Raw genomic sequence first — 57,671 nt, 5'->3', positions numbered from 1 at the left:
ACGGCGCTCCCGCCGGACGGCCGGGGAGGGCACACCCGTCGCCCCCTCGGCGGAAGAGGGGTCGCGGTGACGGCGTCCGCTCCCGCCGCGCTCCCCCACGGCGACCGGTGGTTCGACGACGGGCTCTACACCTCGGTGACCGATGTGGCCCACCACTCCCCCGGCTGGCTGGACACCGCGGTCTCCGTCTGGTCGACGTACGGCCTCCTGCTCTTCGGCGCCCTGCTGCTGGCCGCGTGGTGGCGGGCCCGTCCGAGCGGTTCGGCCCGGGCGACGCTGGCGCTGGCCGCGCCCCTGGTCGTCCTGACGGGCTTCGTCGTCAGTACGGGGCTCAAGGCGCTGCTGCGGGAACAGCGGCCCTGCCAGACCCTGCACACGGTCACGGTCGAGGCATGTCCCGCCCTGGGCGACTGGTCGCTGCCCAGCAACCACGCCGTGCTCGCGGCGGCGGTCGCCGCCACCCTGCTCTTCACGGACCGCGGGCTCGCCGCGCTCGCCGTCCCGGCCGCGGTGGCGATGGCGGCCTCGCGGGTCTGGGTCGGGGCGCACTATCCGCATGACGTGGTAGTCGGGCTGGCCGTGGGGGCGGGCGTGGCCTGGGCCCTGATGGCGGGGGCGCGCCGGACCACCGCGCCGGTGGCCGAGCGGCTGGGCACGACCCGGTTGGCGCCGCTGGTGGCCAAACGGTGAGCGCGCCGGGGATCCGCCCCCGGCCGGCCCGGCTGCCGCCGCCGGCGGCCGTCGCCGCCGCGCTCTGCGCCCTGGCCTTCGCCGCGCTGGCCGTGGCCGTGGCCGTCCGCCACGGCGCCCCGTTCCCGGTGGACCGGAGCGCGCTCGACTGGTCGGTGCGCCACCGCCCGCCGGTCGCCACCGCCCTGGCCAGGGCGGTGACCGCCACCGGCACCGGGGTCCTCCCCTATCTGGGTGCCGTGGTGGCCGGGGTGCTCGCCGGGAGCGGCGTCCGGCGTCGGCTGTACGGGGCGGTCGCGGCGCTGCTGTTCCTGCTCACGGGACAGGCGGTGCGGTACGGCCTCGTACTGACGATCGCCCGGCCGCGGCCCCCGGTGGACGACTGGGCCACGCACGCGTCCGGGTACGCCTTCCCCTCCGGGCACACCACGACCTCGGCCCTGGTGGCGGGGGCGCTGATCTGGGGCGTGGCCCGGGCGAGCCGGCGCCGGGCCCGCGGTCACTCCCGGTCCGCCGGGTGGCCGTTCGCGGCGTATCCGCTCATGGTGGTCCTGGGCTGCTGGGCCGTGGCCGTGGGGCTGAGCAGGATCTTTCTCGGGGTGCACTGGGCCACCGATGTGCTCGGGGGATGGCTGTTCGCCGGCTTCTGGCTCGGTCTGGGGGCGTCCCTGGTCACGAGAGGGCGTCTCGGGGCGGTGCCGGGCGGCCGATGAGTCCGGGGGCCGGACACGTCTACCCCTACAGACCCCCACACCCCCCACGACCAACACCTACGACGCGAACGAAGCACGCGAGGGAAGGACGGAGCCATGTTCGGCAGGAGCGAGGCGTTCAGCGGGTTCGCCGTCGACGACATCGGCAAGGCCCGGCGGTTCTACGGCGAGACGCTCGGCCTGGAGGTCACCGAGGAGTACGGCCTGCTCCGCCTGCGGCTGGCCGGCGGCACGACGGTGCTCGTCTACCCCAAGCCGGACCACACCCCGGCGACGTTCACGATCCTCAACTTCCCGGTGGCCGACATCGACGCGGCGGTCGAGGAGCTCACCGCCCGGGGCGTGCGCCTGCAGCGCTACCCGGGGATGGACGCGGACGAGAAGGGCGTCTTCCGGGGCGGCGGCCCGTACATCGCGTGGTTCACGGACCCGGCGGGGAACATCCTCTCCGTGCTGCAGGAGCGCTGACCTCCCGGCGCCCCGGCCTCCGCAAGCGCTCCCCGCACCGCCGGACCGGGGCCCGCGCCGGATCAGAGCTTGAGGTGCATGATGTGCAGGCCGACATAGCCCTCCGTGGGATGCCGGAATCCCTCGGGGAGCGTGCCGAGGATCTCGAAACCGAGCGAGCGGTACAGCTTCACGGCGTACGTGTTGGTCTCGACGACGGCGTTGAACTGCATCGCGCGGAAGCCGGCGGCGCGGGCCCAGTCGACGGAGTACGCGCAGAGCGCCCGGCCCACGCCGCGCCCGGCGTGCGCCGGGTCGACCATGTAGCTGGCACCGGCGATGTGCGAGCCGTTGCCCATGTGGTTGACGTTCATCTTCGCCGTGCCCAGGACCGTACCGGCGTCGTCCACGGCCACGACGGATCGGTTCGGGGCCGTCATCAGCCACCAGTCACGGCCGTCGGTCTCGCTGAGCCCGGTCGGATAGGTGAAGGTCTCGCCGGCCGCGACGATCTTGTGGAAGAAAGGCCAGATGGCGGGCCAGTCCTCGGGGGTGGCTTCCCTGATCAGCATGGGGACATGATGCCGGTCGGCTCCCACGCGACGACAGCGGTTTTCGCGCGGCCACCGGCTTTCGGCACGGGCCTCGGCGGTTCGCGCCGGCGATCCGGCGCCGCCCTGGAAATCTGGGGTACACGTGAGCGGAGCGGCCGACGCCGCACCCGCGCGGTGGCCGGCGGACGAGAAAGCGGGACGGACATGTTCGAAGCGGATGACATCCGGGAGTGGCGGGGCCACGACGTGGTCGACGCCGAGAAGCGGAAGATCGGCTCGCTGGAAGCCGTCTATGTCGACACGGCGACGGACGCCCCGTCGTTCGCCGCGGTCACGGTCGGGCTGCCGACCAAGCGGCGGCTGGTCTTCGTACCGCTGGCCGAGGCCACGGTCGGCCCCGGGTACCTGAGGGTCCCGTGGGACAGGAGGCTGGCCAAGGAAGCCCCCTCGATCGACACGGACGGCGAACTGCTGGCGGAGATGGAGCCCGGGATCTTCGCCCACTACGGGCTTCCGTACAGCACCGGCGCGGGCGGCGAGCGCAGGCTCGGCCGGCGCTGAGGAGCCATCCGGGGGGCCGTCGGCGCAGCGCTGCGCGGGAGCACCCGGTACCGGGGTAGGGACGGGACATGACCCGGCAACGTATCGGTGGGCGGCGGGAGAGACACCGGTTCACCGCCCTGCCCCGCGAGACGGCGTCGCTCGCCGTGCTCGCCTGGAACCGCGGGCGCGAGATGGAGCTGATGCACCGGGCCATGAGCTTCGCCGCGCTGGGTTTTCTGACCCTGGTGCCGCTGCTGATCCTGGTCGCCGCGGCGGACCCCGCGAGCGGGCAGGGTTTCGCCCGCTGGCTGGGGCAGGGGCTCGGGGTCTCCGCTTCGTCGCAGCAGGAGATCCAGCAGTTGTTCGGCCGGCCGGGGCAGGCGCTGCAGCGGACGACGGCCTTCGGGCTCGCCGCGCTCGCCGCGTTCGGGCTGACCTTCGGCGGCGCCGTGCAGACGGGGTACGAGCGGGTCTGGGAGCTGTCGACCGCCCGCTGGCACACGATGTGGCGCCATGTGGTGTGGCTGGCTGCGCTCGTCGCCTTCCTGGTGGTGTTCGTCAATACGCCGGTGACGTCCAGTTCGGTCGTCGTGCTGACGCTCGGCACGGCCGGTGATCTGGTTCTGACGTTTCTCTTCTTCTGGTGGTCCCAGCGGGTGCTGCTCGCCGGCCGGGTGCGCTGGCGGGCGCTGATACCGGGCGCCGTCGCGACCGCCCTGGGCCTGCTCGGGCTCCGGATCTTCTCCCGGGTCGTCTTCTCGCCGCTGATCGCCTCGAACGCCGTCACGTACGGCCCGTTCGGTACGGTGCTGGTGCTCCAGTCCTGGCTCGTCGGCGTCGGGTTCGTCGTCTACGGCGGCTCGCTGGTGGGCCGTCTCTGCCACGAGAACCGCACCCACCAGCGGCTGCGCCGGGCGCTCGCCGCGGCGGGACCGGCCCCCGGCGCGGACCCGGCGCGGGACACGAACGACGGGTGACGGCCGGCGGCCGGTCACCGGCCGCCGACTGGTGACCGCTGACCGCTGACGCGAAGGGGCGTGCCGGGCATCGCGCGGCACGCCCCGGCTCACCGGCGTTCGGGGAGAACGGCCGTCAGAGGTCGAACTCGCTCGGCGCGATACCCACGGCGAAGCACGCCTCGCGGACGACGGCGCGCTCGCTGTCGTCGAAGTCACCGTCGGCGCCGCCGATGACGATGCCGATCTGGATGACCGCGCGGGCCTCGGTGGGTTTCTTGGCGACCTTGCCGATGGTCTGGAGCACGCCGACCTTGCCGAAGTCGAAGTCGGCGGTGAGCTTCTGGCAGTAGTCGTTGAACCGTGTCTGGAGGTCTTCCGCGGGGAAGTTCTGGAGCACGTCGTTCGTCATGATCAGCGCGGCGACCCGCTGGCGCTCCGAGGGGTCGATGGAGCCGTCCGCGGCGGCGACCAGGGCGCACATGGCCATGCTGGCGTCCCGGAAGGCGCCGCTCTTGAGGTCGTTCTTCTTCGCGTTGAGCTGCGTCTGCATCGATGACGCGGAATCCTTGATGCGGTCCCACAGGGCCACGTGACTACTCCTGGTCGGTCGGGTAGGTCGGTCGGATGGATGGATCGGACAGGTGGTGCCGGCGGTCCGGCCGGTCGGCCGGCCGGACCGGCCGGGGTCAGAGGTGCGGCGCGACGGCGGGCATCAGGTCCTGGAAGGTGCGCCCCTCGGCGGGGCTGCCGATGGCGGACATCTCCCAGCCGCCGCCGGAACGGAACACCTTGGCCATGATCTGCGCGGTGTGGCCGCCGCCGCCGGTGAGGGTGTAGCGGGCCAGTTCCTGGCCGTTGGTCTCGTCGACGAGCCGGCAGAAGGCGTTCTCGACCTCTTCGAAGGTCTGGCCGGTGAAGGAGTTCACCGTGAAGACGATCTGGTCGACGTGGACGGGGACCCGCTGGAGGTCCACGACGATCGACTCGTCGTCGCCGCCCTGGCCGGCGCCGCCGACCCGGTTGTCACCGGTGTGCCGCACGGAGCCGTCGTCACTGGTCAGGTGCTGGAAGAAGACGACGTCGACGGCTTCCTTGCCGGCGAAGAGCAGCGCCGAGGCGTCGAGGTCGATCTCGCTGGCGGTCAGCCGGGCGAAGAAGCCCTTCTTGGCGGCCTGCCAGCCGAGGCCCATGCGGACGGTCGTGAGTTCACCGCCACCGGACTTGGTCAGGCTGATCTGCTGGCCCTTGGAGAGGTTGACGCTCATCGTTCACTCCTGGTGGTTGGTGCCGGCGCGGCCCCGGCGCGGGGTCCTGACGCGGTCGTCGGGGACCGGGGCCGGGTGCGGGGTGCGGGGTCGGGCCCGGACGCGCGGGTCAGACGTTGACGCCGTAGTCGGCGGCGATCCCGGCGAGACCGGAGGCGTACCCCTGGCCGATGGCGCGGAACTTCCACTCCGCGCCGTTGCGGTACAGCTCGCCGAAGACCATCGCGGTCTCGGTGGAGGCGTCCTCGCTCAGGTCGTAGCGGGCCAGCTCGGCGCCGCCCGCCTGGTTGACCACCCGGATGTACGCGTTGCGCACCTGACCGAAGCTCTGGCCGCGGGACTCGGCGTCGTGGATCGACACCGGGAAGGCGATCTTCGACACACCGGCGGGCACGGCGGAGAGGTCGACCTTGACGGTCTCGTCGTCGCCGTCGCCCTCACCGGTCAGGTTGTCACCGGTGTGCTCGACGGAGCCGTCCGGGCTCTTGAGGTTGTTGTAGAAGACGAAGTGCTGGTCGGAGACGACCTTGCCGGAACCGTCACACAGCAGGGCGCTGGCGTCCAGATCGTGGTCGGCCCCGGTGGTGGTCCGTACGTCCCAGCCGAGAGCGACCAGAACGGCGGTCAGACCGGGAGCCTCCTTGCTCAGTGAGACGTTGCCGCCCTTGGCGAGGCTCACACCCATGTTGCTTCCTTTCGTCCGTGCGGAACCGGCAGATGTCCGGAACCGGGCACACAGGACGTACGGGACGCACCGGCGGCCACGGCGCCGTATGACACCATCGTAAATCTACAGCACTGTAGAAATGAGCTGGTGGTTAGGATGCCCCGGCGCCAGGGCGGCTGGGGCGGCAGCGTGGGAGGAGGCCACTTCCGTGGTCGGAAACGCCGGGAACACCAGAAACACCGGGCCCGTCGGGCAGACCGGGCACGCCGGGTACCCCGGGGAGCGCGACGGCCTCGGCGAGCGCCGGGACCTCGACGACCGGGGCTCCCGTACCCGCAGGCGCGGCCAGGGGCAGCTGGAGGCGCAGGTGCTGGCCGTCCTGGGCTCGGCGACCACCCCGGTGGCGGCGACCTGGGTGCAGGAGCGGCTCGACGGCGAGCTGGCCTACACCACGGTGATCACGATCCTCACGCGCCTCCTCGGCAAGCAGGCGGTGACCCGTACCCGCTCCGGCCGCTCGTTCCTGTGGACGCCGGTGGCGGACGAGGCGGGGCTCACGGCGCTGCGCATGCGCCGGCTGCTCGACGAGCGGGACGACCGCGACGCGGTGCTCTCCAGCTTCGTGTCGGCCCTCTCGCCGCACGACGAGCGGGTGCTCCGCTCGCTGCTCAGCGCGGCCGACGCCGCCGGCGACACCCTCGCCGGCGGGACGGACCGGTCGGCCGCGGGCGAAGCGGAGAATTGACCGATGGGTGTCTTCGTCTTCCTCCCCCTGGTCCTGCCGCTGACCGCGCTGCCGATCGCCCGCCTGGCCGAGCAGCATCTGCACCCGCGCAGCGCCGCGTGGCTGCTGACCTCCGTCGCCGTGGTGCTCGCCGCGTGCAGCACGTTCTGTCTCGGGCTGCTCGTGGTCGTCGGGACCGCCCAGCTGCCCGGGAACCCGCTGCCGGACAGCTGGTCGGATCCGGAGGTGCGCGCGGCCGTGCCGTACGACGAGGTGGCCGGCAAGACCGCGATCGTGGCGCTGCTCCTGGTCATCGTGGCGTGCGCGCAGACCGTACGGCGCCATCTGCGGTTCCGCTCGCGGGCCCACCGCGCGCTGGCCGGGCTGCGGGAGCTGCCGGGGTACGCGTCGGCGTACGCCGCGGCGCCCGGGCTCGCCATCCTGGACGACGAGCTGCCGTACGCGTACGCCCTGCCCGGCTCCCCCGGCCGGATCGTCGTCTCCACGGGCCTGCTGTCCTGCCTCGACCAGGGGGAACGGGCCGCTTTACTCGCCCATGAGCACGCTCATCTCGCCGGGCGCCACCACCGGCTGCTGCTGGCCGTACGGCTGGCGGGGTGCGCCAACCCGTTCCTGCGGCCGCTGGCGGAGGCGGTGACGTACAGCACCGAGCGCTGGGCGGACGAGGAGGCGGCGTACGCGACGGGCGACCGGCGTACGACGGCGCGCGCGGTGGGGAAGGCCGCGCTCGTCTCCCGCCGGATGTCGCCCCCGGGGCTCGCGACGTTCGCCTCGGCGGGTCCGGTGCCGCGCCGGGTGGCGGCGCTGCTCGGCCCCGTGCCGCCGCGCAGGAGCTGGCCGCCCGCGCTCACCCGGGCGGGGATGGCCGCGTATGTCGCCGCCGCGGGAACGGCGGCGTCGACCGTCTCCGCGCTGAACGCGGCGTCGGCGCTCTTCCTGGTCCTCGAAGCCGCGACACCCCTGTGACGACCTGGCGTCTTCTACACCCCTGTAGAAGCAGTAGAGTGCACGCGTCGCACTGGGCGGCGAACCGGCCCGTCCGAAGCTGGACGGAGCGGGGTACGGGGCACGGAGGACCAGCGTGGGCAGTCAATCCAGGGGGCGGCGCGGCCGCCAGGCGGGCAGCGGGCGGCGGGCCGCCCGGGGATCGGACCGCAAGGCGGGCCGCTCCCGACTGACCCGGCGGGGGCGAATAGCCGTCTGGACCGGCGGCGTGCTCGCCGTGGCGCTGATCGGCGTGGCCGGCGCCGGGACCTGGGTCTACCAGAACCTCGACGGGAACATCCACTCCGCGGACATCGACGGGAAGATCGGCGGCGACCGCCCGGTCAACTCCAGCCCGGGCTCGAAGAACATCCTGGTCGTGGGCTCCGACTCGCGCGACGGGGACAACGGCAAGTACGGCAAGGGCCTGACCACCATGCAGTCGGACACCCTGATGGTGATGCACCTCGCCGCCAACCGGGAGTGGGCCACGGTGGTGTCCCTCCCGCGCGACTCCTGGGTGAACATCCCGTCCTGCGACAAGGGCGACGGGACCACGTCGAAGCCCCACCACTTCAAGATCAACGAATCCTTCGCCATCGGAGGGTCCAGCGGCGAGGTCGCCGACGCCGCCGCCTGCACCATCAAGACCGTGGAGCAGAACACCGGGCTGCGCATCGACCACTTCATGTCGGTGGACTTCCAGGGCTTCAAGGGCATGGTCAACGCGCTGGACGGCATCGAGGTCTGCCCGGAGACGGCGATCACCGACGAGAAGGCCCACCTGGAGATGGAGGCGGGCTGCCAGACGGTCAGGGACGAGAAGGCCCTGGGGTACGTCCGCACCCGCTACAGCGTCGGCGACGGCTCCGACCTCGGGCGGATCGGGCGGCAGCAGGAGTTCATGGAGGCCGTGGCGGCCAAGGCGCAGGAGAAGCTGACCAGCCCGAACGCGCTCTACGGGTTCCTCGACTCGGCGACCAAGTCCCTCACCACGGACGAGACGCTGGCGGGCATCAAGCCGCTCACCGCCCTCGCCAACGAGATCAAGGCCGTCCCGAGCGACCGGCTGACGTTCCTGACCGTGCCGAACTATCCCCGCGAGGCCGACGTCCCGACGGACAAGGCCAATGTCGTCTGGCAGTATCCGCACGCCGGGAACCTGTTCACCGCCATGGCGCAGGACAAGGAGACCGACAAGGAGGAGCTGGAGGCGGCGACCGAGAACCCGGTCTACGCGAACACCGTGCGGGTGCAGGTACTCAACGGCACCGGCACCCAGGGGCGGGCCGCCGAGGTCGCCGACACGCTCCGTACGGCCGGCTTCACGGTCTCGTCGGTGGGGAACGCGCCGGAGTCCGCGAAGAAGACCACGGTCGGCTACCCGCAGGACCAGAAGGCGGGGGCCGAGATACTGGCCTCCCGGCTGCCGGGCAGCGCCGTACGGCAGGAGGCGGACGCCACGCCGGGCGTGGTGACCCTGACCGTGGGCCAGGATTTCAAGGCCCTCAGATGACCGGGCCGGCCCGGCGGACGAGCCTCCGGCCATGACGGACGCCGTGATCGGCGACCTCGCGGGCGACGTAACACGTGGCGTACGCCACATTGCATCGCTTTGCTATTCCTTTACCATTGGGCGACGGGGCATCTCCCCGTCGTCTCACCGCAAGAACATACGAGTCGAATCAACTGATCCAAGAAGGAGCTACGGTCCCGCAATGGGTGAGCCTCCCAGTACGAACCGTGCCATTCCCGTCCCGCCGAGCCAGGGGACGGAGGTGGCACGGTGACCGAAGTGCTCCTGCTGCTGCTCGCCCTCGCGCTCACCCTCGCCTGTGCGGTGTTCGTGGCGGCCGAGTTCTCCCTGACCACGATCGAGCGGAGCGAGCTGGAGCGCGCCGCCGCCGCCGGTGAGCGCGGTGCCGCGAGCGCCCTGGAGGCTGCCAAGCGGCTCACCTTCCAGCTCTCCGGGGCCCAGCTCGGCATCACGGTGACCTCTCTGGTCATCGGCATGCTCGCCGAGCCGTCCTTCGCCACGCTGCTGCGCGGTCCGCTGGAGGCCATCGGCCTGCCCGGCGGCGCGGTGCCCACGGTCGCCACCCTGCTCGGTGTCTCGCTCTCCACCGTCGTGCTGATGGTCGTCGGTGAGCTCGTCCCGAAGAACTGGGCGATCTCCAGCCCGCTCACGGTCGCCAAGGTCGTGGCGAGTCCGCAGCGCGGCTTCACCGCCGCGTTCGCCCCGCTGATCCGGCACTTGAACAACACGGCGAACAAGCTGGTACGGCGCTTCGGCCTGGAGCCCGCCGAGGAGCTGGCGTCCGCCCGTACCCCCGAGGAACTGGTCGCGCTGGCCCGGCACTCCGCGCGGGAGGGCGCCATCGAGGCGGACTCCGCGGAGCTGTTCGTACGGACCCTGCACCTCGCCGACCTGACCGCCGAGAACGTGATGACCCCGCGGGTGGACGTCCGGGCCCTGGAGGCACACGCCACCGCCACGGACGCGGCCCACCTCACCCTGGCCACCGGCCTGTCGCGCTTCCCCGTCTACCGGGACAGCCTCGACGAGGTCATCGGCACGATCCACATCCGCGATGTGCTGGCCCTGGACGAGGACCGGCGGGACCACACTCCCGTCACCGAACTGGCGACCAGCCCGATGCTGGTGCCCGACTCCCTCCCGGTGGACCGGCTGCTGCGGCGGCTGCGCGAGTCGCGGACCATGGCCGTCGTCATAGACGAGTACGGCGGGACCGCCGGCGTCGCCACGGTGGAGGACATCGTGGAGGAGGTCGTCGGCGAGGTACGCGACGAACACGACCCGGACGAGACCCCGGACCTGCTCCCCGGCAAGCCGGACGCCGAGGGCCGCCAGGTGTGGAAGGCCGACGGCTCCGTCCGGCTCGACCAGCTCGAAACGATCGGCTTCACCGCGCCGGAGGGCCCGTACGAGACGCTCGCCGGGCTGCTCGCGACCCGTCTGGAGCGGCTGCCCGTGCCCGACGACACCCTGGAGATCGACGGCTGGCGGTTCGCCGTGCTGCGCGTCGAGCACCACCGCGCGGACCGGGTCGGCATCACCGCCCCCGCCCGCGCCGCACAGATCACGGAGGACGCCCGATGACCGGCCTGCAGCTCGCCATCGGCGTGCTCACCCTGTTCACCAACGCGTTCTTCGTCGGGGCCGAGTTCGCGCTCATCTCCGTACGGCGCAGCCAGATCGAGCCGCTGGCCGTCAAGGGCAGCAAGCGCGCCAAGAACACCCTGTGGGGTCTGGAGCACCTCTCGGCGGCCATGGCCACCGCGCAGCTCGGGATCACCATCTCCTCGCTGGTGCTGGGCGCCGTCGCGGAGCCGGCCATAGCACACCTGCTGGAGCCGCCGTTCGAGGCGATCGGGGTGCCCGAGGCGCTGATCCACCCGATCGCGTTCGTGATCGCGCTGACCCTGGCGACGTATCTGCACATGCTCGTCGGCGAGATGGTGCCGAAGAACATCGCGCTGGCCGCCCCGGCGCCCACCGCGCTCGCGCTCGGGCCCGCGCTGGTCTGGCTGACCCGCGCGCTGCGCCCGGTGATCTTCGGGATCAACGCGTTCGCCAACTCCATCCTGCGGCTGCTGAAGGTCGAGCCGAAGGACGAGGTCGCCTCCGTCTTCACCGACGACGAACTCGCCCGGCTGGTCACCGACTCCAGCGAGGCGGGGCTGCTCGACCCGGCGGACGGGGAGCGGCTGCGTGACGCGCTGGAGCTGGGCACCCGGCCGGTGGGCGAGGTGATGGTCCCGCTGAGCCGTACGGTCACCGTCGACCACCGGATCACCCCGCGGGAACTGGAGCGCGCCGCCGCGTCCTCCGGCTTCTCCCGGCTGCCGGTGACCGGGCCCGACGCCACGATCCTCGGCTATCTGCACATCAAGGACGCCCTCGGCGTCGACGAGCGCACCGAGCCGTTCCCGCGGAGCGCGCTGCACGCGGTGGTCCGAGTCGAAATCGACACCCCGCTCGACGACACGATGACGGCCATGCGCACCGCCGGTACGCATCTCGCGGCGGTCACCGGGGACAAGGGGACCGTCATCGGCTTCGTCACCATGGAGGACGTTCTGGAGGAACTGGTCGGCCCGGCCACCGGCCCGCCGACCGCCGCGTAACCGCCGCGCGGACCGAACGAGCCGCGCTGCCACCCGCCCGCGCCGTCCCGTTCCGAACGGCAGGACGGCGCGACAAGCGGCCGGTGCCCCGCCCCGGGCACCGGCCGCTCCCTCCTATCCTTGTCGCCTGATCTTCCGACCTGGCCTTCTGACCCTGACCTTTCGACCTCACCTTTCGGCCCGACCTTTTCACCTGCCCTCCCGCCTCACCTTTCACCTGCCCTTTTTGCCTGCGCACGCGCAAGAAAACGAGTGTCCTCTGATGTACGACGGGACGAGTCGATTAGAGCCAGTGACTCTCGCCGCGCGCAGCCGGCGCCTCGTGGAGTCCACCGCCTTCAGCAGCGCGGTGTTCTGCCTGATCGTCGGTAACGCGTGCCTGCTCGGCATCGAGACGTACAGCGGCGCCGTACACCAGTGGCGCGCCGAACTGAAGCTCGCCGAGCACCTTTTCCTCGCCGCTTTCACCGCGGAGATCCTGCTGCGCGCCGCCTCCTACGCGGACCGCCCCAAGGAGTTCTTCCGCGATCCGTGGAACGTCTTCGACCTGGCGGTCGTCTCGCTGGCCCTCACCCCGTTCGCCCGCGAGAACACAACGCTCCTGCGGCTGCTCCGGCTCGCCCGGGTGCTGCGCGCGGCACGCTTCCTGCCGCAGCTGCGCATCGTGATCGTCGCCGTGGGCAAGAGCCTGCCGGGGACCGCGAGCTTCGTGCTGGTGGGCGCGCTGCTGCTGTACGTGTACGCCATGCTCGGCTGGGTCTTCTTCGCGCGCTCCGACCCCGAGCACTACGGGTCGCTCGGCCGCGCGGCGCTCACGCTCTTCCTGCTCATCACCCTCGACGGGCTGGGCGACGCGGTGCGCGGCGGTCTGGAGGTCTCCCGCTGGACCATCGTCTACTTCGCGTCGTTCGTTCTGCTGGGGTCGTTCCTCCTGGTCAACCTGTTGATCGGCGTGGTCATCAACTCCCTGGAGGAGGCGCGCGAACTGGAGGAGGAGCAGGAGCAAGCGCACGAGACGGCCGTCCCGGCGGGCGGTCCCGAGCAGGCGCAGGCCGTGCTGCTCGCCCGGATCGCCGCCGCGCGCCGCGCGCTCGACGAGGTCGAGGCCCAGCTCGCGACCGCCGGCACGCCCGACCGCCCTCTCCTCCGGCCGTCCCCGCCTGGCGCGTCCGTCCCGCGTGGCCCTTCATAGGGGAAGGGGAAAGCGTCCGATCGGGCGTTCGGGCGGAGGGTCGTATGGCGGTTCGCGGACACCGGCGCCTCGGATATCCGGTGGCGGCGGGGGTGTTCGCCGTCGGGATGGCGGGCACCACGCTGCCCACGCCGCTGTACGGGCTCTACCGGGAGCAACTCGGTTTCTCCGAGCTGATGGTGACCGTGGTGTTCGCCGTCTATGCCGTCGGGGTGATCGCCGTACTGCTGCTGGCCGGGGACCTCTCCGACCAGGTGGGACGGCGGCCCGTACTCCTCCTGGCGCTGGGGCTCTCGGCGGCCAGCGCCCTGTGCTTCCTCTTCGAGGGCGGGCTGCCGCTGCTCTTCACGGGACGGCTGCTCTCCGGCTTCGCCGCCGGCCTGCTGAGCGGTACGGCCACCGCCTGTGTGCTGGAGCTGGCGCCGCCCGGGCGGGAGGCGCGGGCGGGGCTGGCCGCGACGGCGGCGAACATGGGCGGGCTCGGCTGCGGTCCGCTGCTGTCCGGGATCCTCGCCCAGTACGCGCCGTGGCCGCTGGCCCTGCCGTTCGTGACCCATCTGGCGCTGGTGGCGGTCGCGTCCGTACTGACCTGGTTCCTCCCGGAGACGGTCGCCTCCCCGCGCCGGCCGCGGCTCCGCCCGCGCGGGCTCTCGCTCCCGCCGGGGATCCGCGGGGTGTTCGTGCCCTCGGCGCTCGCCGCGTTCGCCGGGTTCGCGCTGCTGGGGCTGTTCACGGCAGTCGCGCCGAGCTTCGTGGCCCAGACCCTGTCGGTGCACAACCTGGCGGTGACGGGCGCGGTCGTCTTCTCCGTGTTCCTCGCCTCGACGGCCGGACAGGCGCTGATGGGGCGGCTGGGGGTGCGCGCGGCGCTGCCCGGGGGCTGTCTGGTCCTGGTGGCCGGGCTGCTGCTGGTGGCCGGGTCGCTGGCGGCGCGGTCGCTGCCGCTGCTGGTCGCGGGCGCGCTCTGCGGCGGGCTCGGCCAGGGGCTGGCGTTCCGCGCCGGGATGAGCGCGGTCAGCGCCGTGGCGCCGCCCGAACACCGGGGCGCCACGCTCTCCGCCTTCTTCGTCGTCGCCTACACGGGGATCTCCCTGCCCGTCGTCGGGGTGGGCGCGCTGACCCTGTGGCTCGGGCTCACGGTCGCGGGGCTGACGTTCTCGGCGTGCGTGATGGTGCTCGCGGCCTGCGTCGGCCTGTACGTGCTGCGCCATCCGCCCGGGGTTCCCGGCGCCTCGGGCGTCCCCGGCGCCCCGGGCGTCCCCGGCTCCCCCGGCGGCGAGGGCACGGGGGACGCCGGGGGGTGAGGCCGGGGCCGGGCGCGCGTCAGGGGCGTCCCGCCGGCGGGATCTCCTCGCCCGGCGCCACCGGGCCCGGCGGGGTGCCGTCGCCGAACGGCCGGCCGCCCAGCTCCGCGCGGTGGTGCGGTGTGAGCCAGCCGGAGAGGTCGGGGCCGAGGGGCACGATCCGGGTCGGGTTGATACCGGTGTGCACCTGGTAGTAGTGGCGCTTGATGTGGTCGAAGTCGACGGTGTCACCGAACCCGGGGGTCTGGTAGAGGTCCCTGGCGTACGCCCACAGCACCGGGTCCTCGGCCAGCTTCGCGCGGTTGCACTTGAAGTGCCCGTGGTAGACGGCGTCGAAGCGCACGAGCGTGGTGAAGAGCCGGATGTCCGCCTCGGTGAGGGTGTCCCCCACCAGGTAGCGGCGGTCGGCGAGCCGCTCGGAAAGCAGCCCGAGCCGGTGGAACACGGCACGGTAGGCGTCCTCGTACTCGCTCTGTCCGGACGCGAACCCGGCCCGGTACACCCCGTTGTTGACGTCGCGGTAGACGCCTTCCATGACCTCGTCGATCTCGTCGCGCAGCGGCTCGGGGTAGAGGTCGGGCGCGCCGCTCCGGTGCAGCGCCGTCCACTCGGTGGCCAGGTCCAGGGTGATCCGCTGGAAGTCGTTGGTGACGAGCCGGCCGCTGGGCACGTCCACGACCGCGGGGACGCTGACCCCGCCCGGATAGCCGTGCTCGCGGGCGTCGTACGCCTCGGCGAGATAACGGATGCCCAGTACGGGGTCGCGGCCGTCCGGGTCGAGGGTGAAGCGCCAGCTCCGGTCGTCCTGGATGGGGTCGGCGACGGCGAGCGAGAGGGCGTCCTCCAGGCCGAGGAGGCGGCGCGAGACGAGGGCGCGGCTCGCCCAGGGGCAGGCGCGGCTGACGACGAGGCGGTAGCGGCCGGCCTCGACGGGCCAGCCGTCGGCGCCGTCGGCGGTGATCCGGTCCGCGAAGTGGCTCCTGGACCGCTTGAAGGGCTTCTTCCCGTACGCGGCGTTGCCCTCGGGCTCGGTGGGTGCGGTCATCGCTGGTCCTACCTTCTTGATGGCGGATTCTTCTGCCTGGTGGCGGATTTCGTACGCGGTGGCGGCCTCGGCGGCTCGTCGCCGGCCCGTGGTGTGCCGGACCGTCAGCGCGCCGGGGCGTCGCGCCGTCTCTCCGTACGCCGGGCCACGGCGATGTCGGCGAGGGCGACCAGCAGCGCCGCCACCACGAACCCGACCGAGACGACCAGTCCGTGGTCGAACGCCGTGGCCCAGCCGTCGGGCGTCACCTCGGCGAAGAAGACGGAGCCCACGGCGGCGATCCCGACCGCCGATCCCACCCGCTGGGCCGTCTGCAGAGTCCCCCCGGCGCTGCCCGCCATGGGCACCGGCACCTCGGCGAGGGTGAGGGTCTGGTTGGGCGTGATGACCAGTCCGCTGCCCACCCCGGCCAGGAGCAGGGGCGCCGCCATCGCCCACCCGACGCCCCGCCCCGGTACCAGGTGTACGGCGAGGGCGGTGGCCGCGAGGCCGACGGTCACCATGATCAGCCCGACGGCGACGAGCGGCCGGCCGAACCGGCCGACCAGCCGCCCGCCGAGGCCGGCCGCCGCCCCCGAGCCCAGCGCGAAGGGGGTGATGGCCAGGCCCGCCTGGAGGGCGGTGTAGTGCAGTCCGCTCTGGAGGTAGAGCGTGCTGATGAAGAAGACGGTGGTGAACCCGGCGAAGTACAGCAGGATCAGCAGGCAGCCCAGCCGGAAGGAGCGGACGCGGAAGAGGGAGAGGTCCAGGACCGGCTGGGTGGCGCGCGTACCGCACCGGGACTCCCACCCCACGAAGCCGGCCAGCAGCGCGGCGGCCACCGGCAGCAGGAGCCACTTCGCGGCCCCGTGCCACTGCTGAGACTGGACGAGCGGCAGCAGCAGCGCCAGGATCCCGCCGCCGAGGAGCAGCACGCCGACGGGGTCGAGCTGACGCGGGGTGACCCGGCCGGCCGACGGGGTGTCGGGCAGCAGCCGGTGGGCCAGCACCAGGCAGACGGCGCCGAGCGGCAGATTGACGTAGAAGACCCACCTCCAGCCCTCCTCCGCGCCGGCCGCCTGGATGATGAGGCCGCCCAGCAGCGGGCCGACGGCGGTCGAGATACCCACGACCGTGCCGAACATGCCGAAGGCCCGGCCCCGTTCCCGGCCGGCGAAGAGCTGCTGGATCAGGGCGGAGATCTGCGGGGAGACCAGGCCGCCCGCGAGTCCCTGCACCAGCCGGGCGAGCACCAGCCAGAGGCTGGACTGGGCGGCTCCGCAGGCGGCGGAGGCGAGGACGAAGAGGGTCAGCCCCCACATGAAGACCGGCCGCCGCCCCCGGGCGTCCCCGAGCCGGCCCGCGGGGATCAGGAAGAGGCCGAAGGCGAGGGCGTATCCGGAGATCACCCATTGGAGGTCGGACACCGGGGTGCTGAGCCCCTCGCGGATGGAGGGCAGGGCGACGTTGACGATGGAGACGTCGAGCAGCGTCATGAACCCCGCCACCAGGCAGACCGCCAGCGCCTTCCACCGCCGCGGGTCCGGCGCGGCGGGGCGGGGCGGCCCCGGGGGGTGCGCGGGAGGACCCGTGTCCTGCCCTTTATGTCCGGCCATGGACCGCACCCTACGGCGAAGGGGCACGGTCCGCGCGCAAGGAACGCGCGGACCGTGCCCCCGTGGTGGCGCGCCGGGTGGCGCCGGAGCGCCGAGGGGGCGGACCGTCAGGCGACGTTGATGGCGGTCCAGGCGGCGCCGACCGCCTTGTACTCGGCGCTGGTCGTGCCGTAGAGGGCGCCCGCCGCGCTCAGGGTCGCGGTGCGCGCCCGCGCGTAGTTGGTGGTGGACGTCATGTACGTGGTGAGCGCCTTGTACCAGATCTGGATGGCCTTGTCGCGGCCGATGCCGGTGACGGCGGCGCCGTTGTAGGTGGGGCTGTTGTAGCTCACGCCGTTGATGGTCTTCGCGCCGCTGCCCTCGGACAGCAGGTAGAAGAAGTGGTTGGCCGGGCCCGACGAGTAGTGGACGTCGACGTTGCCGAGCGTGGACGACCAGTAGTCCCTGGACGCGCCGTCCTTGCTCGGCTTGTCCATGTAGCGCAGCGGGGTGCCGTCTCCGTTGATGTTGATCTTCTCGCCGATGAGGTAGTCGCCCGGGTCGGTCGACGTGTTGGAGTAGAACTCGACCGCGGTGGCGAAGATGTCGGAGGTGGCCTCGTTGAGACCGCCGGACTCGCCGCTGTAGGTGAGGTTGGCCGTCGCCGCGGTGACGCCGTGGGTCATCTCGTGGGCGGCCACGTCGATGGAGGTGAGCGCGTTGGCGTTGCCCGAGCCGTCCCCGTACGTCATGCAGAAGCAGGAGTCCTGCCAGAAGGCGTTGACGTAGCTGTTGCCGTAGTGGGTGCGCGAGTAGGAGCCGACACCGTTGTTCTTGATGCCGTTGCGGCCCACGACGTTCTTGTAGAAGTCCCAGGTCTCCGCGGCGCCGTAGTGCGCGTCGACGCCCGCGGTCTGCCGGCCGCCGCCCCAGACGTCGTCGGCGTCGGTGAAGAGGGTGCCGGTGCCCGAGGTGCCCTGGTTCAGGTCGTACGTCTTGTGGTTGCCGCGCCCACCGTCGGTGAGGTTGTAGGTGGTGCCGCTCTTGGTGGTGCCGAGCGTGACGGAGCCGTTGTACTTGCCGGTTCCGGTGCCGGTCTTGACGGCCTCGTCCTTGAACAGCTCGGCGCCGGTGGCCGCGTCGGTGACGACGTGCAGCTCGCTCGGCGTGCCGTCGGGCTGGACGCCCTTGACGACGGTCTCCCAGGCCAGCACGGGTGTGCCGGAGGCCGCCCAGACCACCTTGCGGGGCGCGTTCTCGGCCGCCGCGTCCGCGGTCTTCTCCGCCGACGCGGCCTTCAGGGCCTTCGACTTCGCGGTGGAGGCGGCCACCGCGGCGTCGGTGGAGGCCACGGCTATGCGGGCCGTGGTCGCCTTGGTGACGCTCCGCCCGTCGGCCGGGCTCTCGTGGACGACGAGGTCACCGCCGAGCACGGGCAGGCCCTGGTAGGTCCGCTCGTAGCGGGTGTGGACCGTGCCGTCGGCGTCCTTGACGACGTCCCTGACCACCAGCTTCTCGGCGGCGCCGAGGCCCAGGGTCCTCGCCTCGCTCGCGGTGTCCGCCTGCGCGGACCTGATGGCCTCGACGCGCTGCGCGGGGGTCAGCTCCAGGGCGGTGGCGCCGCTCTCCCTGGTGGGGTCGGGCTGGGCGCTGGCCGTGCCCGACTGGACCGCGACCACGACCATGGCGGCGGAGGCGACGAGCGCCGTCAGACGCACGGCCTTGCGGGGGGTGGAAGCTTCGAGTCTCACTCAGTCTCCAAGAGTGTCGGACCGCCGGTGGGCGGTCCCCTGTGGGGAAGCGACGGCCTGGGGTGAGTCCGTCGCCCGAAGGTGCTGAGAGGTGTGCGAGTGCTGCGGAGCCGGCTCGCCGCGATGATCTACGCGCGGCGAGCCGTCCAGAGAGTGCCATCCACGGGACACGTTGCGACAGATCAGAAACCAGGATTTGACCTCGCGTTGTCAATTCTGTACGCCATAAATACATCAAACGGTCGTAAAGGAACGGTGTCTGAAGGGAGTTGAGGGCCGCCCCGGTGAACACGCCACCGCGCATGGCGCGGAGAGCCCCGGCGGGCGACAGCCGGGACCCTCCGCCGTCATGCGGTGGCGCTGTTCCTCACACCCCCCGTGGCGCTATTCGAAGAGGTCGGAGTACGAGCCGAGGGCGAGCGCGATGTCCGCCTGTGCCCAGAAGCGGTGGTAGGTGAAGGTGGGCGCGGCGCCGCCCTTGAGGTACGCCTCGACCTTCGACCAGGCCGGGTCGCTCTCGTAGAAGGACCGGATCGACAGGAAGGTGGAGTTCGCGTCGATCCGGTCGCCGTTCGGCATGGTGCCGGTCCAGCCGCTCGGGATGTAGACCGGGTCGTCGAACCGGCTGTAGTCCGCGCGGGTCTCGGGGACCGCGATGCCCAGCGCGTCCCGGTGGTGGTCCCACATGCCGTCCAGCAGCGCCTTGGCGGTGGTCTTCGCCGCCGCGTGGCCGGACTTCGCCGCGTAGTACGAGAGGGTCTTGGCGTACGCGGCGGCCACGCCCACGTCGTTGGTGTAGTCCGCGACGGTGACATGCAGCCCGGTGTTGGCGCCGGGGCTGGTGGCGTTCCAGGTGTCGGGCTTGCCGGACCACTGGAGGGTCGACGGGATCAGATACGTACCGTCCGGGTTGACGGTGGTCTTGGACAGGGCCCAGGTGACCCACTTGTCCAGCACCGCCTTGGCGGCGGCATCACCCGTACGGTTGTAGTACTCGGCCACGCGCTCCATGGACCACGCCTGGAAGCCGAACCACTGGTTGGACGGCGGGTCGTGGTAGACCGGGGCCTCGTCGTAGTACATGCCGTAGAACGTCGGGGTCCCGGCCGGGGGCGTCGCGTACCGGCCCTGCCAGCTGTTGGTGGCGCCGCCCGCGATCCCGCCCTCGGAGGACTGGAGCCAGCGGTAGAACTCCACCTGGCGCTTGAGGCTGGTGGACCAGTCCTGCTGGCCGGTGGCCGACTTCGGCTTGAGATCGGCGTACGAGCTGAGCGCCCACGCCGCCATCGGGTTCTGGTAGCCGCTGTGGCTGAAACTGGAGCCGATGCGCCAGGCCCAGCCGGCCGAGGCGTCGGTGGCCCCGCCCCAGGCGTAGTACCAGGAGAGCAGGTAGTGCGAGCTGTTCTTGCCGCTGCCCGCGGGGCAGGCGCTCTCGCCCACGCAGTCGCCGACCTTCTTGAAGTACTTGTCGTACATGGCGTAGCGGAGGTAGTCGCCCATCTTCGCGGCCTTGGCGACATTGGCCGAGACGGCGCTTCCCCTGCCCTGCTCCTTGGCCCATTCCGAGGCCCAGTAGGCGGCCTGGACGACGCGGGCGTCGGCGTCGGGGGCGTTGGTGAACTTCCACTGCTTGGCGTACGAGGCGTCCTTGGTGAAGAGGTCCAGATAGCCGTTGGTGCCGCCGTACTTGAACGCGTCGCAGGTGGGCTGGGTGACGGTCTCCCAGACCGACTCCTGCGGCCCGCGCTGGAAGGTGTTGATGTAGGAGGGGCCCTGATCGGTGGGGCCTGCCTCGCACGTGCCGGGGGCGTTGCCGTATCCGTAGACGTTGTCGACGTCCTGGATCCAGTGCATGCCGTAGATGTCGTCGGTGCCGTACGCGCTCTTCAGCTCGGCCGCGATGGGGTCGTTGCCCACCGGGATGTTGCTGTTGAGCTGTGAGGGGTACTGCGAGGGCAGATCCTGCTCGGGCGCGTAGGTGGCGGGCTTCGAGGCGTTGTAGAAGCTGTTGGTCGGCTGGTCGGCGTGGGTGGGGATCATGTACTTCTCCATGATGTCCCACGCGCCGTTGAACCTGGTCCAGTCGCCGGTGACCTTGCCGTACATCGCCTGGAGCCAGATCAGGTAGCTGTACGCCTCCGAGGTCGTCTCATGGCCCTGGTCGGGTGCCTCGACGATCAGCGTCTCGACGGAGTGGTACGGGATCCCCTCGGGCGAGAAGTAGCCGGCGGCCGGGTCGGTGATCTTGCCGTACAGCTCCAGGAACCGGGCGTCGTACGTGGTCGACGCGGCGAGCTGGGTGACGGTCACCTCCGCCTTGGCCTGTCCGGTGGCGCTCGCGGTGAAGGTGGCCGCGCCGGTGCCGGTGGCCGCGGCGGTGACGGTCACCTGCTGGGTGGTGCTCCAGTTGGCGGGCGTGAAGGTGAGGGCGGAGCCCGCGGTGACCGTCAGGCCGGTGTTGCCCGCGGTGCGGGCCACGGTGACGTTGACGTTCGCGCTCGGCTGGGTGGAGAGCTTGACGGCGAAGGTGCCCGTCTTCCCCTGCTGCACGCCGAGCTGGCCGGGCGTCGCGACGATCGCGGGGCCCGCGGTGACCCGTACCCCGACAGGGGTGGACTCGGCGGCGGCGCCCTGGCCGTCGTACGCCTTGGCGTAGAGCGAGAGGTCGCCCGCCGGGACATTGGTGTAGTCGAAGGTGTACGGCGAGGTGGTGTCGGTGCCGAGCAGCGTGGTGTCGCTGTAGAACTCGACCTTGGTGATGCCCGCGCCGTCGGCCGCCGCGGCGGTGGCGGCCATCGGGATGGTGCCGCCCGCGGTGAACAGCGCGCCGGGGGCCGGGCCGGTCAGTACGGCGATGGGCGGCTGGTGCGCGCCCGTGCAGGTCACGCCGTTGACGGCGAAGACGGTGGGCGCGGCGTTGGTGCCGCTGTAGGTGAAGTTGGCGCCGGCGGAGGCCGAGGCACCGGGCGCGATGGTGCCGTTGTGCGCGGCGTTCCTGACGGTGACGTTCTTGCCGGACTGCGACCAGGTGCCGTTCCAGCCGCTGGTGAGCGTCTGGTTGCCGGCGTACCCGTAGGTGAGGGTCCAGCCGGAGACGGCCTCCGTGCCCCGGTTGGTGATCGTCAGATCGGCGGTGAAACCGGAACCCCAGTCATTCGTCTTGTAGTCGACTCCGCACTGGACCGCGGCGGCCTGTGCGGGTGTGCCGGTGACCGCGGTCAGACCGAGAGGCAGGGAGAGGGCGGCGGCGAGGGCAATGAGCACCCGACGGGGTCCGCGCGGCCCGCGGACCCTTCTGGGCGGGGTTGACGCGCCTGGTGGCGAGCCTCGTGAGCCGAGCATGCCGAGCATGGAGGGGTCCTCCTCGCGGTCCGGTGCGGGTGGGGGGAAGGGGACTCGAACCAGTGGGAGCGCTCCCAAGCGTCGAGCGGGACCGTGCACCTGTCAAGTCTTTGAACAAGACGCACGTCCGGGCGAGTTGACAGGTAAAAGAATTCAACGGGGCTGTTGACTCACGCCACTTCGGCGCTAACGTCGAAGCCAACCAGTGGGAGCGCTTCCATCAGTCGTACGCCGTGTCAGGCGGCGTGCGGGCCATCGAGGAGTCGCTCCATGCGAGCACCACCACGCCTCTGCGCACTGCTGGCCGCGACGGCCCTGGCCGTCTCGGGAACAGTCGCCACGCAGGCGGCCGCGTCGGGAACCGCGGCCGGCTGCACCGTCGAGTACCGCACCACCGGTCAGTGGGACGCCGGCTTCCAGGGCGACGTCACACTGACCAACCACGGGTCCCCGGTCGAGAGCTGGTCCCTCACCTTCGACTTCCCGGGTACGCAGAAGGTGACCCAGGGCTGGAACGGGAAGTGGTCGCAGTCGGGCAGGACCGTGACCGCGGTCAACGAGAGCTGGAACGGCCGGATCCCCACCGGCGGCTCGGTGAGCGCGGGGTTCACCGCGTCCTGGTCGGGGTCCAATCCCGCGCCCACCGCCTTCAAGGTCAACGGCGTGGCGTGCGGGGGCGACACGGGTCCCGGCGACCCGACCGATCCGACAGAACCCCCCACCGAGCCACCGACCGACCCGCCCGCCCCGGGCGGCGCACCGCCCCAGCTCCGTGTCTCGGGGAACAAGCTGGTCGACCAGAACGGCGCCACCCGCCGCATGCTCGGCGTCAACCGCTCCGGCGGTGAGTTCATGTGCGTCCAGGGCTACGGCTTCTTCGACGGACCGGTGGACGACGCGTCGGTCCGGGCCATCGCGGACTGGAAGGTGAACACCGTACGGGTCCCCCTCAACGAGGAGTGCTGGCTCGGGCTCCCGAACGTGAACGCGGCCTACTCCGGCGCGAACTACATCGCGGCGGTCAAGGCGTACGTGGCCAGGCTGGAGGCGCACGGCATCACACCGGTGGTCGAACTCCACTGGTCCCACGGGAAGTACACCGGCGGTGACAGTCACTGTCCGGACACCGAGTACGCGACCTGCCAGAAGCCGATGCCGAACGCGCAGTACACACCGGCGTTCTGGTCCTCGGTCGCCCAGACCTTCAAGGACGACCGGGCGGTGGTCTTCGACCTCTTCAACGAGCCCTTCCCGGACCGCGCCACCAGCAGCACGGACGCCGCGTGGACCTGCTGGCGCGACGGCGGGAGCTGCCCCGGCATCGACTTCCGGGTCGCCGGGATGCAGTCCCTGCTCGACGCGGTGCGGGCGACCGGAGCCCGGAACCTGGTGCTGATCCCCGGCATCGCCTACTCGAACGACATGCGTCAGTGGCTGAAGTACCGGCCGTCCGATCCGGCGGGCAACACGGCCGCCGCCTGGCACACGTACAACTTCAACACCTGCTCGAACGAGAGCTGCTGGAACGAACAGCTCGCTCCGGTGCTCGCCCAAGTGCCCCTCGTGGCAGGCGAGATCGGCGAGAACACCTGCTCGCACGGGTACATCGACCGGGTCATGACCTGGCTGGACGGCCGGGGCGCGTCCTACCTCGGCTGGACCTGGAACACCTGGGACTGTTCCTCGGGCCCCGCTCTGATCAGCGACTACAACGGCACGCCGACCTCCTTCGGCGCCGGACTCCGTGACCATCTGAAGGGACTCTCATGAGCCGCACCATCACCCCTCCGCGCCGAGCACGGACGGCGGTGCTCGCCGCGCTGGCGCTGGTCGCCGCCGCGACCGGCACGGCGACCGTGCTGCAAGGGCCGGCCGCTGCCGCGGCGGCCGGCTGCACGGTCGACTACAAGGTCCAGAGCTCCTGGAACGGCGGCTTCTCCGCCGCCGTCGCCGTCACCAACACCGGTGACGCGGTCAGCTCCTGGAAGCTGGAGTGGAGCTTCGCGGGCAACCAGAAGGTGACCCAGGGCTGGAGCTCCACCATCACCCAGAGCGGGACGGCGGTCTCCGCCACCAACACCTCCTGGAACGGCACACTGTCCACCGGCGCCTCGGCCTCCTTCGGCTTCAACGCCGATGTCACCGGCACGAACGCGGTCCCCACCACGTTCAAGCTCAACGGCGTCACCTGCAACGTGCCCGGCGGTGGCACCCCCTCCGACCCGCCGACGACCCCGCCGACCACCCCGCCGACCGGGCCGAGCGCCAGGGTCGACAACCCGTACGCGGGCGCCGGGGTGTACGTGAACCCGGAGTGGTCGCGCAAGGCGGCCGCCGAGCCGGGCGGCACCAAGGTCTCCAACCAGCCGACCGGGGTCTGGCTGGACCGGATCGCGGCCATCAACGGCGTGAACGGCGGGATGGGGCTGCGCGCCCACCTCGACGAGGCGCTGCGGCAGGCGGCGGGCAACCCGTTCGTCATCCAGCTCGTGATCTACAACCTGCCGGGCCGTGACTGCGCCGCGCTCGCCTCCAACGGCGAGCTGGGCCCGACGGAGATCACCCGCTACCAGCGGGAGTACATCGACCCGATCGCCGCGATCCTCGCCGACACCAAGTACGCGAACCTGCGGATCGTGACCACGGTCGAGATCGACTCCCTGCCCAACCTCGTCACCAACGTCTCGCCGCGGCCCACCGTCACCCCCCAGTGCGACGTGATGAAGGCGAACGGCAACTACATCAAGGGCGTCGGTTACGCCCTGAACAAGCTGGGCGCCGTCGCCAACGTCTACAACTACGTGGACGCCGGACACCACGGCTGGATCGGCTGGGACGACAACTTCAACGCCTCGGCGCAGATCTTCAAGCAGGCCGCGACCGCCGAGGGCAGCACGGTCGACAAGGTCGCCGGGTTCATCGTCAACACCGCCAACTACGGTGCGACGAAGGAGAACAACTTCACCATCAACGACAGCGTGGCCGGCAAGTCGGTCCGTGAGTCGAAGTGGGTGGACTGGAACCGCTACGTCGACGAGCAGTCGTTCGCCCAGGCCTTCCGCCAGGAGTTGGTGGGCGTCGGTTTCCAGTCCGGCATCGGCATGCTGATCGACACCTCGCGCAACGGCTGGGGCGGCTCCGCCCGGCCCGCCGGACCCGGCGCGCAGAGCACCGTGGACACGTATGTGGACGGCGGGCGCTACGACCGCAGGATCCACCTGGGCAACTGGTGCAACCAGTCCGGAGCCGGGCTCGGCGAACGGCCGAAGGCCGCTCCCGCCGCCGGGATCGACGCGTACGTCTGGATGAAGCCCCCGGGCGAGTCCGACGGTGCGAGCAAGGTCATCCCGAACGACCAGGGCAAGGGTTTCGACCGGATGTGCGACCCGACGTACGAGGGCAACCCGCGCAACAACAACCACATGTCGGGGGCCCTGCCCAACGCGCCGCTCTCGGGTGACTGGTTCTCCGCGCAGTTCCAGGAGCTGCTGAAGAACGCCTACCCGGCGCTGTAACACCCCCGCGCGACACCCACTCGATTCCCCCCACGCGGAAGAGGACCGGCGGGCCCCTGTCAGGGGTCCGCCGGTTCCGTCGTCCATATGGGGCTCTTATTCCGTTTGCCCGGGAAAGGAGGAAAATAGCAGGAGGGAGAGTGAGTGGAGGCGACGATGACACGGAACCGCTACACCCCGGACCGCGGTCTGACCACGCGCATGGTGACCACCATGTTCCTGATCGGCCTGCTGTACGTGGTCCTGGTCGGTGTGCTGCTGGCGGTGCTGAACCACGCCTGGCCGATCATCCTGATCTTCGTCGGCGGTCTGTTCGTCGCGCAGTTCTGGTTCAGCGACAGGATCGCGGCGTTCAGCATGGGCGCCCGCGAGGTGACGCCCGAGGAGGCGCCCGCCCTGCACGGCGCCGTCGACCGGATCTGCGCGCTGGCCGACATGCCCAAGCCCCGCGTCGCCATCGCGCAGAGTGACATGCCCAACGCCTTCGCCACCGGGCGCAACGAACGCAGCGCGCTGATCTGCGCCACGACCGGGCTGCTGCGCCGACTGGAGCCGGAGGAACTGGAAGGCGTCCTCGCCCATGAGATGTCGCACGTGGCGCACCGCGATGTCGCCGTGATGACCATCGCCTCGTTCCTCGGTGTGCTCGCGGGCCTGATCACCCGGATCTCCCTGTGGGGCGGACTGGCCAGGAACGCCCGCAACGCGGGCCCCGCCGGGATCGCGATCATGCTGATTCCGCTGGTCAGCGCGGTGGTGTACGCGGTCGGCTTTCTGCTGACCCGGCTGCTCTCCCGTTACCGTGAGCTGTCGGCGGACCGGACCGCCGCGCTGCTCACCGGCCGGCCCTCCGCGCTGGCGTCCGCGCTGACCAAGGTCAGCGGCCAGATGGCGCGGATCCCTACCGAGGACCTGCGGAAGGCGGAGCCGTACAACGCGTTCTACTTCGTCCCGGCCTTCTCCTCCGAGGAAAGCCTCGGCCGGCTGCTCTCCTCGCACCCGACACTCGAACAGCGGCTGGAGCAGCTCGCCCGCATCTCCGCCGAACTCGCCCGCCCGTGACCGCCCCCGCCTCCGCCCCCTCTGCCGACTCCGCCTCCGCCTCCGCCTCCGCCTCCGCCTCCGCCTCCGGTCATGTTCTCCCGCCCGGTCCGGGCGCCCCGCCCACCCCGTGAAGGAGCTGGTCCCGTGGGCCTTCTCGACACCATTCTCGGCCGCAGCAAGCCCGTCCGCCCCCAGCTCGACCAGCTCTTCTCCCTCCCGTCCGCCGCGCTCACCCTGGAGGCGGGCGCGGGGTACGTGCCCACCGGGCTCGGCTCGGTGTGCTTCGCGGGCGTCGAGGGCGGCGGATTCGCGCGGATCCGGCAGGACGTACGGGAGCTGCTGGACGCGGACACCGCGCGGGAGCGGGCCGGGGCGCCGGTCACCTTCAGCCAGGACCCGTACGGCTACACCTGGCTGCTCTCACAACGGCCCCCCGATGACACGGCCTCCCTGGTCAACGATCTGCACGCGGTGAACACACTGCTCCAGGACGGCGGTTTCGGCCCGCAGCTGCTCTGCTCCCTGATCGGCTTCCGGGACACGGAACGGCGGCCCCTGGCGCTGGTCTATCTCTACAAGCGCGGCACGTTCTATCCGTTCGCCCCGCTGCCCGGCGGCGCCGAGAAGCGGGACAACCAACGGGAACTGCAGGTCAGAGCGGTGCTCGGGGACGATCTGCGGATCGAGCCCGACCTCGCGCGCTGGTTCCCCGTCTGGGGCGCGCCGGGGCTGTGAGCCGCGTTCTCCGGGCTTCTCGCGGCTTCTCCCGGCCGTTATCCGGCGTACGGCAGCGGCGCGCGCCCGGCGATCCCCGGTTCGACGACGAACACGGCGCCCGCCGCCGGGTCCTCGTCGTCCGGCACGTTCTCGCGCGAGGTGGTGATGAACAGCCGCCGGTAGTCGTCGCCGCCGAAGGCGCAGGCGCTGACCTGGCGGGCGTTCACCTCCACCACGGTGTCGAGCGCGCCCTGGGGGGTGTAGCGGCGGACCGCGGAGCCGCCCCAGAGCGCGACCCACACGCCACCCTCGGCGTCCACCGTGATCCCGTCGGGCGCACCGTCGGCCGGGTCGACGCGCACCCAGGGCTCGGGGGTGGCGAACAGGCCGGTCACGGGGTCGACCGTCACCCGGGCGACGCTCTGGGTGGGAGTGTCGACGTAGTAGGCGAAGTCGCCCGCCGGGGACCAGGCCAGACCGTTGGAGATGGTCACGCCGGTGTGGACGACGGAGGTCTCGCCGCCGGGCGTGAGCCGGAAGATCCGGCCGGCGCCGGGGCGGACGTCGTACGCCATCGACCCGCAGTAGAAGTTGCCGGCCGGGTCGCAGCCGCCCTCGTTCATCCGGATGGTGGGATCGCTCCAGAGCTCCTCGCCGCGGGTCACCGTGCCGTCCGCCGCGATCAGCGCGAAGCCGCGCTCGACGGCCGCGACGACACCACCGGAGCTGCGGGGCCGCCAGGCCGCGGCGACCTCGCCGAGGTGGTGGCGTTCGGGGGCCTCGCCGCCGTCGGCGCCGAAGGTCAGCAGGTCACCGGCGAGCATGTCGACCACCCTCAGCCGGCCGGTCCCGGGGTCCCATCCGGGCCCTTCCCCGTGGTAGGTGACGACTCCGGTCCACTGCTCCGCGCGCATGCCCGCCCCTCTCGCCAGGTCACCGTGGTGATCACCGCATGCTAACGGGTCGTGGCGCGGGCCCTCCGGGGATCCGGCCGGTCAGCGCGCGGCCAGTTTCCGCAGGGCGCGTTCCTCGCGCGTGCCGGGGGCCGCGGTGTAGACGAGCAGGCTCAGCTCCGTGTCCTGCGGGAAGTGGGTGATCTCGTACGAGAGGGTCAGCGGGCCGGCCTCCGGGTGGTCGATGCGCTTGAGCCCGAACGCCTTGGTCCGTACGGTGTGCCGCGCCCAGTGGTGCCGGAACTCCGGGCTCCTGGCCTTGAGTTCGTCGACGAGTTCCCACAGTTCGGGGTCGTCGGGGAAGGCTCCGGCCGCGATCCGGAGATGGCCGACGGCCTCGCGGGCGATCATGTCGCGGTCGGGATAGCGGCCGCCGATCTCCGTGTCCAGGAGATGCAGCCGGCACAGATTGCGCTCGCGCGGCGGCAGTTGGCCGAAGTCGGTGATGAGGCCGCATACCGGGCGGTTCCAGGCGAGGACGTCCATCCGGCGGCCGAGGACCAGCGCGGGTGCGCTGATCCAGTCGAGCAGCCGCCGCATCTCGGGGCGCACCCCGCCGTCCCCGGACGGTTCCCCGGTGGCCGCCTTCCGGGGGCGGGCGAGCCGGAAGAGGTGGTCGCGCTCGTCCCGGTCCATCCGCAGGGCGTCGGCGACGGCCCCCAGGACCGCGTCGGAGACACTGCGATTGCGGCCCTGTTCCAGCCGTACGTAGTAGTCGACGCTCACGCCCGCCAGATGCGCCAGCTCCTCCCTGCGCAGCCCGGGCACCCGGCGGAGTCCGGACCCGGAGGCGAATCCGACATCCTCCGGCCGGATCCGGGCCCGGCGCGAGCGCAGGAACTCTCCCAACTCTCCTTGTTTCCCCATGGTGTTCATTGTCCTTCCTGGTTCCACCGGTACCTGGGTACGCCCTTACCCAGGTACGGCAGGGCATCGGGAGCGGCCGCCTCGCCGGGCGAGCATGAGGGGGAAGGGAACCGGTCCACGGACGGAGGCCAGCGGTGCGCGCACGGGACGGCAGGGACAGTGGGGGCGGCAGCGGGGGCGGCCAGGGCGGTGCCGGCAAGAGCGGCACGGGCCGGGGTGGCGGGGCCCGGTACCGCGGGGGCGTACGGCGGCGCGTGTGCGTGGCCGGGGCGCTCGCGACGCTGCTGGCCGGGGCAGTGGCACCCACCGCCGGGGCCGCGGCACCCGTCACCGGGGCCGCCGCGGGCAGTGTCCCGCCGCCCGACCCGGCGCCGGGCGGCCCGCAGCGCCCGTACGAGCCCGATGTCCCTGGCCCCGAGAACCTCGACTCCCTGACCGCGCGGGTCACTTCGGACGGTGCGACCCCGCGCGGCGTACGGGTCGCCTTCGACCGGGTCAGCCGTACGGAGTCCGGGGGGCCGCCCGCGGCCGCGCGCCGTTTTGTCTTCCTCTTCGACGCGTCGCTCGGCTTCCGCCCCGACGCGTTCCCGCGGTGCGCGCGCCCGGTGATCGAGGAGCGCGGCGCGGCGGCCTGCCCCGAGGGTTCGCTGGTGGGGCGGGGCACCTCGCACGCCTACCCGGCGGGCACCGCGGAGGTCCTCGCCTTCAACACCCGGCACCCCGGCGGGGCGCGCGGCGCCCTGGTCGTGATCCCCGCGACCGGCGCGATCCTGGAACTCACCTGGGAGCGGGTCACCGGCCCCTACCGGCAGCAGGGCTACGGGTGGGCCCTCGACGAGATCCTGCCGCCGACCGCGGTCCCGCCCGGCGAGCGGGTCGGGACCAGCCGCTTCGAGCTGGAGTGGGGCGCCGTCCGGCGGACCGGCGGGCGCCCGGTCAGCTTCGCCGAAACCTCGGCGCGCCCCGGCGGGACGCTGCGGATCGGGCTGTGGAGCTCGTTCGTCACCGGGCAGGTGGCGTTGCCGTGGACCACCGCGCGGTGGCAGGCCGCATCGGGGGAGCGGCCTGCCGCCTGACACGGGGCGGGCGGCACGGGTGAGCGGCGGAACCGCTCCACCCCCGTGCCGCCCGCCCTCGTACCGCCCGAGCCGCCCGCCCTCGTACCGCCCGTGCCGCCCGCCCTCGTACCGCCCGAGCCGTCGCCCCCGTGCCGCCCGAGCCGTCGCCGCCGGCTCAGGCCCCGGGCCGGGGCGGCGGCGCGGTGGACCGGCGGATCACCATCCGGGTGGGGACGAGGGTGGTGCCGCGCTCCTCCTCGCGTGTGTTGATCTGGCGCAGCACGCCCTCCACACAGAGCCGTCCCGCCTCGGTGAAGTCCTGGTGGACGGTGGTGAGCGGCGGAATGTACGAACCGGCGTCCGGGATGTCGTCGAAGCCGACCACGCTCACCTCGCCGGGCACCGCGCGGCCCGACTCGTGCAGCGCGCGCAGCAGGCCGAGCGCCATCTGGTCGTTGGCCGCGAAGACCGCCGTGCACTCCGGCTCGGCGGCCAGCCGCAGCCCCGCCCGGTACCCCGACTCCGCCGACCAGTCGCCGCGCAGCGGCGGGGGCACCGGACACCCCGCCTCGCGCAGGGTGGCACGCCAGGCGTCGGCCCGCCGCTGCGCGGCGAAGGACTCCTCGGGTCCGGCGAGATGCCAGACCGTCGGGTGCCCCAGACCGAGCAGATGGCGCACCGCCTGGCGGGCGCCGCCCGCCTGATCGACGTCCACCACGCTGTAGCGGTCCCCGGCGTTCGAGTCCGCGACCACCACACCGACGTTGGGGGGCAGCGTGACCGTCGCGGCGTCCAGCAGATGCACCTCCATGATCACGATGATGGCGTCCACGGCCAGCTCGCCCAGCCGTGTGAAGGCGCCCCGCACCTGGTCCTGGGTGGGCACGGCGACCGGGAGCAGCGTCGTGGCGTACCCCTGCTGCGCCGCCGCGGTGGCGATGGCGTCGAGGGTGCGGACATTGCCGGTGGTGGAGAGCGTGAACAGGATGATGCCGATGGTGCGGAACTCGCCGCTCTTCAGGGCGCGGGCCGCGCTGTTGGGGCGGTAGCCCAGCTCCTTCATCGCGGCGAGCACCTCCTGCCGCGTCGCGTCGACCACGCCCGGATGGCCGTTGGAGACCCGGGAGACGGTCTGCGAGGAGACGCCGGCCCGCCGGGCCACGTCCGCCATGGACACCCGGCGCCGCCGGCCTCGCGGCCCCGGGCCCGCCTCGTCCTGCGGCGGCCGTTCGTCCGCGCCCACCGCCCGCCGGGCCCTGTCCACCGTCTCCTCCACTCCCACTCCCGTGTTTCCGTCGCCGTTGCGGCCCGTCGCGCGATCGCGAGCGGGCTCCCGGGGCCCCGTGACTCCGCTCGCCGGTCAACTCGCCGCGGCGCACCGGGCCGTTACCGTCCCGACCTGCTTGATTCAACTGAGACCAGCCGAAATCTTGACGCCTCGCAGGGGCCGATGCAAGCATCCCACCTATCGATGTTTACGTAAACATCAGCGCCGGCGCCCGCTTCGGGCCACGGCTTGATACGGACGTTTCCACCCGGCGGGCCGGGTGCCGAGGACGACCAGCGAGGAACAGCCATGACGACGATGTCACCGCCTTCCACAGCGGGACGCCCCGCCCTGCCACGGGGCCCACGACGCAGGCGGGCCCTGATCGGCTGGGGCTTCATCGGCCCGTTCATGGCGGTCTTCGCGCTGGTCTTCCTCGCACCGATCTGTTATTCGATCTATCTGAGCGTCTTCCGCACCCAGCTCGTCGGCGGCACCTCCTTCGTCGGTTTCGACAACTACCAACGCGCCCTGGAGGACCCGAACTTCTGGTCCGCGCTGGGCAGGGTGACCCTCTTCCTCGCCGTCCAGGTGCCGATCATGCTCGGGATCGCGCTGCTGGTCGCACTGGCCATCGACAGCGGCAGGCTCTACGGGAAGAACTTCTTCCGGATCGCGATCTTCCTGCCGTACGCCGTGCCCGCCGTGGTGGCCGCGCTGATGTGGGGCTTCATGTACGGCACCCGCTTCGGCCTGGTCGGCAACATCAACGACGCCTTCGGCGTCTCGCTGCCCGACCCGCTCTCCTCCGGCCTGGTGCTCGCCTCCATCGGCAACATCGTGACCTGGGAATTCGTCGGCTACAACATGCTGATCTTCTACTCGGCGCTGCGAGTGATCCCGCACTCGCTCTACGAGGCGGCGGAGATCGACGGCGCGGGACAGCTCCGGATCATCGGGGCGATCAAGCTGCCCGCCATCCGGGGCGCGCTGGTCATCGCCACCATCTTCTCGATCATCGGAAGCTTCCAGCTCTTCAACGAGCCGAGCGTCCTCCAGAAGCTGGCGCGCAACACGATCACCACGGACTTCACGCCGAACTTCTACACCTACTCGCTGGCCTTCTCGGGCCAGCAGCACAACTACGCGGCCACGGTGGCGATCATCATGGGGATCTTCACCATGATCATCGCGTATGCCGTACAGCTCCGCGGCATGCGAAAGGAAGCGTGACGATGGGAGCCACCGCCCCTGCCCCCGCTGCCCCGGGCGAGAAGCGCGCGCCCCGTCCCGTCACCGGGCTGCGCACCCCCCGCCCCGGACAACACAGCGTCAACCGCCCGCGCCGCAGTGTGCTGCTCACCGTACTGACCGGGCTGGTCCTGGTCTACGCGCTGGTGCCGCTCGTCTGGCTGGTCATCAACTCGACGAAGACCCAGGCCGGTCTGCTCGGCTCCGCCGGACTCTGGTTCGACAGCGACTTCGCGTTCTTCGGGAACATCGCCGACACCCTCACCTACAACGACGGTGTGTTCGTCCGCTGGCTGCTGAACACACTGCTCTACGTCGTGGTGGGAGCCGGTGGCGCGACCTTCCTCGCGGTGCTCGGCGGCTACGCCCTCGCCAAGTTCGAGTTCCCCGGCAAACGCGCTGTGTTCGCGGTGGTGATCGGCGCCGTCGCCGTTCCCGGTACGGCGCTGGCGGTGCCGACCTTCCTGATGTTCAGCAAGATGGGGCTGACCAACACCCCGTGGGCGGTGATCATCCCTTCGCTGATCTCACCGTTCGGCCTCTACCTGATGTGGGTGTTCGCCGCCGAGGCGATCCCCACCGAGTTGCTGGAGGCCGCCCGGATCGACGGCGCGAGCGAGATCCGTACGTTCTTCACGGTCAGTCTGCCGCTGCTCGCCCCCGGCATCGTGACGGTGCTCCTGTTCACCATGGTGGCGACCTGGAACAACTACTTCCTGCCGCTGATCATGCTGAAGGATCCTGACTGGTACCCGCTCACCCTGGGACTCAACTCCTGGAACGAGCAAGCACAGACCAACGGTGGTGAGGCCATCTTCAACCTGGTGATCACCGGCTCCCTGCTCACCATCGTGCCCCTGATCGCCGCGTTCCTGCTGCTCCAGCGGTACTGGCAGTCGGGGCTCGCCGCCGGAAGCGTCAAGGAGTGACGTCCGCCCCTTCGTTCTCCCGCGATTCCCGCTTTTCCCGCGTTCTCCCAGCTTTCGGCAGTTCTCTGACAACGAAGTGAGATGACTCTGATGTTCAACACAGCGCGCCGGTCCGTGCGCGGCGCAGGTCTGGCCTCCGTACTGGCCCTCGCCCTCACCCTGACGGCCTGCGGCGGTTCCTCCGACGACAACAGCTCCGACTCGGGGAACCCCGACGATGTGAAGGCGGCCCTCGAAAAGGGCGGCGACCTCACGGTCTGGACCTGGGACAGCACCATCCCCAAGGTGGCGAAGGACTTCGAGGCCGCGCACCCCAAGGTGAAGGTGAAGGTCGTCAACGCGGGCACCTCGAAGGACGAGTACACCGCCCTCCAGAACGCGATATCGGCGGGCAAGGGTGTCCCCGATGTGGCGCAGATCGAGTACTTCGCACTGAGCCAGTTCTCCCTCGCCAAGTCCGTCGCCGACCTCGCCCCGTACGGTGCGGACAAGCTCGGCAGCACCTACTCCCCCGGCCCGTGGAACGCCGTCACGTCCGGCGACAGCGTCTTCGGACTGCCGGTGGACTCCGGCCCGATGGCGCTCTACTACAACAAGAAGGTCTTCGACAAGCACAAGATCGCGGTCCCGGCCACCTGGGACGAGTACGTGACGGCGGCCGAGAAGCTGCAGAAGGCCGACCCGAAGGTCTTCATCACCGCCGACACCGGCGAGTCGGGCTTCGCCACCAGCATGATCTGGCAGGCCGGCGGCCACCCGTACAAGGTGGACGGCACCGATGTCAGCATCGACTTCACCGACGCGGGCAGCACCACGTACGCGAAGACCTGGCAGAAGCTCATCGACGGCAAGCTGCTGGCACCCATCACCTCCTGGACCGACGAGTGGTTCAAGGCGCTCGGCGACGGCACCATCGCCACGCTGGCCACCGGTGCCTGGATGCCCACCAACCTCAAGACGGGCGCGCCCGCGGCGTCGGGTGACTGGCGAGTGGCCCCGCTGCCGCAGTGGAAGGCGGGCGCGAAGGCCAGCGCGGAGAGCGGCGGCAGCTCCCTGGCCATCCCCGCCGTGGGCAAGAACAAGGCACTCGCCTACGCGTTCACCGAGTACGCCGCCGCCGGCGCGGGGGTGAAGTCCCGTATCAAGGACGGCGCGTTCCCCGCCACCACCGCCGATCTGACGTCCAAGGAGTTCCTGGACACGAAGTTCGACTACTTCGGCGGCCAGGAGATCAACAAGGTCTTCTCGCAGTCGGCTACCGAGGTCGTGCCCGGCTGGACGTACCTGCCCTTCCAGGTCTACTCGAACTCGATCTTCAACGACACCGTCGGCAAGGCGTACGTCTCCGGCACACCGCTGTCCGACGGCCTCGCCGCCTGGCAGAAGCAGTCCAGTGCCTACGGCACGGAGCAGGGCTTCACCATCAAGTAACGCCGGACGTCCGGGTGGTGGCGGGCGGCGAAGTCGCCGCCCGCCACCACCCGGTGCCCGCGGTCCGCCCGGACCGCGCGGACCCGGCACGATCTTCCCGAGGAGCAAGATGACCCGCGCCCCGTCGCCCCGCTGGCTGCGCCGGCCGCACGACGCCACCGCACCGGGGTTCGCCTACGGCGCCGACTACAACCCGGAGCAGTGGCCGCGCGAGGTGTGGCCCGAAGACATCCGGCTGATGCGCGAGGCCGGTGTGAACATCGTGTCCCTCGCCATCTTCTCCTGGGCCCGCATCCAACCCGGCCCCGATGTCTGGGACTTCGGCTGGCTCGACGAGATCATGGATCTCCTGCACGCCGGCGGGATCTCCGTCGACCTGGCCACGGCGACCGCGTCCCCGCCCCCGTGGCTCACCACGCTGCACCCCGAGATCCTCCCGGTGGGCCCGAAGGGTGAGACGGTGTGGCCGGGCGCCCGCCAGCACTGGCGGCCCACCTCGCCGGTGTTCCGTACATACGCGCTGAAGCTCGTCACCGCCATGGCCGAGCGGTACGGCGACCACCCGGCGCTCGTCGCCTGGCACGTCTCCAACGAGCTGGGCTGTCACAACGTCTACGACTTCTCCGACGACGCGGCCCGCGCGTTCCGGACTTGGCTGGCCGCCCGCTACGGCACGGTCGAGGCGCTCAACCACGCCTGGGGCACGGCCTTCTGGTCCCAGCGCTACACGGAGTGGGAGCAGATCCTGCCGCCCCGGCTGGCCGCCTCGCACCCCAACCCGAGTCAGCAGCTCGACTTCAAGCGTTTCTCCTCGGACGCCCTGAAGGAGCATCTGCGCGCCGAGCGCGAGGTGCTGTACCGGCTCACCCCCGAGGTGCCGGTCACCACCAACTTCATGGTGATGGGCGAGACGAAGGGCATGCACTACGCCGACTGGGCGCACGAGGTGGACTTCGTCTCCAACGACCACTACGTCCACCCGGGCCCGCAGGCCCTCGATGAGCTGTCGTTCTCCGCGAATCTCACGGGCTCGCTCGCGGGCGGGCATCCGTGGTTCCTGATGGAGCACTCCACCAGCGCGGTCAACTGGCAGCGGGTCAACCTGGCCAAGCGCCCGGGCGAGCTGGCCCGCGACTCGCTGCTCCACGTGGCGCACGGCGCCGACGCCGTCTGCTACTTCCAGTGGCGGCAGTCCGCGGCGGGCGCCGAGAAGTACCACTCGGCGATGGTGCCGCACGCCGGTGCCGACAGCGAGGTGTTCCGCTCGGTGACCCGGCTCGGCGCGCTGCTGGGCGAGCTGTCCGAGGTCGCCGGGTCCACCCGGCACCCCGCGCGGGCGGCGATCCTCTTCGACTGGGAGTCGTGGTGGGCCAGCGAACAGGACTCCCACCCGACCTCCCTGCTGCGCTACCGGCAGGAGGCGCTCGACTGGTACTCGGCGTTCCTGGCCCTCGGGGTACGGGCCGACGTCGTGCACCGCGGGGGCGCACTCGACGGCTATGACCTGGTCGTGGCGCCGATCCTGCATGTGGTGCCGCGCGCCCTCGCCAAGGAGCTGAACAGCTTCGTGGAGAACGGCGGCCACCTCGTCACCACCTACTTCTCCGGTGTGGTGGACGAGAACGACCACGCGTGGCTCGGCGGTTACCCGGGCGCGCTGCGCGATCTGCTGGGCATCAGGATCGAGGAGTTCGCACCGCTGCCCGAGGGCCGGAGCGTCACCCTGGACGACGGTTCCACCGGCACGCTGTGGACGGACCCGATCACCCTCACCGACGACGCGGTGGAGGTGCTCGCCTCGTACACCTCCGGCGACCAGGCGGGCCGCCCCGCGATCACCCGGCGCCCGGTGGGCCGGGGGTCCGCCGCGTACGTCTCCACCCGGCTCGGTGCCGACGGGGTACGGGGGGTGCTCGCCCGGCTGCTCGACGGCGCCGGGGTGAGCGGCGAGCTGCCCGCGGCGGCCCGCGGCCGGGTCGAGCTGGTGGTGCGCGGCCACGGCGACACCGCCTACTGGTTCCTCGTCAACCGCACCGACGAGTCCGTCGAACTCCCCGGTGTGGACGGGGCCCTGCTCGCACTCACCGCCGGGGCGGACGAGCGCCCCGCCGGGCAGCCCCTCGTTCTCGGCCCGCGCGGCGTCGCGGTGGTACGCCGCTGAGAGCCTCCACCGCAGATCCGCAGATACCCAGATCCGTAGATCCGCGGATCCGCGGAGAAGGGACGTACGCCCCCGCCCACCCCTCCGACAGGCACGTGCGCAGTTCTCCCCCGATGACGCGACGAGGACAAGGGAAGACCCCACGATGAAGCGACCACGTACCATCCGGTATCTGCCGGCGGCCCTGGCCGTCGTTCTGGCCACCGGCGGTGTACTGGCCGGCGGACCGCTGCCGGTCGCCGCCGCGGCCGAGCCGGGCTCCGCCGTCACCGTACGGCCGGACCCCTCGTACCAGGGACAGGAGTTCGAGGGCTGGGGCACCAGCCTGGTCTGGTTCGCCAACGCCACCGGCGGCTATCCCCCGGCGATCCGCGAGAAGCTCGCCAAGCTGGTCTTCGGCGACGACGGGCTCGCGCTGAACATCGCCCGTTACAACATCGGCGGCGGAAACGCCCCGGACGTACGGGACTACCTGCGCGCGGGTGGTGCGGTGCAGGGCTGGTGGAAGGCGCCGGAGGGCACCACGCGCGAGGACACCACCTGGTGGTCGGCGGACGACCCGGCCGACTGGAATCCGAACGCCGACGCCACGCAGCGCTGGTGGGTGAACCGGATCGCCAAGGACATCACCCACTGGGAGGCGTTCTCCAACTCGCCGCCGTGGTTCATGACCGAGAGCGGCTACGTCTCCGGCAACTTCCAGGCCGGACAGGACCAGCTCAAGCCCGGCTCGGTGGACGACTTCGCGGCGTATCTGACCGGCGCCGTGGAGCGGCTGGAGAAGTCGAGCCGGATCAAGGTCGACACCATCGACCCGTTCAACGAGCCCAACACCTCCTACTGGGGCACCACCCTGGGTCCGGACGGTGAGCCGATCGGCGGCCGGCAGGAGGGCGCCCACATCGGCCCCGAGCGTCAGCAGCAGGTCATCAGGGCGCTCGCGGCGAAGCTGGGCACGTCGAAGACCGACGCGGTGATCTCGGCGATGGACGAGACCAACCCCACCACGTTCGCCCGCAACTGGGAGTCCTACCCGCAGGACGTACGGGACCTGGTCTCACAGCTCAACGTCCACACGTACGGCACCGGGGGCCGGACCACCGCGCGGGACATCGCCAAGGCGGCCGACAAGCCGCTGTGGATGAGCGAGGTCGACGGCGACTGGGGCGACGGCCAGGACTTCACCAGCATGCGTCCGGGGCTCGGGCTCGCCAAGCACATGGTGGACGACCTGCGCGAACTGGAGCCCACCGCCTGGCTGTTCTGGCAGCCGGTGGAGGACTACGACAACATGAAGCCGGGCGGCGAGTCCGCGAAGGGCGGCAACTGGGGCTCCATCCAGGTGCCGTTCAGCTGCGCCGCGCAGGACACCCTGGAGACCTGCCCGGTCCGGACCAACACCAAGTTCAACACGGCCCGGAACTTCACCCACTTCATCAAGCCGGGCGACCGGCTGGTGAAGACCGACGACACCGCGAGCGCGGCGGCCGTCTCCGCCTCCGGGCGGAGCGCCACCGTCGTCCACGTCAACGACACCACCGCGGCGCGCGCCGTGACCGTGGACCTCTCCGGATTCGGCCGGATCGCCCGGGACGCGACGGTCACCCCCGTGGTCACCGACGCGGGCGGCGCCCTCGTCAAGGGTGCTCCGGTGGCCGTGAGGAACGGCGGCGCGACCGTCACCGTACCCGCCCAGTCGGTGACCAGTCTGCTGGTCAAGGGGGTCTCGGGGGTCGCGAAGGACGCCGCGGAGCTCCAGCGTGGGCACAGCTACACCCTGACCGGCGTGGGCAGCGGCAAGTCGCTCGACGTCTCGGACGACGCCACCGGCACCGTCATCCGCACCCCCGACACGGCCGACACCGGCCAGCGGTGGCGGATCGAGAAGGTGTCGAACGGCACCGGCAACCGGGACCGCTACGTCGTACGCGACGCGGAGCGGAAGCTGCGGCTGGCGGTGCGGGACGGGGCCGCCGTGCTGGAGCCGGACCGGGGCAGGGCCGGCGGGGCCGCCCAGTGGATCCTGTCCACCACAGGTGACTCCACCTACACCCTGGTCGGCGCGGAGAGCGGCAAGCTGCTCGAAGTCCCGGGCCAGGCGACGGCGGACGGCTCACGGGTCTCCGTGTGGACGCCCAACTCCGGTACCAACCAGCGCTGGAGGATCACCGACGTGACGTCGTAGCCGGCTTCATGTGCATCGTGTGACGCAGCCGAGGACCGGCCCGGGAGGGCCGGTCCTCGGTCGTTGTGCGGGTATGCCGGGCTGTACCGGCCGCCGGTGCACCCGGCCGCCCGGCCGGTGGGTCAGCCCCGGACCGGGGCCAGCTCGATCCTGTCGATGTTCGGCGCCCAGGCGGACGCGTTCCCGATCGTGAGGGTGTTGGCACCCGGCTTCAGGGTGACCGGGACACCGAGGGTCCAGAAGTCGTCCCAGCTCCAGGTGTTCTTGAAGGTCACCCGCCGGGTGTCGCCGCCGACGGTGATGTCGGCGGTGCGGGACATGATGTCGGTGTTGTAGGCATGGCCGTTGTCACGGCGGTCGTTGTGGCTGTACGAGAGCACCAGGACGTACTGTCCCGCACGGGGCGCGTCGACCGTGAAGGTGGCGGTGCTCGCCGCGCTGTTGCCCAGCCAACCGATGTACGTACCGGCCGAGGCACCGGCGCTCGCCACGAGCCGGGCGCCGCCCGCCAGCGTGGCCCGCTCGCCCTCGTGGGCGACGGATCCGGCCGAGGTGCCCGCGCCCGCCACGTCGAGGGAGCGCAGCGCCGCCCGGCCCGAGGCGGTGATCCGGTTGTTGCCCGCCACGAGGTACAGCTTGAGTGCCCGGTCCGGGGCGGCGGTGACGGTCTCGCCGTGCAGCGAGAGCCGTACGGCGGCGGAGGCGCGTGAGGTCACCGTGTAGTACCCGTCGCGCGGGGCGTACACGTCGAGCACCGCCGTGCCGCCGGAACCCAGGACGAGCGCGCCCGTACCGGTGCCGGTCGCGTCCCGGTAGTCGTAGGACACACTGCCGGAGATGTCGGCGAACGTGGCCTCGTACGCGGTCGCCGGTGTGGTGCGGGCCGTCAGGTCGATCCGGTCGAGGGTGACCTCGCCGGTGCCCTTGGCCAGGGTGAGGGTGTGGCGGCCCGCGGTGAGCTCGACCGTCACGTCCTGCTTCGCCCGGTAGAGCCAGTTCTGGGTGGACGGGTAGCCGACCGTGCGCGCCGCGCCGCCGTCGACCGAGAGCCGCTGGGTGGCCGGGGCGCCGGACTGGTTGCCGTACAGGACCGACAGGTCGTACGGGCCGGTGGCCGGCACGTCGACGGTGAAGTCGACCTTGCTGGCCTCGGTGTTGAGCGAGCCGACGTCCTTGGTGCCGGAGGCCGCGTACCCGTTGGCGTCGGAGACGGTGCCCTGGGTGTAGACCTGACCGCCGGTGATCCGCGCGTCCTCCGCCTCGTACGACGCGGACCACGGCACGGCGGGCGTGGCGGGCACCCCGGAGCCCGCCGGGGTGAGCAGGATCCGGTAGGCGGACATCTTGTCCAGGCCCGTGAGCGGTACGGTCACGGTGCCGTCCGCGGCGACGCGCAGTTTCGTACGGGACAGCACCCGTGGAGCGGCGTGCTGTCCCTCGTAACCGGACCAGGCGGCCTCGGCGACGGTCGCGGTGACCGAGGTCCCGAAGACCGCCGGATCGACCCGGCGCACGGAGACCTCCGCGTCGCCGGACGAGCCGCCCAGCAGCACCTGCGCCTGCCGGCGCGCGGGGTCGGACGAGGCCAGCCCCTGGAGGGTGTCGACGGTGTGGGGGGACGGCGGGGTGACCTTCACGGTCTGCCCGGTCAGGCCCGCGTACCAGCGGAAGAACCACCAGCCGCCGTTGGGGATGTTGGTGTGGACGACGTTGCCGCTGAGGTTGCCGGCGGCGTCCCAGTACGCCTGGTTCGCGGAGACCTTGTTCCGCTCGAACATCGAGACCCACTGGACCAGTTGGCCCGGGACCGACAGGTCACGGCGGTTGGCGTACTCGTCGATGTTGACGGGCAGCGGGCCGATGCCGAGGCTCTTCTCGATGGCGCGGTAGTTGTCGTGGTGGGCTTGGAAGTCCCGCAGCGAGGAGGGGCCGAGCTCGTGCCAGGTGGTGACGTCCGGCAGGACGTTCTCCCTCTTGGCGAAGGTGAGGAAGTCCGTCAGCAGCCGTGTGTGGTAGCCGGACTCGTTGGGCCCCGCGATCCGGGCGTCCGGGTCGATCGCGCGGATCCGCTGGTAGACCGTCTTCCAGTCCTTGAGGAAGCGGTCGCGGTTGACCTCGTACGCCGCCTGGTCGGCGACGCCCAGGTTGTACCAGATCTGGTCGGGCTCGTTGAACGGCACATAGACGAAGTGCTCGCTGTCGGGAGCGGCGGCGATGTCCGCGGTGATCCGGTCCACCTTCGTGAGGTAGTCGTCGATACCGAGGTCCTCGTACGGCCACTTGGCGTACATGTCCTGCATCAGCACGAGGATGTCCCCGCCGCCGTTGCGGAGGAACGACTTCGAGACCGATATCGCGTCCCCGTTGGGGTGCTGCGCCCCGCCCTCCGGCTTCTGCGAGACGCTGGTGAGCTTCAGCGGCGCCAGGGCGGCGTCGCTCGGCACCCCGTCGTCACCCAGCCCGTAGAGCGCGCCGTTCGCGCCGAGCATGACCTCGCCCTCGGGGGCGGCGAGGTCGACGGTGAGCCGCTGGGCCGCGGCCGGGGCGGGCTCCCCGGCCTGGGCGGCGGGCAGGAATCCTGTGGTCAACGCTGCTCCCAGCAAGGTCGCGCCGATGGCGGTGGACGCGCGGTGTCTGGTCCTGCCCGGTGTGCGCGGGATACGGGACGTGCGGGTCGTACTCACTGAACCTCCGGTTGCTCGACGTTACTTGACGGCTCCGCTGGTGATTCCGGACACGATCCTGCGCTGGGCCACCAGGAAGACGGCGACCATCGGCAGGCTCATCACCACCACGTACGCGAAGATGAGGTGCCAGTTGTTGAGGTAGAGCTGCGCTCCGGCGACCTGGTACAGGTTGATGGGCAGGGTCGCCGCGTCCGAGCCGCCGAGAACGAAGAAGGCGTAGAAGATGTCGCTCCAGGCATAGAGCATCACCATGATCGTCGCGGTGGCGATCACCGGCCGCAGCAGCGGCAGGACGACGCGCAGGAAGATCCGCGCCGGCCCGGCGCCGTCGATCCGGGCCGCTTCCTCCAGTTCGGTGGGGATGGTGCGGATGAACCCGGTCATGAAGAAGACCGAGGTGGACAGATACATGCCGGTGTAGACGGCGATCATGCCGGGGCGGGTGCCGGCGAGTCCGAGCTGGCGCAGTTCCATCACGATGGTGATCACGGCGGGCGGCAGCAGGAGGCCGCTGATGGTCAGCGCGTACGCCGCCGAGACCAGCCGGGACGAGCGGCGCGCGAAGACCCAGGCCGCGCCCGCGCCGAGGATCAGCACCAGCGCCACCGAAGGCACCACCACCAGGAGGGAGTTGACGAAGCCCCGGAGCATCTCGCCCTGGCCGACGGCGTCCGCGTAGTTGTCGGCGGGCTGCCACTGCCGGGGCGGATCGAGGCCCGGCCGGACCGCCTCGCCCTGCGGCTTGGCCGAGGTGACGAGGACCAGCCACAGGGGTACGCCGACGGCGACGGCCGCGAGCAGCACCACCAGGACGGGGCGCCCGTGGCGCCAGGCGCGCGACTCCCGGCCGGGGACCGGTGCGCGGCGGGCCGCCGCCGGGGCGTGAGCGGTGGTCACAGCATCTGCTCCCTTCGGCGCAGCCCGATGACGAGGGGGATCGCGATGGCGACCACGATCAGGAAGAGGACGAGGCTCATCGCGGAGGCCTGGGCGTACAGGCCCTGTCCGAAGACCCGGAACATGTAGATGTTGAAGACCTCGGTGGAGGCGGCGGGGCCGCCGCCCGTGGTGGCCTGGACGATGTCGAAGGTGTTCATCGAGCCGATGAGGGCGGTGGTCACGTTGAAGGTGAGGGCGGGCGCGAGCATCGGCCAGCGCACCGAGCGGAAGGTGCGCCAGGGCCCGGCGCCGTCGACCTTCGCGGCCTCCAGCATGTCGCCGGGGATGCCCTTGAGCCCGGCGAGGTAGATCAGCATGGACAGGCCCATCCACTTCCAGCCGTGGATGACGGAGACCAGGACGAGGGTCCAGGTGGTGGAGCCGAGCCAGGGAATGTCCGTGCCGAGCACCGAGTTGACCGCGCCGTCCTGGTCGAGCAGGGCCTGGAAGACGTAGCCGACGGCGAGCGCGGAGATCAGCACGGGCAGGAAGAACACGGCGCGGAAGAAGCGGTTGAAGCGGGAGTCCTGTTCCAGGAGCAGGGCCAGGCCGAGCCCGAAGCCGTTCTGGAAGAGGGCCGCCAGGGCCGCGTAGCCGAGGGTGGTCCTGATGGCCCTGGCCAGGGAGCCGTCCTCGGCGATGGTGGCGAAGTTGTCGAGCCCGGTGAAGGCGATGTCGGGGTGGTACGAGGACCAGTTGGTGAACGGGTAGTAGAAGTTGAGCAGGTTCGGCACCAGGAAGAAGGCGACGAAGAGCACGACCGCCGGCAGCGCGAACCACCAGGGGTGGTGGACGGCCGCGCGGGGCAGCCGTCCCACCGGTTTGCTCTTCCCGCGGGCGGGCGGCGCCGCCTTGCGTGGGCGTATGGCTGTCTCCGCCACGGCTGACATCCCTCGTTCTGAAGTGTTCCGTTACCGAAGTGTTCAGTGCTGGGGCTGTGATGAGGCGCAGGCCTGGACAGGTGCGAGATAAGCCGATCCCTCAGAACCCTGGTGTGCCTTGAGCCTTGGCCACCTGGGCGAACTGGTCCTGGATAGCCTGGGCCACCTGCGCCGGGGTCTTCTTGCCGTAGATCATGTCGGCGAGGTAGAGATGGGTGTCCGGGGCGACGACGGCCTTGGCCTGGAACACACCGTTGGCGGTGGGCAGCGCCTTGAGCTGGGCCAGCGAGGTCCCGGGCAGCCCGTCGGGGCTGGGTACGCCGGGCTGGACGGACGGGATCTTCATCGCCTTGATGTACTGCGCGTAGTCCGTGCCGAGCCAGAAGGCCAGGAACTGGCGGGCGGCGTTCTGCCGCTTCTCGTCGCCGGTCCTGAAGGCGACGACCCCGTTCGTCTGGTCGGGCGAGTACATGCCGGTGGCGTCCGAGTTGGAGACCGGGAACCAGCCGATCCTGCGGTCGATCTCCGCGGTGCTGTGCTTCGCCTGCAACTGTGTCTGGAAGGACGTGACGTTGAGGACCATGCCCGCCTCGCCGTTCCACAGCGCGTCGGCGGAGCCGGTGAAGGTGCCGGTGCGGTAGTTCTTCTGCGCGAGTCCGGCGCCGAGGAGTTGGTCCTTGTAGGTCGTGATGGCCTTCACGACGACCGGGTCGGTCCACTTCTCCTTGTTGGAGTTGAGCCCGGCCCACCACTGCCGGTCGAGGTCGGTGAGCTGTACCTGCATCTGCCACTGCATGGGCCATTTGTCGCCGCCGGACTCGTAGAACGCGGCGGCGTCGGTCCGGTCCTTGACCGTGTGCCCGAGCTTCAGCAGCTCCGCGTAGTTCCGGGGGAACCGGTCCTCGGTGATGCCCGCCTTCCGGAAGACGTCCTTGTTGTAGTAGACACCGAGCATGGCGGGGCTGGTGACGATCGCGGCGTACCGCTTGCCGTCGACGACGCCGAGGGAGCGCTCCGTGTCGCCGAGCTTGTCGACCCAGGGTTCGCCGTCGAGTGTGAGGAGGTTCTGCCGGGGCTGCACGAAGGGCAGTGTGGAGATGGACGGCTGCCAGAACATCAGGTCCGGCTTGTCGCCCGAGGCGAGCTTGGTCGGTACGTTCTGCTCGTACAGGTCCGGAATGGCCTGGGTGTCGACGGTGGCGCCGGTGGCCTGCTCGAAGGCGTCGATGACCTGCCGGGGCGCGTTGACGGTGTTCTGCGCCGTCCACATCGTCAGTTTCACACCGTCGAGCCGGGCCGTGGGGTCGACCCGGGCTCCGGAGTCCGCGCCGCTCCCGCCGTCCCCCGCCGTGGGGTCGCTGCACGCGGTGGCGGTGAGGGCGGTCACGCATATCAGGACGAGGGCTGGGAGAACTCTCTTCATCGGGGGCTCTGCCTCACTGCGTAGAGGGACATGGGGAGGGCGCGCTCTGGCGGTGGGTCCTGGCGTGGTGTGCGGTGTCACGGCTCCCGGGTGGTGGCGGGCGGCGGGCCGGAGCTCTCCCGTACCACCAGCTCCGGTACGGACAGGGGGCGCGGCGCCACCGGCGCCGACTCCTCGACGACGCCGTGCAGCAGCCCGAAGGCGGCCCGCCCCAGGCCGGTGAAGTCCAGTCGTACGGAGGTGAGCGACGGGGTGAGATAGGCGGAGCCGGGCGCGTCGTCGAAGCCGGCCACGCTCACCTCGCCGGGGACCGCCCGGCCCGCCTCGTGCAGTGCCCGGATCACACCGAGCGCGAGATCGTCGTTGCCGCAGAGGATCGCGGTGACATCCGGGTCGGCGGCCAGCTTCCGCCCGGCGGCGTACCCGTCGGCAGGTCCCCAGCCGCCCTGGATCCACCGCGGCTGGGCCGCCCCCGCCTCGCGCAGCGCGGCCCGCCACCCCGCCGTCCGGGGGGCGGTGCGGCGGGTGCTGGAGGGGATCGCGACGTAGTGCACGGTCCGGTGGCCGAGCGCCAGCAGATGGCGGGTGGCCTCGTGGGCCGCCCGCCGGTCGTCGGTCCAGACCCAGGGCAGTTCGTCGGCGGGCGGGCGCGCGGGGGTCTCGACCACCCCGACGACCGGGAGCCCGGCGGGGACGGCGTTCAGGGCCGCGACCCCGGCCGGATCGTAGGCGATCACGATCAGCCCGCCGCCGGTGTCGGCGGCGCGCTGGACGTCGGCCCGTACGGCGCCCTCCTCGGCCGATTCCAGCACACCGATCCCCATGGCGTAGGAGGCGCCGCGGGCCGCCTCCTCGATGCCCTGGAGGATCGCCGCGTAGCCGTGGTGCGTGGTGTTCGCGGTGAGCACGGTGACGGACCGGGAGCGGCCGCTGGCCAGCGCGAGTGCGGTGGCGCTGCGCCGGAACCCGAGTTCGTCGATGGTGGCGAGGACCCGTTCGCGGGTGGACCGCTTGACGCTCGGGTGGCCGTTGATCACACGGGAGACGGTCTGGTACGAGACGTCGGCCGCGGCGGCGACGTCCCGGATGCTCGGGCCCGCCTTCGCGCCCGGCTTGGCCGTCTTCCTTGTGTGACCGGTCACATTCATGCCAGGATTGTGACCGGTCACACACGGCTCGTCAAGAGACCGTAACGAAGGATTCACGCACCGGACGCACACCGCCGGCACCGGCGGTTCGGGAGGGGACACGTTGACCGGTCAGTCGGCGAACAGCACGCGGGAGACGTTCACTTGGGGGCATGCGGCGCTCCGGGCGGAGTTCGCCACCGCCCCCGACGGCACGCTGAGATTGACCGGACTGGCCCGCCCGGACGGGACCGGCGGCGCCGTCACGGGCGAGCGTTCGGCCCCCTCCGCGGCGGCCCCCGCGGGCGGGCTCCGCGACAGCTCGGCGGCGCTGCCGCTCGTCGAGGTGACGGCGCTGGGCCACGGAAGCGGATGGTCGGGGCAGCGCTTCCTCGACGGTGCGCTCGGCTCCCGGCTGCGGCACCGCGCGCACCACTCGATACGCGAGGGTGACTGGCACCGGCTCACGGTCGAACTGCACGATCCGCTCAGCGGGTTGACCGCCGAGGTACGGTTCTCGTCGCCCGACGGGGTGGCCGTGCTGCGGAGCGAGGTCCGGCTCGTCAACGAGGGGATGGAGCCGCTCGTCGTGCAGTCGGTCAGCAGCCTGCTCGTGGGCGGGCTGCCCTCCCCCGATGTCCTCGACGTGCACCGCGCGCGCAACGACTGGCTCGCGGAGTGCCGTTGGTACCGCGTCCCGCTGCGTGAGACGGTCGCCGGGCTCAACCACGAGGCCCACGAGCACGACAGCCGTGCCGCGCTCACCCTCGTGGGACGCGGAAGCTGGCCCAGCGACGGCCACCTCCCGATGGGCGGGCTGACCGACCGCGCCACGGGGCACGGGCTGCTCTGGCAGATCGAGTCGGCCGCGGGGTGGCGCTGGGACACCGGCGAGCGGGCGGGCGCCGCCTATCTCGCGCTGAACGGGCCCACCGACGCCGAGCACCAGTGGCGCGAACGGCTCGCGCCCGGCGGGGAGTTCACCACGGTCGCCGCCGCGGTCGCGGTGGGCGCGGACTTCGAGGACGCGCTCGGCCACCTCACCGCGTACCGCCGGGCCGTCCGCCGCCCGCACCCGGACCACACCACGCTGCCGGTGGTCTTCAACGACTACATGAACACCCTGATGGGCGACCCGACGACCGAGCGTCTGCTGCCGCTCGTCGACGCCGCCGCGGCGGCGGGCGCGGAGTACTTCTGCATCGACTCCGGCTGGTACGACGACCAGGCGAAGGGCTGGTGGGACAGTGTCGGCGAGTGGCTGCCCTCGGAGCGCCGCTTCCCGGACGGCGGTATCCAGGCCGTGCTGGACCACATCCGCTCGCGCGGGATGGTCCCGGGGCTCTGGCTGGAACCGGAGGTGGTGGGGGTCCGCAGCCCGGTCGCCAAGAGCCTGCCGCCCGAGGCGTTCTTCCGGCGCGACGGCGTCCGGATCACCGAACACGGCCGTCACCAGCTCGATCTGCGCCATCCGGCGGCCCGTGCCCATCTCGACGCGACGATCGACCGGATCGTCGGCGACTGGGGCGTCGGCTATCTCAAGCTGGACTACAACATCAGTGTGGCGCCCGGCACCCAGGGCGAGGGGGACACCTCGCCGGGCGGCGGGCTGCTCGGCCACACCCGCGCCTACCTGGAGTGGCTCGGTGCGGCGCTGGACCGCCATCCGGGCCTGGTCGTCGAGAACTGCGCGTCCGGCGGGATGCGCATGGACGGCGCCTCGCTGGCCGTCACCCAGCTCCAGTCCACCAGTGATCAGCAGGACCCGCTGTACTACCCGCCGATCGCGGCCTCGGCGCCCACGGCCGTGCCGCCGGAGCAGGGCGCGGTCTGGGCCTATCCGCAGCCGGGGTTCACCCCGGAGGAGATCTCGTTCACCCTCGGCAGCGCGCTGCTGGGACGGATCCACCTCTCCGGCCATCTGGACCACATGACGGAGCCCCAACTCGCCCTGGTGCGGGAGGCGGTGGCCACGTACAAGTCACTGCGGGGCGATCTGGCCACCGCGGTGCCGTTCTGGCCGCTGGGGCTGCCGCGGTGGACCGATGCCTGGGTCGCGCTGGGGCTGCGGCCCGGCGGGGCGCCGGCCGCGTCCCCCGGGACGACCTATCTGTCGCTCTGGCGCCGGGACGAGGAGGCCACGCGCACCCTGTCCCTACCGCATCTCGCGGGCATCGAGGCGCGCGTGGAGATCCTGCACCCCCTGGCCTCCTCCGGGCGGGCGCGCTGGCGGGCGGAGCGCGCGGAGCTGACCGTCGAACTCCCGGCCGCCCCGGCCTGCCTGCTCGTCGCCCTCACCCCGGCGCCCCACTGACACCGGCCGGGGTAGTGGGACGGCCGATCCGTGCACGCCCATTGACGCTGTGTCGCACAAGTGACAACACTTCGAGGCGGCCCGTTCCAACAGGAACGCGCAATACCTCACAGACCATCCTGTCCGGGGAGGACCTCCATGCGCCCCCGCACCGCACGCAGAGGCTTCGTTCCGCTCTTCGCCCTGCTGCTCGGACTGCTCGCCGTCCCCGGAGGACCCGCGTACGCGGAGTCCCCGGGCGACAGCGACAGGGCCGCCACCCGACTCGCCGCCGAGCAGCTCACCGTGGCCGGTCTGGACGACGTACGCGGCCATCTCACCCTGCCGGACACCGGCACCGGCACCACCTCCGTGAGCTGGAAGTCCGACAAGCCGGCGGTGATCGACGCGACCGGTCTGGTCCACCGCCCCCGGCACGGCTCCGGCGCGCGGTCCGTACGGCTCACCGCGACCGTCACCCGCGGCAAGGCCCGCACCACCCGGGCGTTCCCCGCAACCGTCCGCGAACTGCCCGCGAAGCAGAAGTACACGGGGTACGCGTTCAGTTACTTCACCGGCGAGGGCACCGCGGACGGCGAGCAGATCCGCACGGCGCTCAGCCGGGGCAACGACCCGCTCCACTGGCGGGAGTTGAACGGCGGCAGGCCGGTACTCTCCTCCGAGCTGGGCACGAAGGGGCTGCGCGACCCGTTCGTCATCCGCTCCCCCGAGGGCGACAGGTTCTACCAGATCGCCACCGACCTCAGGATGTACGGCAACGGGAACTGGGACCAGGTCCAGCGCACCGGCAGCAAGTCCATCATGGTGTGGGAATCCACCGACCTGGTGAACTGGACCGACCAGCGGCTGGTGAAGGTCGCCCCGGACACCGCGGGCAACACGTGGGCCCCCGAGGCGTACTACGACGACACGCTCAACGCGTACGTCGTCTTCTGGGCCTCGAAGATCTACGCGGCCGACGATCCGCAGCACACCGGCTCGACGTACAACAAGATGATGTACGCGACCACCCGTGACTTCCGTACCTTCAGCGAGGCGAAGGTGTGGAACGACCCGGGTTACTCGGTCATCGACTCGACCGTGATCCGGCACGACGGCAGCTACTACCGCTTCACGAAGGACGAGCGGGACGGCTCCTCGTCCACCCCGTGCGCCAAGTTCATCACCGCCGAGAAGTCCGACGAACTGCGCTCCACCTCCTACGACTTCGTCGCCGACTGCATCGGCCGGGGCTCGGTCTCCCGGGGCGAGGGGCCGACGGTCTTCAAGTCCAACACCGAGGAGAAGTGGTACCTGTTCATCGACGAGTTCGGGGACCGCGGCTACATCCCCTTCGAGACCACCGACCTCGACTCCGGCAACTGGACCGTGTCGGAGAACTATGAACTCCCGGCCAGCCCGCGCCACGGCACCGTCCTGCCGGTGACCCAGGAGGAGTACGACCGACTGCTCGGCGCGTACGCCCCCGAGGCGTCGCCGATGACGCGCGCGGCCGACGGGAGGATCGATCCGGCGGCCCCGACCCTGGAGTCGATCCGCCCCCTCAAATAGCCGATCGGACAAGGGAGTTCGGGTGCTGCGACCAGTCCGGCGCCCGCATGACGGGCGGCTGCCGTCCTGAGGACCGGACGGCAGCCGTTCCGTACGGTGCCCGGGTGCCGGACGGGGTTACGGCTTGGGCAGGGTGCAGCCCGCCGCGTTCAGGTCGATCCGGCTGCCGGTGGTGACACAGGCCACGATCCCGTAGGTCTCCTGTGCGTAGTTGATGCCCTGGCGAACGGTGACGGTGCCGTTCGCGTCGACCTCGCACGGGTTGTTGAGCGTGCAGCGCGCGCCGTCCTCGTTGCCGGTGTTGTTGACGGCGACGACCTTTCCGGTGGCGTCGTCGATCACGGGCGAGCCCGAGGTGCCGCCGATGGTGTTGCAGGCGGAGGTGTAGCGGACCGAGTCCTTCCAGGTCCAGCTCGCCTCCTTCAGCTGATAGGCGAAGCCGTCGATGTTGCAGCTGTAGATGCGCTTCCAGTAGCCGGAGACGACCTTGATCGCGGTGCCCTGGACGGGGCGTGCGGCGTTGAGTTCCAGCGCCGTGATGCCGTACGCGCTCTGGATCTGGGCGTAGGTGCTGGTGAGCTGGTACAGCGAGATGTCGGTGTCGGTCATCGTCCCGTACGCGATCTTGCTGGCCCGCAGGGTCGCCACGCCGGTGCCGGCCGAGTTGAGCAGGGTGAACGTGCGGGTGGACGCCCGGTCGACGATCACCTGTCCGGCGGCGGGGAAGCCGGTCTCCAGGCAGTGCCCGTTGGAGAGGACGAGTGCGGGGTCGGTCGGCTGGGACTGGGGCGTGCGGACGACGGATCCTGAACAGTTGCTGAGCGCGACCGTTCCGGCGAAGTCGACCGCCGCGAGCCGGGCCTGGGGTGCCGGGGCGGCGACATCCGTCGCCGCGTCGGTCCGTACCGCCTTCGTGGGCGCGCCCGCGTCATGGCTTGTGGCCATCGCGGGTGCCGTGCCGGCTCCGAGGAGCAGGACGGCGAGCAGCGCGCCGAGGAGAGGCTTTCTCATGTGGGATCCCCTCTGTGACCGAAGTTCCTTCGGTGTTTTTTGACATGGGCATTGTTGACGCAAGAGGGCCAACAGGCAACCACGCCTGGGGAGTTCGGGATCCCTGGAGCCGGACACCTAGCGCGGGGCGGGACCGTGCCTGTCGGCACCGCCCCGCCCCGCGCACTCGCTGGTCGGAATCAGTTGATCAGTTCATTGCCTGCCTGGACGGCGTCCGTTCCGGCCTGGACTGCCTTCTTCACGGCGCCGACCTTCTTGCCCAACTTGTTCCCGGTGACACCCTCGACGACCGGCTTGGCCTCCTGGCCGACGGCGACGGCGGTCTTCGCCGTACTGGTCAGCGTCGATCCCAGGTCGAGGGCCTGAGCGGAGGGGGCGACGGCGGCGAGAAGCGCGGAACCGGCGGCGGCTGCGGTGAGAATCCGTTGCACGTTCATGATCGATACAACGAGCGCGGGCTCCGGAGGGCACGTACCCGGACCCGATGGGATGACAACCCGCGACCCGCCGTCACCCTGCCTTGCCTGTGGGCACGTTGTACGACATGAGCGCGGGCGCGCCCGCGCTCACCCGTACTTCGGTGATCGCGCAGTTGCGCAGTCCCGGCAGGACCCTGCGGTACTCGCTCTCCGGGATCCCGAGCAGCCGGCACAGCACCAGCCGGAAGAGCGTGTTGTGCGCGACGACCAGCACCCGCCCGCCGGGCCGCGCCTCCGCGAGGCGCAGCAGCGCGGAGGCGCCCCGGCCCGCGGCGGCCTTCGGATCCTCGCCTCCCGGCAGCGGATGGGCTGCCGGATCACTGAGGAAGGCGGCGGTCTCGCGCGGGTGGGAGGCGTGGAGTTCGGCGATCGTGCGCCCCTCGGCCACCCCGAAGTCGATCTCGGTCAGCTCCGGTTCGACGACGGGCGTCAGGCCGGTCGCCCGTGCGGCCGGCTCCGCGGTGCGCCGGGCGCGGGTGAGGGGGGAGGTGACGATCGCGTCGAGCCGCGCGCCGCCCGCCCACGCGCCGAGTTCCCCGGCCTGTTCGACACCGCGCGGGGTCAGTTCGATGTCGCTGACCCCGGTGTAGCGGTTCTCCGCGTGCCAGACGGTCTCGCCGTGGCGCGCGAGGAAGAGGGTCGTCGGAGTGCGAGGGGGTGCGGGGTTCATCCGTGCTCCCGTGCGTAGGCGGCGGTCGGTGCGGGCAGCCAGCCGCGCTGTTCCAGCGCGTCGACGAGGGCGGTGAAGGGTTCCCGGAAGCGGGCGCCGACCCGGGGGCGCGGTTCCAGGACCGTACGGACGCGGACCATCCCGCGCAGGTCGGAGAGGGGGGCGTCGGGGCCCGCCCGGCCGGAGTCGGTGGCGGCGCGCCGCACCCCGTGGGCGGCGAGGACCGCCATGCCGAGGGCCGAGTCGGTGTGGGCGGGGACGGTGGCCCTGCGGCCGAGGACGTCCGCGCGGAGCTGGTTCCAGTAGGCACTGCGGGTGGCGCCGCCGGTGAAGGTGACCGCCCGGTCGACGGGGGCGCCGAGCAGGCCGAGGTAGGCCAGGCAGAGCCGTTCGGTGAGGGCGACGCCCTGGAGCAGCGCGGCGTAGTGGTCGGCGTCGTCGCGGGGTGTGCCGAGCACGAAGGGTTCGGCGTCGGCGGCGAGGAAGGGGAAGCGCTCGCCGCGCGAGACCAGGGGATACGCGACGGCGCCCGCCGGTTCGCGGTGGGCGGCGAGGCGGTCGAGGTGGGCGAGGTCCGCGCCGGGGAACGCCCGGGTCAGGGCGCCCGCGCCGACGCTGGAGGCGCCGCCGGGGAGCCAGTGGCCGTCCGGGGAGAGGTGGCTGTAGAGCACCCCGGCGGGGTCGTGGAGCGGGGCCGCGGTGACGCCCTTGAGGACGAGGGTCGTACCGAGGACGGTGTTCCACTGGCCGATGTCCCAGGCGCCGGAGCCGAGTTGGGCGGCGCAGCCGTCGGTCATGCCGGCGACGACCGGGGTGGAGACGGCGAGCCCCGTCGCGTCGGCCGCCGCGGCGCACACCGTGCCGAGCGGGGTGCCGGGGAGCACCACGGGCGGGAAGTCCAGCTCGGCGAGGCCGAGTCGGTCGTGGACGGCGACGGGCCAGGACCGGGTGGTCAGGTCGTAGCCGGTCTTCAGCGCGTGGCTGGTGTCGGTCGGTACGGGGTGTCCGACGAGCCGGGCGGTGACGAAGTCGGTCTGGTGGCAGACGCGGGCGCCCCGGAGCGCGCCCGCGCCCGCGGCACGGGGACCGCCCGCCTCGGCGGCTCCGGGGCCGGTGAGCCAGAGGAGTTTGGCGAGGGCCCAGCTCGGCTGGATGCGGTGCCCCATGGAGCGCCAGACGTCGGCGCCGGCCTCCTGGGCGCGGGCGGCCTCGGCCCCGGCGCGCCCGTCGTCGTACATGAGCGCGGGGGTGAGCGGCTCCCCGTCGGGGCCGGTCAGCAGGACCGTACCGGACGTGCCGCAGACGGAGAGGCCCCGCACCCGTGAGGCGGCGACGGTACGGAGCGTGCCGCGCAGCGCGGTGCGGACGCCCGACCACCAGTCGGCCGGGAGCTGTTCATGGCGGTTCCGGTCGCGGTGCCCGGTGAGGGGCGCGGAGCCGCGGCCGAGCACCTGGCCGTCGTCGGTGACGGCGAGGGCGCGCACGCTCTGGGTGCCGAGGTCGACTCCGATCCACACGTCCTGGTGGCGTGGGTCCGTCACAAGCTCCCGCCTTCCCGTCGTTCCCGGTTCCCGATTGCCGGTTCCTGGTTCCCGTTGTTGGCCGGTGATGCCCGCCGGTCCGGCGACGCGTGACCCCACGGCGCTTTTCACACCCGTCGTCCCCGGCCGCGGTCCCCCGTCCCGGCGGCCGCGAACGAGCCGGATCCGTCGTGTCCTGCCTGGTGAGGAACGCGTCGCCCCGTCGGTCGACGGGTTGACCGGGCCGCCGTCCGTGGTGAACACTGCCGACGGTACATCAACAAACAATGTTATATCCTCAGAACTTGATGTTACTGAGGTGTCGCTGGAACAGGACCGAGGAATGTCACAGGACAAGAGCCGGCGGGGCCCCCTCCAGCGCCGCCGCGAGATTTCCGACCATGTGCTGACCGAGGGTTCGGTGTCGGCGTCGGATCTGGCGGAGCGGTTCGGCGTGAGCGTGATGACGATCTACCGCGACATCGACGAGCTGGAACGCGAGGGCGTGCTGCGCAAGTTCCGCGGCGGGGTCACCGTCCAGCCCTCCGGCGTGTTCGAGAGCAATGTGGCGTTCCGCAAGAAGACCATGCGGCGCGAGAAGGAAGCGATCGCGGCCCGGGCCGCGACCCTGATCGAGCCCGGTATGTCGGTGCTGCTGGACGACTCGACGACCGCGCTGGAGCTGGCCCGGCTGCTCCCCCGCGTCGAGCCGCTGACCGTCGTGACCAACTTCCTGGAGGTCCTGAACCTCCTCGCCGACGAGCGCGGCCTCCATCTCATGGCGCTGGGCGGCGACTACGACCCGCTGCACGACTCGTTCCTCGGGGTCCCCTGTGTGGAGGCCGTGGAGGCGCTCCGCGTCGACCTGTGTTTCGTCTCCACCTCGTCGGTCTACGGCGACTACGCCTTCCACCAGGAACAGCGCATCGTCGCCGTCAAGCGCGCGATGCTCAAGGCCGCCGGGCGCAGCGTCCTGATGATCGACCACTCCAAACTCGGCCGCACCGCGCTGCACCGGCTGACCCCGCTCACCACCTTCGATCTGATACTGATCGACGACCGCACCCCGCCCGAGGTGCTGCGCTCGCTCGACGAGCGCGGCGTCCCCTACGAGATCGCCGAGACCGCCGCCGCCTGACCTGCCGTCAGCCGAGTCCACGCCAAGGAGACCGCGCCGATGAGAATCCTCGCCGCGGGCGACCACTTCGTCGCCCCCGACCTCTTCACCCGGGAACTGGAGGCCGAGATCGGTCGTGGTCATACGATCGGGGAACTGCTGCTGGAGTGGCCGCTGACGCCGTTCGGCCCGGTCGGTGAGGTCGAGGAGGCGTCGGGGGACGAGGAGACCGTCCTCGCCGCGCTGGAGGGGGCGCGGGTCTGTGTGACGCAGATGGCCCCGGTGACACGCAAGGTCCTCGAAGGCTCCCCCGAGCTGCGGCTGGTGGTGGTCGGCCGGGGCGGTCCCGTCAACGTCAATCTGGAGGCGGCGAAGGAGCGGGGGGTCCAGGTCTGCAACACCCCGGGGCGCAACGCCGCCGCCACCGCCGAGTACACGGTGGGGCTGCTCCTGGCCGCGATGCGCCGGATCCCGGAGACGTCGGCCGCGCTCGCCCGGGGCCGCTGGGCGGGCGAGTTCTACACGTACGGCAACTGCGGCCCCGGCCTGGACGGCGCGACGGTCGGACTGATCGGCTGCGGCGCCGTCGGCAGCCGGGTGGCGCGCGCGCTGACCGCGTTCGGCGCGCGGGTCCTGCTGTACGACCCGTACGCGGACCAGGACGCGCTGCGCGCGGCGGGTACGCCGGTCGCGGACCTGGACGAGTTGCTGCGCCGCTCCGACGTGGTGTCGCTGCACGCGCGGCTGACGCCGGAGACCCGCGGTCTGCTCGGCGCCCGTGAACTCGCGCTGCTCCCGGAGGGCGCGGTTGTGGTCAACTGCGCGCGGGGCGCGCTGCTGGACGAGGCGGCGCTGTGCGACGCGCTGGAGTCGGGGCGGCTCGGGGCGGCGGGCCTCGACGTGTTCGCCGTGGAGCCGCCCCCCGCGGACTCGCGGCTGCGGACCGCTCCCCGGCTGGTGATGACGCCTCATCTGGCGGGCGCGAACACGGCCGTGGCGCACAACGCGGCGCGTATCGCGGCGGCCGAGGTGGGCCGGTTCCTGCGGGGTGAGCCGCTCGCCCACCGCGTCGCCTGAAGATCCACGGGTTCCGCAACACAGCACATCGAATCGAATCGACAAGAGGAGACACGGTGTTCGTCGGAGTGGACATGGGTACCTCGGTCGCCAAGGCCGTCGCCTTCGCGGACGACGGCGCGGCCCTGGGAGTGGAGTCGGTCCCGATCTCGCTGGGCGGGCGGGGCGACAAGGTGGAACAGGACATCGAGGAAGTGGTGCGCGCCGCCACCGAGGTCGTCGGCGCGGTGACGGCGGGCCGCACGCCGCCCGCCCTCGTCGCCCTCACCGGCCAGGGCGACGGCCTGTGGCTGGCCGACGACCGGGGCCGCGCGGTGCGCCCGGCGCTCTCCTGGATGGACGGCCGCGCGGGCTCCCTCGTCAAGGAGTGGATGGACGACGGTACGGCGGAGCGGATGTACCGGCGGACGGGGAACGTCCTGTTCCCGGGCTCCCCCGGGCCGCTGCTGGCCTGGCTGGACCGGCACGAGCCGCACTCCCTGGACGCCGCGACGACCGCGGCGAGCTGCAAGGACATCATCCATCTGCGTCTGACGGGCGAGCGCTCCACCGATCTCTCCGACGCGTCCGTCCCCTTCCTCGACCCGCGCACCCGCGCCTACTCCCCCGAGGCGCTCGCGGCCCTGGGCATCGGCCACCGCGCGGGGCTGCTGCCGCCCATCGCGGCGCCCCTGCCGTACGGGGAGGCCCGCGGCGGCGTCCCGGGGCTGCCGGACGGGACACCGGTTACCTCGGGACCGTACGACCTGCCCGCGTGCGCGATCGGCGCGGGCGTGACGGAGCCGGGCGACGGGCTGCTCATCGTGGGGACCACGCTGGCGTGCCAGGTCGTCGTCGAGCGGGTCGCGTTCGACGAGGAACCGGTGGGCTTCCATCTGGCGCTGGCCAGGCCGGACCGCCATATGCGGGCCCTGCCGGCGATGACCGGCACGGTCGCGCTCGACTGGGTGCTGGGGGTCACCGGCACGGCGCACGAGCAGGTCTCCGGTCTGCTGGACGCGACCCCGCGCGGCGCCCGGGGGGTGACCGCGCTGCCGTACCTCTCCCCCTCGGGCGAGCGCGCGCCGTTCGTGGACCACACCGCGCGCGCCGAATTCACCGGCCTCGATCTGCGGGCCTCCCGCGCCGACCTGGTGCGGGGCATGTGCGAGGCGATCGCCTTCGCGGCGCGGCACTGTCTGGAGGCGGCCGGCCTCACCGGCGAACTGGCCGTGTGCGGCGGCGGTACGCGCAGCCAGGCCTGGTTGCGGCTGTTCGCCGATGTCATCGGACGGCCGCTGCGGGTGGCGCGCGGCCCGGAGCCGGGCGCGCGCGGCGCCGTGCTGGCCGCCGTCGCCGCCCGGGGCGAGCAGCTGGGCCAGGAGCTGGACGTCGCCGCCTGGACGGCGCCGGAGACGGTGGTGGACCCGGACCCGGCGGGCGTGGCGTTCTACGACGAGGCGTACGCGGACTACCTGTTCCGGGTGGAGAGCGCGCGGGCGCCGCCGCACGGGGCCGCCGTACATCGGCGACCGGCACCACGCCCTCCGCGAGCCGCGGCAGCCACCGGTACGCGACGGCCAGCGTCCCGGCG

General features: G+C 71.6%; 47 protein-coding genes and 1 pseudogene (1 of these 48 running past the window's edge). 28 read left to right on the top strand and 20 right to left on the bottom strand.

Annotated elements, in window-relative coordinates:
* The 4 genes from AB0P17_RS35140 to AB0P17_RS35125 all read left to right on the top strand — a co-directional run.
* Window positions 1-70 carry the 3' portion of a DedA family protein gene (locus tag AB0P17_RS35140; protein ID WP_365817581.1) on the top strand. 623 nt of this gene lie to the left of the window's left edge, so 70 of the gene's 693 nt are visible here — the last part of the coding sequence; its start codon lies beyond the left edge, outside the window; it ends in the stop codon at window positions 68-70.
* Window positions 67-690 (top strand): phosphatase PAP2 family protein, encoded by a 624-nt coding sequence (locus tag AB0P17_RS35135; protein ID WP_365817579.1) that lies wholly within the window; start codon window positions 67-69, stop codon window positions 688-690. Before AB0P17_RS35140 ends, AB0P17_RS35135 begins: the two co-directional genes overlap by 4 nt.
* Window positions 687-1,403, top strand: a complete 717-nt coding sequence (locus AB0P17_RS35130; protein ID WP_365817575.1) for a phosphatase PAP2 family protein — start codon at window positions 687-689, stop codon at window positions 1,401-1,403. Before AB0P17_RS35135 ends, AB0P17_RS35130 begins: the two co-directional genes overlap by 4 nt.
* A 96-nt stretch (window positions 1,404-1,499) precedes the next feature.
* On the top strand, window positions 1,500-1,871 hold the full coding sequence (locus AB0P17_RS35125) for a VOC family protein (RefSeq protein ID WP_365817573.1): 372 nt from the start codon (window positions 1,500-1,502) through the stop codon (window positions 1,869-1,871).
* Between the two features lie 62 nt (window positions 1,872-1,933).
* Here the strand turns inward: AB0P17_RS35125 and AB0P17_RS35120 are convergent, their stop codons facing one another.
* The gene (locus AB0P17_RS35120; RefSeq protein ID WP_365817571.1) at window positions 1,934-2,422 is read right to left on the bottom strand and encodes a GNAT family N-acetyltransferase; all 489 of its coding nucleotides are present in this window, start codon (window positions 2,420-2,422) and stop codon (window positions 1,934-1,936) included.
* 186 nt (window positions 2,423-2,608) lie between these two features.
* Here AB0P17_RS35120 and AB0P17_RS35115 point away from each other — a divergent pair, with 186 nt between their 5' ends.
* Both AB0P17_RS35115 and AB0P17_RS35110 read left to right on the top strand, forming a co-directional pair.
* A complete protein-coding gene (locus AB0P17_RS35115) occupies window positions 2,609-2,965 on the top strand; it encodes a PRC-barrel domain-containing protein (protein WP_365817569.1) in 357 nt (118 codons plus the stop codon).
* A gap of 173 nt (window positions 2,966-3,138) precedes the next feature.
* Window positions 3,139-3,924 carry a YhjD/YihY/BrkB family envelope integrity protein gene (locus tag AB0P17_RS35110; RefSeq protein WP_365817595.1) on the top strand — a complete coding sequence of 262 codons (786 nt, stop codon included), beginning with the start codon at window positions 3,139-3,141 and terminating at the stop codon, window positions 3,922-3,924.
* Window positions 3,925-4,039: 115 nt separating this feature from the next.
* On the opposite strand, the gene AB0P17_RS35105 is transcribed toward AB0P17_RS35110, so the two are convergent.
* The 3 genes from AB0P17_RS35105 to AB0P17_RS35095 all read right to left on the bottom strand — a co-directional run bounded on the left by AB0P17_RS35105 (window position 4,040) and on the right by AB0P17_RS35095 (window position 5,856).
* A complete protein-coding gene (locus AB0P17_RS35105) occupies window positions 4,040-4,495 on the bottom strand; it encodes a TerB family tellurite resistance protein (protein WP_365817567.1) in 456 nt (151 codons plus the stop codon).
* Window positions 4,496-4,592: 97 nt separating this feature from the next.
* Window positions 4,593-5,171, bottom strand: coding sequence for a TerD family protein (locus AB0P17_RS35100; protein WP_365817565.1), 579 nt, complete (start codon window positions 5,169-5,171; stop codon window positions 4,593-4,595).
* A gap of 109 nt (window positions 5,172-5,280) precedes the next feature.
* Entirely contained in the window at window positions 5,281-5,856 is a 576-nt protein-coding gene (locus tag AB0P17_RS35095; protein ID WP_365817563.1) for a TerD family protein, read from the bottom strand.
* Window positions 5,857-6,193: 337 nt separating this feature from the next.
* Between AB0P17_RS35095 and AB0P17_RS35090 the strand changes: the two genes are divergently transcribed.
* The 7 genes from AB0P17_RS35090 to AB0P17_RS35060 all read left to right on the top strand — a co-directional run bounded on the left by AB0P17_RS35090 (window position 6,194) and on the right by AB0P17_RS35060 (window position 14,212).
* A complete protein-coding gene (locus AB0P17_RS35090) occupies window positions 6,194-6,583 on the top strand; it encodes a BlaI/MecI/CopY family transcriptional regulator (RefSeq protein ID WP_365817593.1) in 390 nt (129 codons plus the stop codon).
* Between the two features lie 3 nt (window positions 6,584-6,586).
* Window positions 6,587-7,549: a M56 family metallopeptidase gene (locus tag AB0P17_RS35085; protein WP_365817561.1), complete on the top strand. Its 963-nt coding sequence runs from the start codon at window positions 6,587-6,589 to the stop codon at window positions 7,547-7,549.
* Window positions 7,550-7,757: 208 nt separating this feature from the next.
* Entirely contained in the window at window positions 7,758-9,083 is a 1,326-nt protein-coding gene (locus tag AB0P17_RS35080; protein WP_365817591.1) for an LCP family protein, read from the top strand.
* 270 nt (window positions 9,084-9,353) lie between these two features.
* A complete protein-coding gene (locus AB0P17_RS35075; RefSeq protein ID WP_365817559.1) occupies window positions 9,354-10,688 on the top strand; it encodes a hemolysin family protein in 1,335 nt (444 codons plus the stop codon).
* On the top strand, window positions 10,685-11,716 hold the full coding sequence (locus tag AB0P17_RS35070) for a hemolysin family protein (protein WP_365817557.1): 1,032 nt from the start codon (window positions 10,685-10,687) through the stop codon (window positions 11,714-11,716). The genes AB0P17_RS35075 and AB0P17_RS35070 overlap by 4 nt, the downstream gene beginning before the upstream one ends.
* Before the next feature lie 292 nt (window positions 11,717-12,008).
* Window positions 12,009-12,908 (top strand): ion transporter, encoded by a 900-nt coding sequence (locus AB0P17_RS35065; RefSeq protein ID WP_365817555.1) that lies wholly within the window; start codon window positions 12,009-12,011, stop codon window positions 12,906-12,908.
* A 44-nt stretch (window positions 12,909-12,952) separates the two neighbouring features.
* Window positions 12,953-14,212, top strand: coding sequence for an MFS transporter (locus AB0P17_RS35060; protein WP_365817553.1), 1,260 nt, complete (start codon window positions 12,953-12,955; stop codon window positions 14,210-14,212).
* A gap of 19 nt (window positions 14,213-14,231) precedes the next feature.
* Here AB0P17_RS35060 and AB0P17_RS35055 read toward each other — a convergent pair whose 3' ends face one another.
* The 4 genes from AB0P17_RS35055 to AB0P17_RS35040 form a co-directional block, all read right to left on the bottom strand.
* Window positions 14,232-15,257 carry a glutathione S-transferase C-terminal domain-containing protein gene (locus AB0P17_RS35055; RefSeq protein ID WP_365817551.1) on the bottom strand — a complete coding sequence of 342 codons (1,026 nt, stop codon included), beginning with the start codon at window positions 15,255-15,257 and terminating at the stop codon, window positions 14,232-14,234.
* Between the two features lie 104 nt (window positions 15,258-15,361).
* Window positions 15,362-16,852, bottom strand: coding sequence for an MFS transporter (locus AB0P17_RS35050; RefSeq protein WP_365817549.1), 1,491 nt, complete (start codon window positions 16,850-16,852; stop codon window positions 15,362-15,364).
* Window positions 16,853-16,959: 107 nt separating this feature from the next.
* On the bottom strand, window positions 16,960-18,582 hold the full coding sequence (locus AB0P17_RS35045; RefSeq protein WP_365817547.1) for a M4 family metallopeptidase: 1,623 nt from the start codon (window positions 18,580-18,582) through the stop codon (window positions 16,960-16,962).
* A gap of 384 nt (window positions 18,583-18,966) precedes the next feature.
* Window positions 18,967-21,924 (bottom strand): glycoside hydrolase family 48 protein, encoded by a 2,958-nt coding sequence (locus AB0P17_RS35040; RefSeq protein WP_365817589.1) that lies wholly within the window; start codon window positions 21,922-21,924, stop codon window positions 18,967-18,969.
* Window positions 21,925-22,194: 270 nt separating this feature from the next.
* Here AB0P17_RS35040 and AB0P17_RS35035 point away from each other — a divergent pair, with 270 nt between their 5' ends.
* From AB0P17_RS35035 to AB0P17_RS35020, 4 genes are all read left to right on the top strand, one after another.
* Window positions 22,195-23,694 (top strand): cellulose binding domain-containing protein, encoded by a 1,500-nt coding sequence (locus AB0P17_RS35035; protein ID WP_365817545.1) that lies wholly within the window; start codon window positions 22,195-22,197, stop codon window positions 23,692-23,694.
* Window positions 23,691-25,439, top strand: coding sequence for a glycoside hydrolase family 6 protein (locus AB0P17_RS35030; RefSeq protein WP_365817543.1), 1,749 nt, complete (start codon window positions 23,691-23,693; stop codon window positions 25,437-25,439). Before AB0P17_RS35035 ends, AB0P17_RS35030 begins: the two co-directional genes overlap by 4 nt.
* A 156-nt stretch (window positions 25,440-25,595) precedes the next feature.
* Window positions 25,596-26,501 (top strand): zinc metalloprotease HtpX, encoded by a 906-nt coding sequence (gene htpX, locus AB0P17_RS35025; RefSeq protein ID WP_365817541.1) that lies wholly within the window; start codon window positions 25,596-25,598, stop codon window positions 26,499-26,501.
* A 126-nt stretch (window positions 26,502-26,627) separates the two neighbouring features.
* Window positions 26,628-27,218 (top strand): hypothetical protein, encoded by a 591-nt coding sequence (locus tag AB0P17_RS35020; RefSeq protein ID WP_365817539.1) that lies wholly within the window; start codon window positions 26,628-26,630, stop codon window positions 27,216-27,218.
* Between the two features lie 38 nt (window positions 27,219-27,256).
* Here the strand turns inward: AB0P17_RS35020 and AB0P17_RS35015 are convergent, their stop codons facing one another.
* Both AB0P17_RS35015 and AB0P17_RS35010 read right to left on the bottom strand, forming a co-directional pair.
* Complete coding sequence (locus AB0P17_RS35015; RefSeq protein WP_365817537.1) at window positions 27,257-28,114, bottom strand: SMP-30/gluconolactonase/LRE family protein; 858 nt, start codon at window positions 28,112-28,114, stop codon at window positions 27,257-27,259.
* 81 nt (window positions 28,115-28,195) lie between these two features.
* Complete coding sequence (locus AB0P17_RS35010) at window positions 28,196-29,020, bottom strand: helix-turn-helix transcriptional regulator (protein ID WP_365817535.1); 825 nt, start codon at window positions 29,018-29,020, stop codon at window positions 28,196-28,198.
* A 134-nt stretch (window positions 29,021-29,154) separates the two neighbouring features.
* Between AB0P17_RS35010 and AB0P17_RS35005 the strand changes: the two genes are divergently transcribed.
* Window positions 29,155-30,096 carry a hypothetical protein gene (locus AB0P17_RS35005; RefSeq protein WP_365817533.1) on the top strand — a complete coding sequence of 314 codons (942 nt, stop codon included), beginning with the start codon at window positions 29,155-29,157 and terminating at the stop codon, window positions 30,094-30,096.
* 157 nt (window positions 30,097-30,253) lie between these two features.
* Here the strand turns inward: AB0P17_RS35005 and AB0P17_RS35000 are convergent, their stop codons facing one another.
* Window positions 30,254-31,249 (bottom strand): LacI family DNA-binding transcriptional regulator, encoded by a 996-nt coding sequence (locus AB0P17_RS35000; RefSeq protein ID WP_365817587.1) that lies wholly within the window; start codon window positions 31,247-31,249, stop codon window positions 30,254-30,256.
* Between the two features lie 405 nt (window positions 31,250-31,654).
* Here AB0P17_RS35000 and AB0P17_RS34995 point away from each other — a divergent pair, with 405 nt between their 5' ends.
* From AB0P17_RS34995 to AB0P17_RS34975, 5 genes are all read left to right on the top strand, one after another.
* Window positions 31,655-32,578: a sugar ABC transporter permease gene (locus AB0P17_RS34995; protein WP_365817531.1), complete on the top strand. Its 924-nt coding sequence runs from the start codon at window positions 31,655-31,657 to the stop codon at window positions 32,576-32,578.
* Between the two features lie 2 nt (window positions 32,579-32,580).
* Window positions 32,581-33,525: a carbohydrate ABC transporter permease gene (locus tag AB0P17_RS34990; RefSeq protein WP_365817529.1), complete on the top strand. Its 945-nt coding sequence runs from the start codon at window positions 32,581-32,583 to the stop codon at window positions 33,523-33,525.
* 90 nt (window positions 33,526-33,615) lie between these two features.
* Window positions 33,616-34,956, top strand: a complete 1,341-nt coding sequence (locus tag AB0P17_RS34985; RefSeq protein WP_365817527.1) for an extracellular solute-binding protein — start codon at window positions 33,616-33,618, stop codon at window positions 34,954-34,956.
* A 109-nt stretch (window positions 34,957-35,065) separates the two neighbouring features.
* The gene (locus tag AB0P17_RS34980; protein ID WP_365817525.1) at window positions 35,066-37,117 is read left to right on the top strand and encodes a beta-galactosidase; all 2,052 of its coding nucleotides are present in this window, start codon (window positions 35,066-35,068) and stop codon (window positions 37,115-37,117) included.
* Between the two features lie 145 nt (window positions 37,118-37,262).
* Window positions 37,263-39,302: an RICIN domain-containing protein gene (locus AB0P17_RS34975; RefSeq protein ID WP_365817523.1), complete on the top strand. Its 2,040-nt coding sequence runs from the start codon at window positions 37,263-37,265 to the stop codon at window positions 39,300-39,302.
* Between the two features lie 122 nt (window positions 39,303-39,424).
* Here AB0P17_RS34975 and AB0P17_RS34970 read toward each other — a convergent pair whose 3' ends face one another.
* The 5 genes from AB0P17_RS34970 to AB0P17_RS34950 form a co-directional block, all read right to left on the bottom strand.
* Complete coding sequence (locus AB0P17_RS34970; RefSeq protein ID WP_365817585.1) at window positions 39,425-41,791, bottom strand: CBM35 domain-containing protein; 2,367 nt, start codon at window positions 41,789-41,791, stop codon at window positions 39,425-39,427.
* A 216-nt stretch (window positions 41,792-42,007) separates the two neighbouring features.
* Window positions 42,008-42,886 (bottom strand): carbohydrate ABC transporter permease, encoded by an 879-nt coding sequence (locus AB0P17_RS34965; RefSeq protein ID WP_365817521.1) that lies wholly within the window; start codon window positions 42,884-42,886, stop codon window positions 42,008-42,010.
* Window positions 42,883-43,809 (bottom strand): sugar ABC transporter permease, encoded by a 927-nt coding sequence (locus AB0P17_RS34960; RefSeq protein WP_365817519.1) that lies wholly within the window; start codon window positions 43,807-43,809, stop codon window positions 42,883-42,885. The genes AB0P17_RS34965 and AB0P17_RS34960 overlap by 4 nt, the downstream gene beginning before the upstream one ends.
* Before the next feature lie 100 nt (window positions 43,810-43,909).
* Window positions 43,910-45,232, bottom strand: coding sequence for an ABC transporter substrate-binding protein (locus AB0P17_RS34955; RefSeq protein WP_365817517.1), 1,323 nt, complete (start codon window positions 45,230-45,232; stop codon window positions 43,910-43,912).
* 77 nt (window positions 45,233-45,309) lie between these two features.
* Window positions 45,310-46,380 carry a substrate-binding domain-containing protein gene (locus tag AB0P17_RS34950; protein ID WP_365817515.1) on the bottom strand — a complete coding sequence of 357 codons (1,071 nt, stop codon included), beginning with the start codon at window positions 46,378-46,380 and terminating at the stop codon, window positions 45,310-45,312.
* Between the two features lie 103 nt (window positions 46,381-46,483).
* On the opposite strand from AB0P17_RS34950, the gene AB0P17_RS34945 reads away from it, so the two are divergent.
* Both AB0P17_RS34945 and AB0P17_RS34940 read left to right on the top strand, forming a co-directional pair.
* Entirely contained in the window at window positions 46,484-48,673 is a 2,190-nt protein-coding gene (locus AB0P17_RS34945) for a glycoside hydrolase family 36 protein (protein ID WP_365817513.1), read from the top strand.
* Window positions 48,674-48,928: 255 nt separating this feature from the next.
* A pseudogene (locus AB0P17_RS34940) lies at window positions 48,929-50,140 on the top strand (glycoside hydrolase family 43 protein); the annotation flags it as partial.
* Window positions 50,141-50,341: 201 nt separating this feature from the next.
* Here AB0P17_RS34940 and AB0P17_RS34935 read toward each other — a convergent pair.
* From AB0P17_RS34935 to AB0P17_RS34920, 4 genes are all read right to left on the bottom strand, one after another.
* Window positions 50,342-51,235, bottom strand: a complete 894-nt coding sequence (locus tag AB0P17_RS34935) for a serine protease (RefSeq protein WP_365817511.1) — start codon at window positions 51,233-51,235, stop codon at window positions 50,342-50,344.
* Between the two features lie 179 nt (window positions 51,236-51,414).
* Window positions 51,415-51,672: a hypothetical protein gene (locus tag AB0P17_RS34930; RefSeq protein WP_365817509.1), complete on the bottom strand. Its 258-nt coding sequence runs from the start codon at window positions 51,670-51,672 to the stop codon at window positions 51,415-51,417.
* Window positions 51,673-51,745: 73 nt separating this feature from the next.
* A complete protein-coding gene (locus tag AB0P17_RS34925; protein ID WP_365817507.1) occupies window positions 51,746-52,384 on the bottom strand; it encodes a histidine phosphatase family protein in 639 nt (212 codons plus the stop codon).
* Complete coding sequence (locus AB0P17_RS34920; RefSeq protein ID WP_365817505.1) at window positions 52,381-53,925, bottom strand: FGGY family carbohydrate kinase; 1,545 nt, start codon at window positions 53,923-53,925, stop codon at window positions 52,381-52,383. Before AB0P17_RS34920 ends, AB0P17_RS34925 begins: the two co-directional genes overlap by 4 nt.
* 322 nt (window positions 53,926-54,247) lie before the next feature.
* Between AB0P17_RS34920 and AB0P17_RS34915 the strand changes: the two genes are divergently transcribed.
* From AB0P17_RS34915 to AB0P17_RS34905, 3 genes are all read left to right on the top strand, one after another.
* A complete protein-coding gene (locus tag AB0P17_RS34915) occupies window positions 54,248-55,042 on the top strand; it encodes a DeoR/GlpR family DNA-binding transcription regulator (RefSeq protein ID WP_365817503.1) in 795 nt (264 codons plus the stop codon).
* A 39-nt stretch (window positions 55,043-55,081) separates the two neighbouring features.
* Window positions 55,082-56,098: a 2-hydroxyacid dehydrogenase gene (locus AB0P17_RS34910; RefSeq protein WP_365817501.1), complete on the top strand. Its 1,017-nt coding sequence runs from the start codon at window positions 55,082-55,084 to the stop codon at window positions 56,096-56,098.
* Window positions 56,099-56,154: 56 nt separating this feature from the next.
* Window positions 56,155-57,671 (top strand): FGGY-family carbohydrate kinase (locus AB0P17_RS34905; RefSeq protein WP_365817499.1); only part of this gene is annotated, 1,517 nt, incomplete at its 3' end.

It is taken from the genome of Streptomyces sp. NPDC088124, from assembly GCF_040685895.1.
Taxonomy (GTDB): Bacteria; Actinomycetota; Actinomycetes; order Streptomycetales; family Streptomycetaceae; genus Streptomyces.
This window is presented reverse-complemented; position numbering and strand designations above follow the sequence as displayed.

Coding starts and splice junctions, on each gene's coding strand:
- AB0P17_RS35125 (WP_365817573.1), top strand. CDS start 1,500: ATGTTCGGCAGGAGCGAGGCGTTCAGCGGGTTCGCCGTCGACGACATC.
- AB0P17_RS35120 (WP_365817571.1), bottom strand. CDS start 2,422: ATGCTGATCAGGGAAGCCACCCCCGAGGACTGGCCCGCCATCTGGCCT.
- AB0P17_RS35115 (WP_365817569.1), top strand. CDS start 2,609: ATGTTCGAAGCGGATGACATCCGGGAGTGGCGGGGCCACGACGTGGTC.
- AB0P17_RS35110 (WP_365817595.1), top strand. CDS start 3,139: ATGGAGCTGATGCACCGGGCCATGAGCTTCGCCGCGCTGGGTTTTCTG.
- AB0P17_RS35100 (WP_365817565.1), bottom strand. CDS start 5,171: ATGAGCGTCAACCTCTCCAAGGGCCAGCAGATCAGCCTGACCAAGTCC.
- AB0P17_RS35095 (WP_365817563.1), bottom strand. CDS start 5,856: ATGGGTGTGAGCCTCGCCAAGGGCGGCAACGTCTCACTGAGCAAGGAG.
- AB0P17_RS35085 (WP_365817561.1), top strand. CDS start 6,587: ATGGGTGTCTTCGTCTTCCTCCCCCTGGTCCTGCCGCTGACCGCGCTG.
- AB0P17_RS35070 (WP_365817557.1), top strand. CDS start 10,685: ATGACCGGCCTGCAGCTCGCCATCGGCGTGCTCACCCTGTTCACCAAC.
- AB0P17_RS35060 (WP_365817553.1), top strand. CDS start 12,953: ATGGCGGTTCGCGGACACCGGCGCCTCGGATATCCGGTGGCGGCGGGG.
- AB0P17_RS35055 (WP_365817551.1), bottom strand. CDS start 15,257: ATGACCGCACCCACCGAGCCCGAGGGCAACGCCGCGTACGGGAAGAAG.
- AB0P17_RS35050 (WP_365817549.1), bottom strand. CDS start 16,852: ATGGCCGGACATAAAGGGCAGGACACGGGTCCTCCCGCGCACCCCCCG.
- AB0P17_RS35040 (WP_365817589.1), bottom strand. CDS start 21,924: ATGCTCGGCTCACGAGGCTCGCCACCAGGCGCGTCAACCCCGCCCAGA.
- AB0P17_RS35035 (WP_365817545.1), top strand. CDS start 22,195: ATGCGAGCACCACCACGCCTCTGCGCACTGCTGGCCGCGACGGCCCTG.
- AB0P17_RS35030 (WP_365817543.1), top strand. CDS start 23,691: ATGAGCCGCACCATCACCCCTCCGCGCCGAGCACGGACGGCGGTGCTC.
- htpX (WP_365817541.1), top strand. CDS start 25,596: ATGACACGGAACCGCTACACCCCGGACCGCGGTCTGACCACGCGCATG.
- AB0P17_RS35015 (WP_365817537.1), bottom strand. CDS start 28,114: ATGCGCGCGGAGCAGTGGACCGGAGTCGTCACCTACCACGGGGAAGGG.
- AB0P17_RS35010 (WP_365817535.1), bottom strand. CDS start 29,020: ATGGGGAAACAAGGAGAGTTGGGAGAGTTCCTGCGCTCGCGCCGGGCC.
- AB0P17_RS35000 (WP_365817587.1), bottom strand. CDS start 31,249: ATGGCGGACGTGGCCCGGCGGGCCGGCGTCTCCTCGCAGACCGTCTCC.
- AB0P17_RS34995 (WP_365817531.1), top strand. CDS start 31,655: ATGACGACGATGTCACCGCCTTCCACAGCGGGACGCCCCGCCCTGCCA.
- AB0P17_RS34990 (WP_365817529.1), top strand. CDS start 32,581: ATGGGAGCCACCGCCCCTGCCCCCGCTGCCCCGGGCGAGAAGCGCGCG.
- AB0P17_RS34985 (WP_365817527.1), top strand. CDS start 33,616: ATGTTCAACACAGCGCGCCGGTCCGTGCGCGGCGCAGGTCTGGCCTCC.
- AB0P17_RS34980 (WP_365817525.1), top strand. CDS start 35,066: ATGACCCGCGCCCCGTCGCCCCGCTGGCTGCGCCGGCCGCACGACGCC.
- AB0P17_RS34975 (WP_365817523.1), top strand. CDS start 37,263: ATGAAGCGACCACGTACCATCCGGTATCTGCCGGCGGCCCTGGCCGTC.
- AB0P17_RS34970 (WP_365817585.1), bottom strand. CDS start 41,791: ATGCTCGGCGCGAACGGCGCGCTCTACGGGCTGGGTGACGACGGGGTG.
- AB0P17_RS34955 (WP_365817517.1), bottom strand. CDS start 45,232: ATGAAGAGAGTTCTCCCAGCCCTCGTCCTGATATGCGTGACCGCCCTC.
- AB0P17_RS34950 (WP_365817515.1), bottom strand. CDS start 46,380: ATGAATGTGACCGGTCACACAAGGAAGACGGCCAAGCCGGGCGCGAAG.
- AB0P17_RS34935 (WP_365817511.1), bottom strand. CDS start 51,235: ATGAGAAAGCCTCTCCTCGGCGCGCTGCTCGCCGTCCTGCTCCTCGGA.
- AB0P17_RS34930 (WP_365817509.1), bottom strand. CDS start 51,672: ATGAACGTGCAACGGATTCTCACCGCAGCCGCCGCCGGTTCCGCGCTT.
- AB0P17_RS34925 (WP_365817507.1), bottom strand. CDS start 52,384: ATGAACCCCGCACCCCCTCGCACTCCGACGACCCTCTTCCTCGCGCGC.
- AB0P17_RS34915 (WP_365817503.1), top strand. CDS start 54,248: ATGTCACAGGACAAGAGCCGGCGGGGCCCCCTCCAGCGCCGCCGCGAG.
- AB0P17_RS34910 (WP_365817501.1), top strand. CDS start 55,082: ATGAGAATCCTCGCCGCGGGCGACCACTTCGTCGCCCCCGACCTCTTC.